We start from the raw sequence: 57,671 nt of genomic DNA, 5'->3' as shown, positions 1-57,671 counted from the left end.
GGCCGCAAGTGCCGGGCATGTTGCATCACCTGCCGGTGAGTGATGATGCTCGCGCGTTACTGGCTCAAGCCACTACGGTTCTGGGGGCCCCGGTTGACGAGTTAGATAGTGCAGAGGCGTTGCAGTCCACCCGTGCGGTACAGCTTTGTTTGTTTATCGCCGGCGTGGTTTACGCCCGTCAGGTGTTACACGCCGGCATTGCGGTTGATATGGTCAGCGGCCTGTCGATTGGCGCGTTTCCCGCCGCGGTGTGTGCGGGTGCGTTGTCCTATGCGGACGGGGTGCGCCTGGTGGCGTTGCGAGGCGAACTGATGCAGCAGGCTTACCCCGAGGGTTATGGACTCTCGGCCATTGCCGGGTTGTCACGTACGCAGGTGGAAAACCTGATCGCCCGTATCCACTCCCCGGCGCTGCCGGTCTATTTGGCCAATCTTAACGCCGAGGATCAGTTTGTGATTGCCGGCAGCGTGGAGGCCATGACGGCGGTATGCCATTTGGCCAGCGAACAGGGTGCCAGTCGGACTCAGCGCCTGGCCGTCAGTGTGCCGTCTCATTGTGAACTGCTCGCCGGGCCGGCGGATCAGTTGGCTCAAGCGATGGCCAAGGTCACGCTGCAGCGCCCGGAAATCGCTTATCTGAGCGGCAGTACCGGCCGCGTTATTTGGCAACCGGAACGCATCGCCGAAGATTTGGCGCGCAATATGGCCCGGCCGGTGCATTGGCAGGATGCCATGGTCAGCGCCTATGAACGTGATGTCCGCCTGGCGATTGAAATGCCACCGGGGACGGTGCTGACCGGCCTGACCAAAAGGGTCATGGCGCAAGGCGAGGCGCTGGCGTTAAGCCAACATCCGTTGTCATTAATCAACACGTTGGCCGGGCGTTTAATGAGGGATTAAACATAATGTGTCGGCCAACGGGGCGGGGTTATTGCGGTGGCTGAGTGCATACATACGGCCTTCGGCCACCAGCGCCAGCATGTCGGGATCCCGTTCGCGGTTGCGGGCGAAAACCAGCGCGATGGTCTGGCGCATTTGATACGCTGCCGCCAGTGTCATCAGGCGAACCGTATGTTGATAAATGCGGGTCATGCGGCCGGGTAGCAGACAATGCCCCACGCCGGCCTGTACCAGATTTATCATGGAAAAAATATCGTTGACGTGGGTGACAATCTGCGGCTCGAACCCTGCCACCTGAAACGCCTCTTTAAACCCGTGGTACGTGGCAAAACCTTCACTCAGGGAGACAAATTTTTCATTCCTAAAATCACGTAAATCCGCAGGCCCGCTGACCGCTGGCGATGTGGCCGGTGATGCCAGATAGATATCGTCCTTAAACAAGGGCAACACTTCATAACGCGTTGGGTCAATTTGTGCATCGCTTACCGAGATCAAAATAGCATCGAGCTGCTGTTGATCGAGCTTAAGCAGTAAATCCTGATTCGATCCCATTAGCAGCTCAAGCTCCAGCAATGGGCGTCGCAGTTTTAATCCCATGATCAACTGCGGTATCGTATCCAGGGTGAGGGAATATAGGGTGCCAAGCTTAAGGCGGCCTTGGCCGACCCCGCCGGTTTTGCGGGTTTCCTCAACGCCGCGGCGCATCAGATCGGATACTTCGCGGGCATATTCGGCCAGGGTTTCGGCGGCGGGCAGCGGCGTAAGGTTGCGTCCCTGATGAACAAACAGCGGGCAGCGGATGCCTTCTTCTAAGGTATGCAGCGCACGGTGAACACTTACCGTGCTCAAATCCAGTTGTTCTGCAGTGCGACTGATATTGCGTTTATCCATAAACGCCAAGAAGATCTCCAATTTACGAAAAGTGATATCGTTTTCCAGCATAAAATAAAATCCATCCCGACGGGAGCAAGGGCGCTGAGTGCCGGTTTGGTCTATGCCAACACCGGGTGGCAAAAGGGAATATCCGGTGCGAGCTCAGGGCTCATATTCCAGCCAGAGAAATTGATACGCGGTCAGACTCAGCGTTTGGTTTCCTACTATATCCTGATAACGTATCACATCATGGTAATATCCGTCAGGCAGGACACAGTCGATGGTTCTGGCGGTGAGATTAAAGAGACACAATATATGTTGTGTTGTGCCGTGACGACGAAAAACAAACAGCGCGTTATCCCACTCCATCACCTCCATTAGGGCATCTGGATGAAAGGCGGCCAGTTGCCGCCGCCGCTGAATCAGTGCGCTGAGCTGTTGAAAGACCCTTGAGCGCAGCGACGTCCTCTCATCCAACGCCGACTCAATCTCTTTTAGGGGATATTTTTCGCGATTCACCGCACGGTTGTGGCCAGCGGCCTTCACCCCTTCATAATCATTGCGTGAGCCGAGAATGCTTTGTACATACACTGCGGGCACTCCGGGAAACGCCAATAAAATAGCGTGTGCCAGTAAAAAACGGTCCAGGCGCGTGTCGTCGTTATCCTGACGGCGATTGAGTGCGTCCATAAAGGTCACATTGATTTCATAAGGGCTGGTGGTGCCATCGGTATTTTGTTTATAGGACACCAGCGCCCCTTCGGATTCCAAATCACGCACCAGGCTATTGATCTCGATTTCCGGCAAAATACCGCGCAGTGGGTTCATACCGATGCCGTCGTGAGAGGCCAGAAAATTGAGGAAGCTATGCTCGCCCTGGCCGTGTTCCAGTGAGGCAGCCCATTGCCGGATTGCTCGACTGTTACCGTTATGAATAGCGTGCAATACCAAGGGCGGTAATGGGAATTGGTAAACCATTTGCGCTTCATCATGGCCGTTGCCGAAATAGCTAATGTTGTCTTTATGCGGCACGTTGGTTTCCGTGATGATCACGGTACCGGGCGCGACATCATCCACAATGGCCCGCAGCAGTTTCACCACCAGATGAGTCTTGGGCAGGTGGATGCAGCGCGTGCCAATCTCCTTGCAAAGATAGCCGACCGCGTCCAGGCGAATATAATCTGCGCCTTGGGTTAAATAATGTAATAAGACGCCGATGATGGCGATCATCACGTGGGGATCGGCAAAATTCAGATCAACCTGATCGGCGCTGAAGGTGGTCCACAAAAACCGAGTTTCTTGGTCTTGCATGACAAAGGGAGTCAATAGCGGCGACGTGCGGGGACGGGTGACGGAACCGAGATCGGTGGCGGGAGGAACACTGATAAAAAAATGCTCAAAATCCGTTTGTTGCTCAAGGTAATTCGACAGCCATTTACTGTGCGCGGAGATATGGTTACAGACAAAATCAAACATCAGCCGCGTGGATTGATGGAGCCGGGTGATATCTTGCCAACTGCCCACGATACGATTGACCTGATGATAATCAATCACTGAAAAGCCATCGTCCGAGGAGTAGGGATAAAATGGCAGTAAATGGACCACATTAAACGTTGATTGCAGACGCTGCTCAAAAAAAGACGTCAAGGTCGCCAGGGTCGGCTGTTCCGCCACCATAAACTGGTCGGCATAGGTGATAAGCACCACATCCTGCTCATCCCAATGCAGCTTGCGTGGCTGATGAAGCGTCGATTTGGCAAAGCTGATTTTACTTTTGATGCTATCAATTTGTACTTGAGTCAGCGATGAGGCATAAATTTGCTCAAGCAAATGAATAATGGCTTCCATTATTGCACCTTGTAGGAGTGGCAACGTCCAAAAACAACACGACCGCAACGTTAACGCTATGTTTTTAATGTAGGCACTGACAGCAAAAGCGCAAACCGGTTATAGGCCGTGGTGTAGGGGCAACATGATTTTTTGGCCAACAAAGGCCTAAAAGAACAATTTATAGACAATGGGTTATCTTGTCAGCCGTTTTATGGGGCATTGAGGAAAATCGCCCTAATGCCCGGCTACCACCGGATTAACCCTGAGCCGGTAGTAAGGTATCGCGCAGTTAGCGCCTTCGGGACAATGACGACAGTGTCCCGTCAGGTCGACAGTATTCGGTTCTTCGACGCGTTCAGCTTTGCCCATCAGCACCAGCTGTTCCAGCATGGCCTCGGTCATGGCGGTGGGCTGGTTTAAGCTGGCGCTGAGTTGCCTGACGTTGGCTTGACCATTTAACGCCAAGGCATCACGTAACTGTAGCAGATCGGCCATGGTTGAATTCCTTAATGGCAGCTTCCGCCAGAAGTGCTTATGCAACAGGATTTTTTCCCATTGTCGGGTAAGCTAATTGTAAAATGATTGCGCATCAGGTACAGCCCCAGCACAAACAGCACATTAACCACAACAACAATGACGAGGCTCAAGGCGCTGGTGAACGGATGGGCGCTAAAAGTAGCCACCTGGTAGAACAGGGTAGCCAACGAATAAGCCACGTTGATTCCCCAGACGATGGATAATGTCATCCAGCCGCGGCTACTTTCCCGGGCGATGGCACCCATGACCGAAACACAAGGCACGTACAGCAACACAAAAATCAGATAGCTGTAGGCGGAAATGGCTGACCCGAACTTTTCGCTCATCACGCCCATGGAACGACCGGACATTTCCCCATCGCCTTTACTGGCTTCAATCGGATTGGACAGTACGCTCAAGCTAAAGGTCTGTTTGAGATTTTGCCAGGTTTGGGTTACTCCGTCGGTAAGTTCAGCGAGTAAGTCGAATTTTTGCGGGTCGAAAGGCGCATTGGTAATATGCTCGGCGGTATATAAGGTATTAAGCGTGCCCACCACCACTTCTTTGGCCATGGCGCCGGTAACCAGCCCTACGGTGGCCTGCCAGTTATCCTCATGTACACCCATCGGCGCCAGCAGTGGCGTCAAGACTTTACTGACCGAAGCCAGTGCTGAGTCGTTGATATCATTCACCGCAGTACCTTGCAGGGAAAAGCTGTTTAGCGCCCCGATAAAGATACTGGCGATGATAATGACTTTGCCCGCGCGTAGCACGAACCCTTTTAATCTTTGCCAGGTTTGCAGCAGTAGGCTCTTGATGTGGGGTATGTGATATACCGGCAGTTCCATGATAAAGGGCATGGCTTCGCCACGCATAATGGTGAATTTGAGCAACAGCCCGGTCAATACCGCCACGACGATGCCCAGCAGGTACAACGAGAAGACTACCGACGCGCCGTTCTGGCCAAAAAAAGCGGCGGCAAACACGGCAAAAATGGCCAATCGTGCACCGCACGACATAAACGGCGCCATCATGATGGTGATCAGGCGTTCACGCGGCGCATCCAGCGTTCTGGCACCCATCACTGAGGGAACATTACAGCCGAAGCCGACAATGAGCGGTACAAAGGATTTGCCCGGCAAGCCCAGCGCCTGCATCATCCGATCCATGACAAAGGCTGCCCGTGCCATATATCCCGAGTCTTCCATAAACGAGAGAAACAGATACATCATGCCGATTTGCGGAATCAGCGGCAGCACCGTATTGATCCCCCCGCCAATCCCCTGAGCCAGGAATATCGTCAGCCAGCGCGGGAAATGCAGCATATGGCCAAGCCATTGGGTACCGTCAATAAACAATGCCGTTGACCCGATGTCGAACAGCGGTTGCAGCGCGCCGCCAATGTTGATGGCCATCACGAACATCAGGTACATCACAAAAAAGAAAATCGGCACACCCAACCACCGGTTAAGTACCAGCGCATCGAGTTTGCTGGTCATCACATTTGCCAGCGTAAGATGACTATTGCTTACGGATTCGCAGATATCGGTGATTTTCTGGTAACGGGCATTGGCAATCAGCAACGCCGGGTCATCGTCAACGGTGGCTTTTATCTGCGCAAACGCATCCAATGAACCGGAAAACTGCGCACGACCATAAACATCTCCTTCCAGGATTTGCAGTGCCAGCCAGCGGCGTTGCGGATCAGTCAAGTTATCAGGGAGAAACGGCAGCAGTTGTCCGACGGCGCGAGTGATGGCTTCGGGGTAATTGATACCCAGGGGGGCAGCGTCGCGAGCGCCTTTATCAATTTCAAGTTTGAGTCGATCAATGCCGCGTGCGCGTGTGGAAACCAACGGCACTACCGGACAACCTAACCGCAGAGCGAGCGCCGGGATATCGATTTCAACGTGCTGATCTTTGGCGATATCAAGCATATTGAGCGCCACGATACAAGGCACGCCGAGCTCCAGAAGCTGCAGGGTAAGATAGAGATTGCGCTCCAGGTTTGACGCATCCACCACGTTGATCAAAAAATCGGCTTCTTGTCCCATGATAAAACGGCAGGCGATTTGTTCATCCAGCGAAGCCTGCTGCGAAATGGTGGTCAGGGAGTAGGTGCCTGGTAAATCAATGACCTGTACTCGATGTACGGCAGTGGAAAATACACCTTCTTTACGTTCCACCGTGACGCCGGCCCAGTTGCCGACCCGCTGGTGAGCACCGGTCAGCTGATTGAACAGTGTGGTTTTGCCTGCGTTGGGATTACCGATTAAACCGACGGTGAGCTTTTTCATATCCAGCGAATATCCATAAAATGACTGAATGGCCGTATGTGGCGAACCGGGTCGCCTTAAATGAGCGCAACGGAACCGAAATGGTGGGTGTGGCCATATTATCCAGCATCAGTTGGGAAAGATCTTTCCTTCGCAACGCCAATTGCATTCTGCGCGTTTCGATTTGGATCGGATCGCCGAGCGGCGCAACACGAATCACCTGGAACGACGATCCCGGCAGCATGCCCAATGACAATAGTTTTTGTCGGTATGCCGGACTGATGTCCTTGGCATAACCGGTAATTCTATAAAAATGGTGTGGCAAAAGATGCATATGACCTTCTTTTATACCTGAGTAGGCACCGCGGGATGCTCTTGCTTGCCGCCTTCTTGCAACTCGCAATATTTAGGGTATATATGACATTATTTAATACATTGTTTAATTGGTTTATTAAACCAATTTAGCCCGTTCGCTGATGACAGCGCATTGGCTTAATTTTGCACAATGAATTGATGGTCTTACGTTGCCGATTGAATAATTCTCGACCGAAAATAAGGGTAAAACCGATTCACTCAGTTCTGTAGTTTTAACACCAATAGCTCTCATTAGCAAATGAAACTTATTCGTATATGGGTTAAAGGGGATGAAGGTTCAATGTTTAATTTAATTAATATTTATCAATGATATTAGTATGTTAAAGATATTAATATATTTGATTATGATTAATGAAATAATAAGACATTATTTGCAAATGCTAAATGATAATTAATGTTAATAATTAAGAATGGAATGTTAAATACTCTATCTGAATATTAATGAAGGGAGGCAAAAGTTATCGCCGATTATGGCGCGTTTTCCCTTTCGCCATAAGTTTTAAGCGGACCATGGTAACAACGCCATGGTCCGCCCGTCATCCCTTGCTGCTTATGAGCGTTTTTTACCCAGCGCTGCTGCCAGCGCGTCACCCATCATGCTATTGCCAGCAACCGATGGCCCCTTGGGGCGTGATTTGGCTGCGGGACGAGGCGCGGTGTCGCGTCGTTTTTCGTTAGCGTCACGGCGGGTGAGTGTTTCGCCGGGCTGCTCGTCCAGACGCATGGTGAGGGCAATGCGTTTGCGCGGCAAATCCACATCCATCACCTTGACCTTGACGATATCCCCGGCCTTGACCACTTTATGGGGATCCTCGACAAAACTTGTCGACAGAGACGAGATATGCACCAGCCCGTCCTGATGGACGCCGATATCCACAAAGGCACCGAAGTTGGTGACATTGGTGACGGTACCCTCAAGAATCATGCCCAGCGTCAAATCCTGGAGGGTTTCCACACCATCGGCAAAGGTGGCAGTCTTAAATTCCGGCCGCGGATCGCGCCCGGGCTTTTCCAATTCCCGCAAGATATCGGTCACCGTCGGCAGGCCGACACGTTCATCGATAAATTGTGCCGGACTTAAGGAACGCAGCGCGTTGGCATTGCCCATGAGTGTATCCAGCGAGAGCGCCGTCGCCTTGAGAATGCGTTCGACCACTGGATAACTTTCCGGGTGGACCGTGGAGGCATCCAGCGGATTGGCACCCTGATTGATGCGCAAAAATCCTGCGCACTGTTCAAAGGCTTTTGGCCCGAGTCGACCCACTTTCAACAGTTGATTTCGATCGCGAAACTGACCATTCTCATCGCGCCAGCTCACAATATTCTGGGCTATCATCCGGGTCAGGCCCGCGACACGGGTGAGCAGTGGCACCGAGGCGGTATTAAGATCAACGCCGACGGCGTTAACGCAGTCCTCCACCACTGTATCGAGTTTTTTAGCCAACAGGCTTTGGCTGACGTCATGCTGATATTGGCCAACGCCAATAGCTTTAGGATCGATTTTAACCAGTTCCGCCAGTGGATCTTGCAACCGGCGCGCAATGGAAACCGCGCCACGCAGCGAAACGTCCAGATCGGGAAACTCCTGAGCCGCCAGTTCAGACGCTGAGTACACCGACGCGCCGGCCTCACTGACAATGACTTTTTGTGCGGTGACGTTAGGGAACTGTTCTTTAACCTGCGCGAAAAAGCGTTCGGTTTCCCGCGACGCGGTGCCGTTGCCGATCGCCACCAATTCCACCTGGTGCTTAAGACACAGTGCCGCGATTGACGCCAGCGATTTGGCCGTCTGACCAGTGTGGGGATAAATGGTGTCGGTAGCCACCAACTTGCCGGTAGCATCCACGACTGCGACCTTCACGCCGGTACGCAGACCCGGGTCCAGGCCCATGGTGGCGCGCAAACCTGCCGGGGCCGCCATCATCAGGTCATGCATATTGCGGGCAAATACCGCAATAGCCTCTTCTTCGGCCTTTTCTCTGATGCTGCCCATCAACTCTGTTTCGAGATGCAGCAAAATCTTGATGCGCCAGGTCCAGCTAATCACCGATTTACGCCAGGCGTCCGCCGGCGCCTGGTTCAGGCGTACCTGCAAATGCTCGATTATCATCTGCTCGCAGTAACTTTCACGTGGTGCTTCATCGGCGTGCGGGTCGGCGTTCAGGGCAAGTTGTAATATGCCTTCGTTACGGCCGCGGAACATGGCCAACGCACGGTGGGAAGGGACCTGGGCCAGGGGCTCATGATGGGCGAAATAATCGCGAAATTTAGCACCCGCCTCCTCTTTACCGGCGATAACCGTAGCGACCAGATGCGCATTTTTCCACAGATAGTGGCGAAGTTTTGCCAACAACGCGGCGTCCTCGGCAAAACGCTCCATCAGGATATAACGTGCACCGTCCAATGCCGCTTTGGTATCGGCAACGCCCTTATCGGCCTGAATATAGTCTGCTGCCGTCTCTTCGGGCTGCCGATCGGGATGCTGCCACAGCAGGTCAGCCAGTGGCTCCAGCCCCGCTTCAATCGCGATTTGTCCGCGGGTGCGGCGTTTGATTTTATAGGGCAGATAAAGGTCTTCCAGCTCGGTTTTACTCAGCGTGGCATTAATCGCTCCGGCCAGTTGTTCGGTCAATTTGCCCTGTTCGCCTATGGCTTTAAGAATAGTCTGACGTCGATCCTCAAGCTCGCGCAGATAACCGAGGCGGGATTCCAGTTGGCGCAGTTGGGTATCATCCAGGCCACCGGTAACCTCTTTACGATAGCGTGAGATAAAAGGAACGGTATTTCCTTCATCCAACAAGCGGATCGCGGCATCGACCTGCTCAGGGCGGGCTTTCAGCTCAGCGGCAATAAGGCGATTCAAAGGTTCATTCATCATGCTTTCTTGTTTGTCATCACGTGGTAAGTAACATATTCAGAGCACCGTTATACGTATTGCGCCGCCAAAATACCAGCCGTCTATCCTCGCCTGGTCTATGTTATATTTCCAGAGAATGGATTTAACTTCTAGCGAACGGTCCCGATGAAAACCAATCTTATCACGCGCAAAGGCTACCAAGAACTCCAGGATGAACTTGATCACCTCTGGAAACGCTATCGCCCCGAAATTACCGAAAAGGTGTCCTGGGCCGCGAGCTTGGGCGATCGTAGTGAAAATGCCGATTATCACTACAATAAAAAAATACTGCGGGAGATCGATCGTCGGGTTCGTTATTTGCGTCGGGTGCTGAAAGAGGCGCGGGTGGTAGATTATTCACCGCAGCAGGAAGGTAAGGTATTTTTTGGCGCTTGGGTCGAAGTGGAAAATGAACAAGGCGAATGCCTACGTTTTCGAATTGTCGGGCCGGACGAGATTTTTAAGCATAAAGGTTATATTTCCATTGATTCGCCGATGGCCAGGGCATTAATTAAAAAATCGGTGGATGACGAGGCGGTGGTGGTGACGCCTAGCGGCCCCCAGAACTGGAACGTGAACGCTATTTCATATCAAGGTCCATTAAGCGAGTAATCAGGCGATGCCAGACCATGGCATGGGAACACTGCAGGTGGTTATTTGCACGTCATCGCCTTATATTTGATAAATATAAGTGCACTAATGTTTACATTGCTGAGGGTAAAGGGAACAATCATCCTTATCAGGACATTTTCCGCCAGACAGCAGGGATATGTGGATAAATTGAGGGGTTGACCAGTAATAATCGCCAAAATGGCCACAAATTTACCTAAAGTGTGGATAACTACGTATTTCCATATGCTTTGTAACAATTTTGCTTAGAATATACACCTGAAACCGCTGTCAGTGGCGTACAGGTTTCTGAACAATACGCATACGGGCGTATCGCCTTTGGAGAAAGAGAATGCAAGAGAACTACAAGATTCTGGTAGTAGATGACGATATGCGTTTACGGGCACTGTTGGAGCGTTATTTGACCGAACAGGGTTTTCAGGTGCGTAGCGTTGCCAATGCGGAACAAATGGATCGTTTATTAACCCGTGAATCGTTCCATCTCATGGTCCTTGATTTGATGCTGCCCGGCGAAGACGGTCTATCCATTTGCCGTCGACTGCGCAGCCAGAGCAATCCGATGCCGATCATTATGGTGACGGCCAAAGGCGAGGAAGTGGACCGCATTGTTGGTTTGGAAATTGGCGCTGACGATTATATTCCCAAGCCGTTTAACCCGCGTGAGCTATTAGCGCGTATCCGTGCCGTACTGCGTCGCCAGGCCAATGAATTACCCGGTGCTCCCTCACAGGAAGAAGCGATTATCTCCTTCGGTAAGTTCAAGCTTAATCTTGGTACCCGCGAGATGTTCCGTGAAGATGAACCGATGCCGTTGACCAGTGGTGAATTTGCCGTGCTCAAAGCGCTGGTGAGCCATCCACGCGAGCCGCTGTCCCGAGATAAATTGATGAATTTGGCCCGTGGTCGTGAATATAGCGCCATGGAACGCTCCATTGACGTACAGATATCTCGCTTGCGCCGCATGGTCGAGGAAGATCCCGCCCATCCGCGCTATATCCAAACCGTCTGGGGTTTAGGGTATGTCTTTGTGCCGGACGGCAGTAAAGCATGAAGCGATGGCGCTTCTCTCCGCGCAGCTCTTTTGCTCGGAGTTTGCTGTTAATCGTTACCTTGCTGTTTGTCAGCTTGGTGACGACGTACCTCGTAGTGCTAAATTTTGCAATATTGCCTAGTTTACAACAGTTTAACAAGGTGCTGGCCTACGAAGTCAGAATGTTGATGACTGACCACCTGCAGCTTGAAGACGGCACTCTGTTGGAAGTTCCTCCGGCTTTTCGCCGTGAAATTTACCGTGAATTGGGCATTTCCCTTTACACCAACGCCGCTGCAGAAGACCGCGGGCTCCGGTGGGCACAGCATTATCAATTTTTAAGCCAGCAGATGGCCCAGCAACTGGGTGGCCCCACCGATGTCCGGGTCGAGGTGACCAAGAATTCTCCCGTGGTCTGGCTTAAGACCTGGTTATCGCCGGATATTTGGGTGCGCATTCCGCTAACCGAAATTCACCAAGGGGATTTTTCACCTCTATTCCGTTATACCCTGGCCATTATGCTACTGGCTATTGGCGGAGCCTGGCTGTTTATCCGCATGCAAAATCGCCCCTTGGTGGATTTAGAGCATGCGGCGCTGCAGGTGGGCAAGGGTATCATTCCGCCACCGTTGCGAGAATATGGCGCCTCGGAGGTGCGTTCCGTGACCCGGGCATTCAATCAGATGACCTCCGGCGTCAAGATGCTGGCCGACGATCGAACCTTGCTTATGGCGGGTGTCAGCCATGATTTGCGTACGCCGCTGACGCGAATTCGCTTGGCCACCGAGATGATGAACCGCGAAGACGGCTATTTGGCTGAATCTATCAATAAAGATATTGAAGAGTGTAATGCGATAATTGAACAGTTCATCGATTATTTGCGAACCGGCCAGGAAATGCAGACTGAAATGGCCGATCTTAACGGTATCCTGGCAGAAGTGGTGGCCGCCGAAAGTGGTTATGAACGGATTATTGAAACCGCGATGTGTGACGAGGAACTGATCGTCAACGTCAATCCCTTATCGATTAAGCGGGCGTTGGCGAATATGGTGGTCAACGCTGCTCGTTATGGCAATGGGTGGATCAGGGTACACAGCGGCCAGCAAGCGGATCGTGTGTGGTTTGAGGTCGAAGATGATGGCCCGGGGATCGAGCCTTCCCAGCTTAACTACCTGTTACAACCCTTTGTGCGCGGTGACAGCGCACGCAGTACCAGTGGCACGGGTTTGGGACTGGCTATCGTGCAACGCATTATCGATGCGCACAATGGTACCCTGGAAATCGGTCGCAGTGAGCGGGGTGGTCTACGTATCCGCGCCTATCTGCCGCTACCGGCAACCTTGCCGGACAACCCGGTAGGCAACGCGCAGCGTAAATCCGTCTGACAGTGGGTTCGATATTGACAATAACCCTGCCCCTGAGGCCCGCAAAAGGATCTTTTTCCTCCGGGCCCCAAGGGCAGGGTTGACGTTTGACTTATTGCTATACCCGTTATGTTTCGACCGGCAGGGGGCGGTGCTCAGTTCCCCGATTCCCTTACGGGGGTAAGTTCATCGGGACTTACTCGCCGCCCATGCGCAGATCGACAACACTGGCGTCTATAACTATAATTTCGGACCGGCCTTGATCAAGGCTTGTCCCGCAGCAGTATCGGTATATTTATCAAAGTTGGTGATAAACCGGTGAGCCAGATCGTTGGCTTTATCCTGCCATTCTTGTGGTTTGGCATACGTTTGGCGCGGATCCAGAATATGATCGTCCACCCCGGTCAGATGCAAAGGCACCGCCAAGTTGAACACCGGGAGTGTCACGGTTTCCACGTCATCAATTTCACCGCTCAGAATGGCGTTGATGATGGTGCGGGTATCTTTGATGGAGATGCGTTTGCCGGTACCATTCCAGCCGGTATTGACCAGATAAGCCTTTGCTCCGGCAGCGTTCATGCGTTTTGCCAAAACGCCGGCATATTGCGTTGGATGGAGTGACAAAAACGCCGCGCCAAAGCAGGCCGAGAAGGTGGGAACAGGGGCGGTAACGCCGACTTCCGTACCGGCCAATTTGGCGGTAAAACCGGATAAGAAATGGTACTGTGCCTGCTCAACAGTCAACCTGGACACTGGTGGCAGTACGCCAAAGGCATCGGCGGTGAGGAAGATGACTTTTGAAGCATGGCCCGCTTTCGAAATCGGTTTGACAATATTTTCGATATGATAAATCGGATAAGAAACCCGGGTATTTTCGGTCTTGCTGGCATCATCAAAATCCACACTGCCGTCGGCTCTGACCACCACGTTTTCCAACAGCGCGTCGCGGCGAATAGCATGGTAAATTTCCGGTTCGGCTTCTTCGGACAGGCGAATGGTCTTGGCGTAACATCCCCCTTCGAAGTTAAACACCCCATCGTCATCCCAACCGTGCTCATCATCACCAATGAGTCGACGGTGTGGATCGGTGGAGAGCGTGGTTTTGCCGGTACCTGACAAACCAAAGAAAATCGCCACATCACCATCATTGCCCACATTGGCTGAACAGTGCATGGCAGCAATGCCTTGCAGCGGCAGAAAGTAGTTCATCATTGAGAACATGCCTTTCTTCATTTCACCGCCGTACCAGGTACCGCCGATCAGCTGCATTTTTTCCGTGAGGTTGAAGGCGACAAAGTTTTCCGAATGTAACCCCTGTTTCTCCCAGTCGGGATTAGTGCATTTGGCGCCGTTCATCACCACGAAATCCGGCGTAAAGTCTGCGAGTTCTTCTTTGGAAGGACGAATAAACATATTGATGACGAAATGCGCCTGCCAAGCGACTTCGGTAATAAAACGTACTTTTAGGCGGCTATTTTCATTGGCGCCGCAAAAGGCGTCAACGACAAATAGGCGTTTGCCCGATAATTGATTGCCGACCAGCTGCTTTAGCTGGCTCCAGGTTTCCTGGCTGAGGGGATGGTTATCGTTGTTACCCTTACCTTGATCGGACCACCAGACGGTATCTCGGGTGACTTCATCACGGACCAGATATTTATCTTTTGGGGAGCGTCCGGTGAAAATACCCGTGTCCACGGCCACAGCACCTGATTGGGTAATCGTCCCGCGCTCAAATCCTGTTAATGATTCGGTGGTCTCTTCCTGGAAAAGAAATGCAAAACCTGGGTTGTAAATGACCTCGCTGCTATCGCTGATACCATAGCCGACAAGGTCTTGCGCGGTTATACCATAACTTGCCATCTGATGACTCCTTAGCTTTCAATTATTACCTGTAGAGATTGTAGGGGATATGCAGGTGTTCACTGAGAGGTGTGTCATGAATTAACCCATGTAAGTAATATTTACGCGAAGATGGGAGCTGACGCATAAAAAAAGCGTCAGCATACGCTAACATGGACGTGATTGTGTGCCTAGAATTTGGCAGCGAAAAATCAATGTAATAGTAGGTCAGGCCCCGTATGGCCGCGCTTGATGCTCGCCACATCATCCCGATCGAAGACATAATGGCTGCCGCAAAAATCGCAGTGCATATCAATATTTTCATCCTGTACCAGCATCTCTTCCAGCTCATGCTCCGGCAGCGTCAGCAACGCGTCAGCACAGCGCTGACGTGAGCAGGTGCAAAGAAACTGTACCTGCTGCGGGGGATAAAGCGACACTTCATCCTGGTGATAGAGCCGATACAGCACTTCATTCGCGGGCAGAGTAAATAATTCCTGCGCTTTGACCGTCGATGTCAGCTGCGCCAGATGGTCAAAGTCATCCGGATTGGCTTCCTTGGACGGCATGACCTGCAGCAGCATACCGGCGGCGGCCACCTGACCCTCCACCGCGCCAGTGCGGATAAACAACCGAGTGAGCAGTTGTTCCGATTGTAAAAAATAGTTTTCCAGACAATCGGACAGGTGCTCGCCTTCCAAACCAACCACACCTTGGTAACGTTCACCTTGCTCCGGGGTCAGCGTGATCACCAAATAGCCGTTGCCGACCATTTGTTTTAACGAACTGTCTGGCGCAATAACGCCGTCTATACGTGCAACGCCACGCATATTTTGCCGATCGTCGCCATTAATGACCATCAGGCGCAACGGGCCATCTCCCTGCAACTGTACGGTGATTTCGCCGCTGAACTTCAGTGTTGCGGTCAGCAAACTGGTGGCTACCAGCATTTCACCTAGCAGATGGGCAACGCTTGGTGGGTAATCATGCTGACCAAGGACCTGCCGGTAGGTCTCATGCAATGAAACCAGTTCACCACGCACGGCATAATTTTCAAAAACATAACGGTGTAGCTGGTCGTTAATGGCCATAAAAGTCTCTCTTTCTGATGATCGCCGGCGTTTATTCCCCCGATTCACCATATTTAAATTTTAGTAGATTGCGGCGTTCTTTTTTATCCGGGCGCCTGTCCGGGTGGGGCATATTGTGGGCATTTATTTTGCGTGCGGCGGCCAGTTTTTCCCGCTTGGTCACGCTTTCGGGCGTTTCTTGGTACAGTTGTTGAGCATCGTCTGCCGAGCGCCGTTGCACGGTTAACGCCAGGGCGACGATCGTGCGCTCATCATCGCCCTGACGAAGAGTAATGTGAGCGCCGCTCTCCATGATTTTACCCGGTTTAGTACGCTGTCCGTTGTAGTGGACCTTGCCGCCTTCCACCATTTCCCGGGCGATGGCGCGTGTTTTGTAAAATCGCGCTGCCCAAAGCCACTTATCCAGCCGGATAGTTTCCAAAGGCTCGTTATTCTCTTTCTGTTTCATTCTATCTCCAGAATGGAGCGCGCACAGGGTCTGCGGCGTTGCACGTCATGCGTCTAGGGTAGCTTTTTTCCGGTGGCATCGGCAAGGTCGGGGGTAAAGCAGTTTTCATAGTAACGCTGTATGTCCCGGCCGCGATGACGGCTTTTGGCCAGGCGAACCAATAATAGCGCTGCGTTCGCCAACGCACTGGCGAACAATACCAGCAGCAGCAGTGTGGTACCAAGGTAGCGCCAGATGGTGATGGCATCCGGTTCGCTGTGCAGCGAAATATGGCGGGTGCCATTGGCGTCAATGCTGATATTGGTAATGATCCCTTTTGCGTTAAACGGGGTGTGTAACAGTACGGAGGAGAGGCGCTGCAGTTCGCGCCACTGGGCCAAGCCGGTATAGTTATACAACGAACCGGCGGGTAGTGGATGATCGACCAGTAATTTGCCTTCGTCGCTTTGAATCAAAAAACCGCCTGGTGAGGGGCTATTCAGTGCATTGGTAGCCAACTGGATTTCACTGGTGAAAAAAGATGAGGTGGCACCGGTCACTAAACTTTCCAACGTTTCGGCGCTGACCGGCCGCAGCAAGACGTTGACCCCTTTTAACGAGCCATTGCGCGCGCGTCTCACCAGTACTGACCAATCCTTGGCATTAGCCAAATTGACCAAGGCGGTTTTGAGCCTGGTGCAGTCGTTATCATCACGGCAAAGATCATGCGTTTGCAGGACAATATCCGCAAAATCATCCAGCAGGATCATGCCCGATTTTTGAATGGCATCCGCCAGTCCGGGATTGATTTTGGGGTCGCTGGCCAGTTCCGGATGTAGTTGCGTGTTGAGGGTATTGAGCAACATTATGGCTTTGTCCACCGCATCCGATTCCGGCAAGGGTAGGGGTTGTGCGTCATTCCAATACATTTTGGAGCAATCAAAGGGGACAAACGGATCTTTTGCACCCGGCGTCAAGGACGGATCAACGTAGCACATGCCCAAACCCTGCACGCGTAGCATGTCGCCGACGCGTAATTGTGCGTGTTCCAAGGTATTGACATCCATCGCCTGGATATTTTGCGCACCCTTTAACCACGCCATGCTTAATGTCAGCGGCAACGATAAGGGAACATAGGCCAGCAGCAGGCCGAGTATCAGTAGCGAGCTGGTGAACAGCACGGCGTTTTTACCGAAGCGTTGTACTGGGAAGCGCACCATCTCATCATGCAGTGAAAGATATTTCCCTTGTCGCACCACCTGACGATTGACATAGATATCCACGTCGGTTTTTTTACCCATATCGTGGCCAATAAAGGCAAGCCAATGGGTGGGGTAGGTCAAATCAATGATACCCAGCGAGATGGTATTGATACGATTTTGATCGGTCTCACCAAACAGCCCCAAGCGCTTGGGGGTACCGCGCAGGCAGTGCACATCCTGGCGATTTTTTTCTGCTGGACGACGCAACAGGAGCCAACCACTGCACAGAATCAACACGATAGCGATAGCCGCCAACCAAGGAACGGCCAAGACCGGAGCCAAGAGGCTGATAAATAATAACAGTAAAGCCGCACTCAACATGACGGCTTCACGCATACCCGACGACCGGTTTAGCGCATACTCTTGCGGTGTTTCCTTGCGGATATTAAGTAGTTCCACCTGTTCGGTTTCCTGCTCGTGCATGGATGAATTCGGTACGACAAGGGGTGGGATGGCGGCTGGCGGGGCCGCGTATATATAATCCACCAGAGAATGACCGTTAAGTGCAATCACCAGCGGGATAGTGGTGGTTTTTATCAGCTCAACGTAATTGTCTTGCGTGATATATTGTTCCCACAACGGCGGCAGATGCACTTCGGTGCTGTCGAGATAGTAGCGCCATTTATAGGGGGCATCGGTGGCTAGACCGTAACGGGTTATGGCATGTGTTACCCCGTAAACATTTTCGCTTTGCGGCGTGAGTCCCAGGTCGCCAGAAATCTGCGCCGGCGGAAAAGCCAGCGGCGAACTGCTGTGCACCTTTTTGTTTAATTGCACATACTGTTTTACGGCGTCATGTTCATCCTGAGTCATCTTACGCGGTACCGGTTGTAGCAGCGGCAAGCGTTTAATCGCGGTGGGGATCACATATCGACGATACACTCGATAAGCGATGAACAGGATCGCACCGGTCAAGCATCCGGCCAATACAATAGCTATTACGCTCATCCCATCCCCATCGAACTGCGAAGCAATAAATTACGATACATCGGAATCATCCATGCGATGCTCAGCGGTGTCCGGCAAATCGCGTTGTGCCTGGTTTTTCATCCCACATCTCATCAACAAAAGACACATTTAATCGTTCGGCTGATGTGCCCAACGCTTTTGTTGACCAGAAGGGTGAACCTCAGGGATTGAGGTTCATCCTTCCCCGGGAGCTTACACCGGTAAAAGACCGAGGTGGGTGAGACAAACCAACTCTTGTGCAACCAGAGGTATGACAAGCGTATCAACCTAGAAAAACAGGGTAGCAACCCATGCCGCAATGACATATCGGTATTTTCCTATTTTAATCCTTATTCTTTTTTTTATTGCCGTGTACGATAAAACCATGGGGTTTAGGTGAAGATTCTCATTTATGTGCTGCACGATCAAGCGCATTAGCCGATTTTGGCCACCTCGCGCTGACGCGAACTCCCCCACCTAACGCTGCGATGAAGTGTTTATGCCTGATGCTGTTGTTTGCCTCAATAGGCGGTTATGCTATTAGGTGTATTTGTTAGCCTAGGATCCTTATGGACAAGTCCCTGCAAAAACCTAAAATTCATAAAATCGAGACCGTTGCGCGTTCCCGACTGTTCAATGTGGAAACCGTTGACCTTGAATTTAGCAACGGGGCGCGGCGAATTTACGAGAGAATGCAGCCGTCTGGACGCGAGGCGGTGATGATTGTCCCTATTATCGATGAACATCTGCTGCTGATTCGTGAATATGCCGTCGGCATTGAGGATTATGAGCTGGGATTTCCCAAGGGGCTGATCGATCTCGGCGAGGATATCCTGGAAGCGGCAAATCGAGAGTTAATGGAAGAGGTGGGGTTTGGCGCCAAGCGCATGGAGATCTTAACCAAACTCACGCTGGCACCTTCCTATTTTTCCAGCAAAATGAATATCGTGGTGGCCCAGAACCTCTACCCGCAACAGCGCCAGGGCGATGAGCCGGAACCGCTGCCACAGGTTCGCTGGCCCATCGCCGACATGATGGATTTACTCAACGAGCCGGATTTTCGCGAAGCTCGCAACGTCAGCGCGTTGTTTTTGGCACACGCCTGGCTGCTGCAAAAATAAAAAATGGGCGCCACCAGGGCGCCCATGAGATCACGAACCTTAGAATAATTCGTGCGATACGCCGTTATCCATGATCGAGGTGCCGACCTCGTGGACCACTTTATCCTTAGGCTGAGTGCCGTCGATAAAATATTCCTCGCGGCTATTGCCACCGCCATCGGATAATTTGCCGCTGCTCTTATCGATGCTGACGGTAACAATTCCCGGTGGCGGAGTGATTTTCTGCTCGGGTATCCCTTCCAATGCGACCTTCATAAAGTCATCCCAAGCTGGCTGAGCACTTTTGGCACCGCCTTCGGCACCGCTAATCTGGTTAGGGATGACGCCGGACGCCGACGTGCGACCAAGGTCACGACGATGATCGTCAAAGCCAATCCATACCGAGGTCACAGTTTGTGGGCCATAGCCGGAAAACCAGGCATCTTTGGAGTCGTTGGTGGTACCGGTCTTGCCGCCGATATCATGACGTTTGAGATCCTTGCCAGCCCGCCATCCGGTGCCCATCCATCCCGGTTCGCCAAAGATATTACTGTTCAATGCGTCGTGGATTAAAAAGGCTAACGGGGTGCTGATAACGTGGGGCGCATATTGCTGGTCGCCATCCGCAGCGGCCTGTGCCGGTGACACCGTTTCTAGACGCGGCATCGGCACGACGGCATTACTCTCGTCCTGACGCGAGACCGCCACGTTTTCCATACTGTCATCGGACAATACTGCTGATTTTTGGGTATCACCATAAATCACCGGTAAATTGCAGCTGTCACATACGACTTTAGGTTTGGTTTCAAACAAAGTATGACCTGCGGCGTCATCGATTTTGGTGATCAAATAGGGATCGACCAGATAACCACCGTTGGACATTACCGCGTAACCACGCACCATTTGCATCGGCGTGAAGGAGGCGGACCCCAAAGCTAAAGATTCGGTATGCACGATGTTTTGCGCGGGAAATCCGAAGCGCAGTAGATATTCCGCCGCATAATCCACGCCCATGGCACGCATGGCGCGTACCATCACCACATTTTTCGACTCGCCCAACCCCTGACGCAGGCGGATTGGCCCGTCATAGGTGGGCGGTGAATTTTTTGGCCGCCAGTCGGTGCCGGCGCCAGCATCCCATCGGGAAATCGGTGCATCGTTCAGGATGGTGGCCAGCGTCAGCCCTTTATCCATCGCGGCGGTATACAGGAAGGGTTTGATATTCGATCCAACCTGCCGCAAGGATTGCGTCACGCGGTTGAATTTGCTTTGATTGAAATCAAAACCACCCACCAGGGCTTTAATCGCGCCGTTTTCCGGATTGATCGACACCAACGCCGAGTTGACGTCCGGCACCTGTGCCAGCCACCAGGCATCGTCGACTTTACGTACCCAAATTTGCTGGCCGGGATGCACCACATCGGTGACTTTTTTCGGTGTAGGGCCCTGCAACGTGTCGGTTTTAAATAACCGCGCCCAACGCATGCCGGCCATTGGCAGGGAAACGTTGCTGCCGTCTGCCATGATTGCCACCGCCTGGTCTGGATCGGTTTGCGTGACGACCGCCGGGAACAGCGGGCCATAGACCGGCAGGGTTTTCAGTGTATCGACAATACGCTTGTTATCCCACGCCATCTCGCCCACTTTCCACAGCACATTGCTCGGTCCGCGATAGCCATGACGCATATCATAATTGATAACGTTAGTACGCACCGCATTCTGTGCCGCCATCTGCAGCTTTTTCGTGACGGTGGTATAGACCTTGTACCCATCAGTATACGCATTTTCCCCATAGCGTTTGATCATGTCCTGACGGACCATTTCAGCGATATAGGGGGCTGAAAAGGACATCTGTGGGGAGTGATAGTTGGCGACCAGTTCACTGTTGCGCGCCTGTTCATACTGCTCGCGGGTAATAAAGTTTTCATCCAACATCCGGGACAGGACAAAATTGCGTCTCGCAAGCGCCCGAGCGTGGGAGAACAGCGGGTTAAACGTGGACGGAGCCTTAGGCAAACCGGCAATGACGGCCATTTCACCCAGGGTCAACTGATCCACATCTTTGCCGAAATACACCTGAGCGGCGGCCCCCACGCCATAAGCGCGGTAGCCGAGATAAATTTTGTTTAAATAGAGCTCAATGATTTCATCTTTCGTCAGCAACTGCTCGATACGGATGGCCAGGAACGCTTCTTTGATTTTGCGAATCAAGGTGCGTTCCGGACTGAGAAAGAAGTTACGCGCCAGTTGCTGCGTAATGGTACTGGCACCTTGGGAGGCATGGCCTGATATCATCGCTACCCAAACTGCGCGCATGATCCCCACCGGGTCCACACCATGGTGCTCGTAGAAACGGCTGTCTTCCGTGGCCACAAATGCGTGGACCAGCTCGGGTGGTATTTGGGATAGCGTCAAGGGGATGCGGCGTTTTTCGCCGAATTGCGCGAGCAGTTCACCGTCGGCGCTAAAGACCTGCATGGGTGTTTGTAGTCTGATGTCTTTGAGCGTCGCGACGTCAGGCAATTGCGGCTCGATATATTTGTACATGCCAAATATCGAGGCGGCTCCCAACACAATGCAACACACTGCAAAGATAAAAAAATATTTTACGAACTTCACCTGAGATTTCCCATTTTATGTCGTTTGGGCAGTTTATAAGCAACCGCGCGCTAGTATAAAGGGAAGCCAGCACGTTGGATACGTACTTTTAATGACGGATGATGATGATAAGGAGATCGACAAACATGGCATTTGACCTCTGGCAGGTGGGTTTAGCAATTGAAAACGGCAGCCTGTGTGCGCTGGCGCTACAGCCAAGGCGCCACGGCTGGCAGCTTCGGCATTGGTGGCAGTATCGCCTGCCCGACATATGGCCGGCCGACTGCCCCACCGCACCGTCGGGCGGGTTATGGGATGTCTTACGCTTATGGCGCCGGCAACTGCCGCGGAGTATGTCGTTACGCGTTTCCCTGCCGATGCACCTGATTGCCCAACGGCGCATGGCGGCCCCTGATAGGCGTCTCGGCGAACCTGAGCGCGACGGGTTTATCACTGCACGTGCGGGACGTCATTTTACCCACACCGGCGAAAAATACCTGCTCGATTATCGTGCGGATCCTCATTCGTCCGATACGCTGCTGGTGACCGCCGCCCGGCAGGACGCGGTGGCGCAATGGCTGGCTGGTCTGACCGGCGTCGGTCTCGCGCCGCAGGTGCTGGATATTATGCCTTGCGCTCTGCGTTATATGGCCAGCGAAGTGGGATTAGCCACCGATCGGCTACTGCTTCACGTGCTGCCGTGCGGCTGGTTCTGGGTGTCGCCTTTGGCTCAGTGCCTGGAATTCGGTTTTATTCCAGCCGATCAAACGCGTGATATTTCCCAGATACGGCGTTTTTTTTCGCAACACCATCCCGGCGTGGACCCGGCGCAAACCCAGCCCTATTTTAGCAGTGATGTTCCCATGGCGGCACCCGACGGCACCCTGCCGTGGTCGCCGTTCACCTCAGGGTGGCAAATTTATCCTCCCATCCCGGCTTGGCCAGCGGCGTATGTGGTTGCGGGTGGGTTGGCGATACGTCAGGAGGATGCATGATGTACCAAGTTAATCTGTTGCCGTGGCGGCAGCGGCGCGCGCGGCGCCGTTCGAGACTGTTTAGCTTCACGTTGGCGCTTGAAATGCTGCTGGCTGGCCTGGTGTCAGGCCTGTTGGCGTTCCATTGGCGCAGCGAACAGGCCGATCTCGCCGAGCGACTGGGGCAGTGGCAGCGACAGGCGCAGTGGACGTTTGATCAGCAACAACACGTCCAACGGCAAATCGAGCAGCACCGCCGAATGGCGCACAGGCTGAGTTTCTATCGGCAGTCGGCGTTGAACAATCAGTATTTCAGCCGCCTGCTCGATCAATTGCCGACACTATTGCCTGCGGGTTTATGGCTTACCGGACTGCGTCAGCAAGAGGGTACCTTGGTGATCAGCGGCTGCTGCGAGTGTTATGGCGACATACTCAGCCTGCGAAGACGACTGGGCGCATCCGAACTGTTTAGCCATGTGCGTTGGCAGGGGATCAGCCGGCGCAACAACGGCCATTTCCGTTTTACTTTTCAAACCGACTGGCCCCAGCGGCGAGGAGAAGCCGGTCATGGATAAGCCCGGATTCAGACGTTTGATGGCGTATCCCTGGCCAGCATTATTAGTAGGCCAAGCTATAATCCTGGCCTCATTTATGACTCTGGTCTGGGTGACATTACTGCGGCATGAACGTGATGCCTCAGTGCGACTGCGTGCTGACATAGCGCGGTGCGAACGCCAGGTGGATGACTATCGGCGGCTGCGGGCTACCGTGCCTACTCGAGTACAGTGGGATCGGGATATTCAGCACATGAGCCGGCAGTTGGCAATGTATGACAGCTTGCGCCAGGACCCCGGGGCGGTCATCGCGATGTTGCAACCCGATAACACCGGCACTTTCGGCTGGCAGATGCGAGAGCACCATGGTGATGGTAGTGCTGCTCGGGACTGGATCATCTCGGTAACCACGGATTATGCGTCCTTAAACGCGATGATGCGCAAACTGGCGGTACACCGCGGCGGAAGAACGGTGCGCGCCCTGCACATTGCGCGCAGCGATCGGCACCTGCAGGTTGAATTTACCCTGGCCCAGTCGCTTGATGACGGTGGGCGATATGAGTAACGGCAGGTTAGCGGCAGTGGTGCCCTTGATACTATCAAGCAGCCTGGCCTGGCCCGCCGGACAGCGTGATCCTTTCCAACCCGGCACAAGATCGACTGATATTTTGCGCTCGGCGGCTCAGGGAGCGATCAAGGGATGGGTCGTTGATGGTGAACGCCGGCAGTTGTTGAGCACTGATGGGCAGGGTCATTGGATGTTACGCGGTGATATACCTCAGGATGCACCAGACTGTGTCCAAGACGACGGGACGATGGGAACCATAACTGAACATAAGGATGATGAATTGTGAAAGGAATCGCGCTATTAGTGATGGGATACGCCCTGCTGTTGGGGACATTGACGGGTGTTGCCAATGGCGCGCCGGCTGCGGTTGGCAAACCGGTGACACTGGTGTTTGATGACACGCCAATACCGCAGGTATTGCGGGCGTTGGCTGAGCATCAGCATCTTAATCTGGTGGTCGCGCCGGGCATCAAGGGGAATATTAGCCTGAATCTTAAGCATCTTCCTTGGCAGCAGGCGGTGGATCTGATTGTGCGCACCGGCCATTTGCATCTTGAGCGCCAGGGTGACGTGTTAATGGTTTTCCCGCGGGAACGTGAGGGCGACACCACCGCAAGCAGACCGCTAATCAATCGTCTGGTTACGCTGCAGCATGCTGATGCCACTGAGATTAGCAAACACATTGCTTCGATGCGCAAGACCCTGCTGACGCCACGGGGCAGCGTGATGCTGGATAAACGCACCAATTCCCTGGTGATAAGGGATACTGAGCCAGCGCTGGAGGCGCTGGCGGCCTGGATACACATTTGGGATCTGCCGCTGGAACAAGTGTTGATAACCGCCCATATTGTCACCATCAGCCGGGAAAATCTGCGCGAAATCGGTGTCAACTGGCAGCACCACGCTGGTAATAAAAACAGCGCCACTGCACTGTCGATGGATCTGCCGCTCGGCAAACATTATGGCAGTATGGGGTTTCGGCTGGCGCGCCTGAGCGGTAGGCTGTTGGAACTGGAGCTCACGGCGCTGGAGCAGGAAAATAAAGTGGATATTCTCGCCAGTCCGCGCCTTTACACCGCCCATCAGCAAACAGCCAGCATAAAACAAGGTACTGAAATACCTTATCAGGTCGCCAGCGGTAAAAATAAATCGCCTTCGGTGCAGTTCAAAGAAGCCGTATTGAGCATGGAAGTTACGCCTAGAGTGCTGCGTAACGGTAAAGTCACGCTAAAACTGCGTCTGAGCCAAAATGTACCCGGCCGGGTGCTAAAACAAGGCGAAAACGAGAGCGTTTCCATTGATATGGAGGAGATTAAAACTCAGGTGACAATTGATGATGGGGAAACCATTGTTTTAGGTGGGATTTTTCAAAGGCAAAAGCACCATTCCTTGGATAAAGTACCGGTTTTATCTGAAATTCCACTGCTGGGACATCTGTTTAAACGACAGCGTGCGAACTATAAACAGCGCGAATTGGTTATTTTTATTACACCAACCCGAATATCGGGGTAAACTCATCAGACTCAAATCGAGCAAATTTGTGGTTTTAGCAACAAATTATGCGTTTTTTTCGCGATAGATTTGACGCTGTGGCCAATTTCGCTTACAAGGGTAGCCCATTGAGCATCGCTGTCTTTGCGTCACCTGTAATTACGATAGAGATGTCGGAATTCCTCCTTGCGGTGTGGGCATCGATTTAATCGGTTGCCAAACTACCCCGAGTGTTGAGATAATTTTTGATCTGATTCTCGCACTATCGCTCATGAGGTTTCAGTTTAGGTCCCGCCGCTAATTTGATTGGCGGGGCGGGTTGTCATTAACGAATAATCTTAGTAATACCGAAAAACATGGCAGAGAAACGCAATATCTTTCTGGTTGGGCCTATGGGTGCCGGCAAAAGCACTATTGGGCGTCAGTTGGCCCAACAACTTAATATGGAGTTTTTCGATTCTGATCAAGAAATTGAGCGACGCACCGGAGCCGATGTAGGCTGGGTTTTCGACGTGGAAGGTGAAGATGGATTCCGCGATCGTGAGGAAAAAGTCATTAACGAACTGACTGAAAAGCAGGGTATCGTCTTGGCTACAGGTGGTGGATCGGTAAAGTCACGTGAAACCCGCAACCGCCTTTCCGCCCGTGGTGTGGTCGTTTATCTTGAGACCACTATTGAAAAACAGCTGGCTAGAACCCAGCGCGATAAAAAACGACCCTTGCTACAGGTTGAAGCTCCGCCGCGTGAAGTGCTTGAAGCGTTGGCGAGGGAACGCAATCCTTTGTATGAAGAAATTGCGGATGTCACCATTCGTACCGACGAACAAAGTGCTAAGGTTGTTGCAAACCAGATTATCAATATGCTGGAAAGTAACTGATTTAGTGTGTATACCCAATAGATTTCGAGTCGCGTGTTGGTGCCAGGTGAGATCATTCCGATAAGACTTACTCCGGTGAGTTATGCGGATGAACACCTGTAGCCAACCGGCCAGGGCTTGAAAAATGAAGAGTATAACAACATGCCGAAAAGGTCATTAAGCAGCCCATGGAGAGGATTACTGTAACATTAGGGGAGCGTAGCTACCCGATTACGATCGCAGCCGGGTTATTTAACGACCCGGCTTCTTTCTCGCCGCTAATCAACGGTGATCAGGTGATGGTTGTGACCAACGAAACGCTGGCACCGCTTTATCTTGATTCAATCCTGGCGTTACTTGAACGCGCCGGGGTTGTTGTTGATCATGTGATCCTGCCTGACGGTGAGCAATACAAATCTCTGGATGTGCTCGATCAGGTATTTACCGCGCTACTGCAAAAACCTCATGGTCGCGATACCACCCTGATTGCTTTAGGCGGGGGAGTCATCGGCGATATGACCGGTTTTGCTGCTGCCAGCTACCAGCGCGGCGTTCGGTTTATTCAGGTTCCCACGACGCTACTCTCCCAGGTTGACTCATCGGTGGGGGGTAAGACGGCAGTTAACCATCCTCTTGGTAAAAATATGATTGGCGCATTCTATCAGCCTGCGTCGGTGGTCATCGATCTCGATTGCCTTAAAACCCTGCCGTCTCGTGAGTTATCTTCCGGGCTGGCTGAGGTGATTAAAAATGGCATTATTCTGGATTACGATTTTTTTGTCTGGCTCGAGAATAATCTGGATCGGCTGCTGTTACTTGAGGGCGCGGCGCTGTCGTATTGCATTCGGCGCTGTTGTGAAATCAAGGCTGCGGTGGTTGCCGCCGATGAACGCGAACAGGGGCAACGGGCTTTGCTGAATTTAGGCCATACCTATGGCCATGCTATTGAAACCCATATGGGCTATGGCAACTGGCTGCACGGTGAGGCCGTCGCGGCGGGCATAATGATGGCGGCCCATGCTGCGCGACGTTTGGGGCAAATTACGGTCGCTGAGATTGATCGCGTCAAGGCATTGTTGACGCGCGCGGGTTTGCCGGTCATCGGACCGGTGGGCATGGCGCCGAAAGACTATTTGCCGCATATGATGCGTGACAAAAAAGTCGTTTCCGGTCAGTTACGGTTAGTGCTGCCTCGAGGCTTGGGCCAGGCGGAAGTGCGCGCCGGAGTTACACATGATATCGTATTGGCATCAATTGCCGATTGCCAGACTTGAGTCAGGGCCGTCGCCCTTGTCCCGTTATCGGGGCCTCGGGGATGTAATTGATTTAACCGCATTAACCCTTCCTGCGTCTTTGGATGCATGGAATTATCTCTCGGTTGGAGAGTTTTAGATGGATGAGTTCAAGTCGGAAGACGAACTGAGACCTGATAGCAGCGATCGCCGCCCACCACGTCAACGGAAAGGTCCTTCAGTTCCCAAGGTGGCCATGTCCAAACAGCATGTGATGATTGGCGTTGGTATTCTCGTATTGTTGCTCTTGGTGATAGCCATTGGTTCGGCGCTAAAGGCGCCCACCCAGACTGATGCCAACCAGCAAAACCCCAACGTGGCGCAAAAGAATATTGATCTGTCCGGTGTAGATGGCGCTTCAGCGAATAACGATCTTAAACCAGGGCAGAATGCCGCTAATTCTGAGGTGAACAACCCTGCCAGCACGGGTAACATCAACGGCGTAACGCCCGCAACCACCAACGGCGTAACGCCCGCAACCACCAACGGCGTCACGCCGGGGACTGTCAATGGTGTTAACGGCATGCAGCCCCAGACACTCAGCATACCGCCGGTGGCCTCCACGCCCACCCAGGCGCCGCCCGTGGCGGTGCCTGATGGACAGCATCGTATAGAGTTGCCAGGTAACATGGCTGATGCGTTGTCGCAGCAAGGTGATCGGGTAAATGGTATGACTCAGCAGATGAACAGCGATCAGGCTACCTCGACGCTGCCCACCGCCCCTGCCACGGTTGTGCCGACAGCGAAAGAGCCCGGACATAAACCGGCTGCCAAATCTACCCCCCATAAAACGCACAAATCTGCTGAGAAAGCACCGCATACCACAGAGCCGTCTCATAACGACAAGGCGGCGTCGCATAGCTCGGTAGCCGCAAAACCGGCTACGCCAACCCGGCACACCATGATCATACCGCCGAGTCATCCCGCCGCTGCTGCGGCCCAGCATATGCCTGCGACCAGCGGTTCAATTCAGAATGCGCCGTCGAGCTTTTACACGGTACAGATCAGCAGCGCCTCGCAGCCGGGCACGCTTAACGCCTACGCTAAAAAACAACAGTTGAGCCAGTACTGGGTGTACGAGACACGGCGTGACGGTAAACCCTGGTATGTTCTGGTCAGCGGTGTTTATCCTTCGGCTGCCCAGGCGAAAAGCGCGGTGGCGCAATTACCTGCGGATATTCAGGCGAAAAAACCCTGGGCCAGGGATATTGGGCAGGTCAAAAAAGATCAGACTAAGTAGTTCATGAATTTAGCGCTGCTGTCTGGTGCTAAACAGAGTACAATCCGCGGCTCTTAAGAGTGTATGAGTAACAATTGACGGCATGAAGAAGAACCGCGCGTTTTTGAAATGGGCTGGCGGCAAGTATCCGCTAATAGAAGATATCCGCCGGCATTTACCGGCGGGGGATTGCCTAATTGAACCCTTTGTCGGCGCGGGGTCGGTATTTCTTAATACTGATTACGAAAAGTATATTCTTGCTGATATCAATAGCGACCTGATCAATCTGTATAACATCGTCAAGGAGCGCACCACCGAGTTTATCGGCGACGCGCGCCTGCTGTTTGATGACCAGGCCAATACCTCGGAGGCGTATTACCCGCTCCGTAGCGAATTTAACCTCTGCACTGACGCGTATCGGCGTGCGATATTGTTTCTTTATCTCAATCGCCATTGTTACAACGGCTTGTGCCGTTACAACCTGAGCGGCGAGTTTAATGTCCCGTTTGGTCGCTACAAAAAACCCTATTTTCCGGAAAATGAGCTGCATTTGTTTGCCGAAAAAGCGCAAAAAGCTATTTTTGTCTGTGAGCATTACCAGCAAACGCTGGAGAAAGCCGAGGTGGGATCGGTAGTGTATTGCGATCCGCCGTATGTGCCGTTATCCACCACGGCCAATTTTATGTCTTACCACACCAATGGCTTCAATAATCTGGAGCAAAAAAATCTGGCGCTGATGGCCTACCGATTAGCCAGTGAAGCGCAGGTACCGGTGTTAATCTCAAACCACGATACGGTGATGACTCGCGAGTGGTATTGTGATGCGGTGATCCATGTGGTGCAAGGACGCCGCACTATAAGCAGCAATATCCTGGGTCGCAGCAAAGTGGACGAACTGCTGGCATTGTACCACTATGACGAGCAGCAAAACGCCATTGACTGACCATTAATGATTGGAGACGCGGATGAAAAAATATGTAATCGCCCCATCCATCCTGTCGGCGGATTTTGCCCGCCTAGGCGAAGATACCGCCCGGGTGCTGGCTGCCGGTGGTGATGTGGTGCATTTTGATGTCATGGATAACCATTACGTCCCCAACCTCACTATGGGACCCATGGTACTCAAAGCCTTGCGCCAGTATGGCATCACTGCGCCAATCGACGTGCATTTGATGGTCAAACCGGTCGATCGCATCATTCCCGACTTTGCTGCCGCCGGCGCCAGTTATATTACTTTTCATCCAGAAAGCACCGAACACGTTCATCGTTCCCTGCAATTGATCAAAGATCATGGTTGCAAGGCCGGACTGGTATTTAACCCGGCTACCCCGCTGAGTTTTCTCGATTACGTTATGGATCAGCTGGATATTATCCTGCTCATGTCGGTCAACCCCGGCTTTGGTGGTCAGTCGTTTATCCCTGGGACGCTGGATAAACTGCGTCAGGTTAGGCGATTGATTGATGACAGCGGCCGGGATATCCGACTGGAAGTGGATGGTGGTGTAAAAGTCGATAATATCGGCGCGATCGCCGCGGCCGGCGCCGATATGTTTGTCGCCGGTTCGGCCATCTTCGGCCAACCTGATTATCAGCAGATTATCACCGCCATGCGTCGCGAGATAAGCCTTCACAGCCCTGAGCAAAATAACAGCCATGAGCGAAATAACAGCCATGAGCGATAAAACAGCCCCCCGCAGCCTAACTCAAATCCGCGGCCTGGCCTTCGACCTTGACGGTACACTTACCGACACCGCTCCCGGTCTCAGCAGCGCCCTGGATCAAGCCCTGCAGGCGCAGGGTCTTCCCCTGGCGGGTCAGCCGCTGATATCGACCTGGATTGGCAACGGTGCCGATAAACTGGTGGAACGTGCGCTAATCTGGGCCGGCGCCCGTCCTGATGCTGTGCTCTGCCAGCAAACTCGACAATTGTTTGACCAGTATTACGCGCAGACTGTCGAACAAGGCAGTCGGTTATTTCCCCAGGTCAGCGAGACCCTGGCCCGTCTAGCGGATCAGGGGTGGCCCATGGCGGTGGTGACCAACAAACCCACGCCCTTTGTCGCGCCGTTGCTAGTGTCGTTAAACATCGATCGCTACTTTTCGCTTATCATCGGCGGTGATGACGTGGCAGCGAAAAAACCCCACCCGGCGCCCATCTACCTGGTGCTCGGCAAACTGGGTCTACATGTGGACGAATTGCTGTTTGTCGGCGATTCCCGCAATGATATCCTGGCCGCCAAAGCGGCCGGTTGTCCCTGCGTCGGCATGACTTATGGCTACAACTACGGTGAAGCGATCGCTACCAGCCATCCGGATTACCTTCTGGATCGTTTTGCCGACCTTCTGCCCATTCTTGGGTTGTCCTTAGATAATCAGGAAAAAAGAAATGAGTAAGCCCATCGTATTTAGCGGCGCGCAGCCGTCAGGCGAATTGACTATCGGCAATTATATGGGTGCGCTGCGTCAGTGGGTAACGATGCAAGACGATTACGATTGCATATATTGCATTGTCAACCTGCATGCCATCACCGCCCGCCAGGACGCAGTAAAACTGCGCAATGCCACCCTGGATCTGTTGGCGCTCTATCTGGCCTGCGGCATCGATCCGAATAAAAGCACCATTTTTGTCCAGTCCCATGTGCCGGAACACACCCAACTGGGCTGGTTATTGAACTGTTACACCTATTTTGGCGAACTGAGCCGCATGACACAGTTCAAGGACAAGTCTGCCCGCTATGCGGAAAATATCAACGCCGGGTTATTTGATTACCCGGTGCTGATGGCGGCCGATATTCTGTTATACCAGACCAACCAGGTGCCAGTGGGTGAAGATCAGAAACAGCATCTGGAGCTAAGCCGTGATATTGCCCAACGTTTTAATGCGCTGTATGGCGATATTTTTACCCTACCTGAGCCCTTTATTCCTAAATCCGGCGCACGGATCATGTCGCTGCTGGATCCGACGAAAAAGATGTCAAAATCCGATGATAATCGCAACAATGTCATCACGCTGCTTGAAGATCCAAAATCAGTGGTGAAAAAGCTCAAACGTGCGTTGACCGACTCAGAAGAACCGCCGGTGGTACGTTACGATCCGCAGGCCAAACCTGGCGTGTCCAATCTGCTGGATATTCTCTCTGGCGTCACTGGCACACCGATCCCTGAGCTGGAGTTGGCGTTTACCGGCAAAATGTATGGGCATCTGAAAGGCGCAGTGGCAGACGCGGTTTCCAGCATGCTCATTGAGCTGCAGGAACGGTTTAACCACTATCGGGCCAACGAGCAATTGCTCAACCAAATCATGGGTGAGGGCGCAGCCAAAGCCAGTGCACGTGCGCGTATCACCTTGGATAAGGTCTATGACGCGGTAGGATTTGTCGGTCGCGCCAAATAAACCCAGAGCAAGATTGTGTTAAATCTGCATGCCTGGGTCTACTGAAAACCGGCGATACACCGTCGCCGGTAAGCTTGCTCCCCCGTCAAGATCCCCTGCCAAGAAGGTACCGCCATACACCACACAAACCGCAGTGCATCGCTCGGGCTTAATAAACTAACCTTTTTCTCGTTGAGTCTGACCGATTTAGGCTGCCACCAAAGACGCAAAGTTATTTATTTTCCGGCTTATGGTATTTTCCTGTGGCTCAGCGTGGTGCGGGTTAATTAATGGTGGCGTTTCGCATGCATTGCGCTGCAGTTGCTCAATCTCTTGTAAAACCAACAGGGTATCGGCATCGCCATGGTTTCTAATAAAATTGAGCAGCATTATTATCTCTTCTTTTTCAAAATCGAATAACTGAAAATATTGTTGTGGTGATAATAAGTTCAACAAACGCAGGTTTGTGTTTGCTGCAACGACGTGATGATATTCAATGGCATAAAAAATAAAGGGTATATCAAGATCATGGTTTGACGCTATCAGATCGAATAATACATTAGGCGAAAGTTGTCTGATTAACGGGGTGAGAGCGGTAATGGCGTCAGCGTGACCATATTTACAGGCTAAAGATAACACTGTTTGGCCATCATATGATTTTTTTGACAGTAAGGTCGTTATGTCATTTTTGGTGAATTGTTTTTTTATGGCCAAATAAGCAATTGCATTTATCAAGTTAATGTTACCTGCCATGCAGGCCACCATAAGGGCATTATACCCTTTTACTTCTTGTGTGGATGCCAGTTCGATAATTTTATCGTTTGGCAGTTTCCCCAACAGCTCGGTTATATGATTTATCGTGTCGCTATTGCAGTAATGGCCCACTTTCATCAGCAATGATCGAGGAAAACAATCGGGTCTGTTGAAATAAAACAGTTTATATAATTCCCGAGGTTTTATTGTCAATGTTGGAGAAGTTGCGTTCTCCAACATGGCCGTTACATCATTGACGAAGATTTTTAAATCTGATACCAGATTAAGTTCGCTAAGATAGCTTAACAAGTTCGCACATGGCAACAATGGCGCGGTTCTGCTGAGCTGAGTCAACCTGCGTCTAGAGGTATGTGATCGTTGTGGTTTATCATTTACTGTTTTATCATCAATCACAAAGATGCATGACAGTTCAGATGGTTCTTTTGGATAATAATCATTATAGCAGTCTGTATAGATAAATTGATCGAGTCTGAGATGTTCAACGTCTGACAATGTGTTTAAACAAACGCGTATTTGGCTGCTGGTGTGGTTAGGGTCATAGAAATTCACCACATAATCGAAAAGATCTGTATCCCTTTGTTTGATTAAAAGACGTGCTGCCATGGCATGATCTGGCGACCTAATAAGTAATGCCTGGAGATGACGGCCCCTATTTTTCATTGAGGTAAATATATCGCTTAAGCAAAGCCCAAAATCATTATTGTCAATGGCGTAGATTTTTTTAGTGTTATCGATTATTCTGTCATAAATCGTTTCAAGATCAGCGGTCATATGAAATTGAATGGATTGTTCACTCGCATAATGGCCCAAAAAATCTTTATTCTCGTTCAATGCATTGAGAATGTAATCGGTTGCAAAGTGGCGGCATGTAATCAATTCATCTTCATCGTCTTTAAAATAAAACTCACAATTGTTATTGTCAACGTTGTTACCATATTTCAATGATATATACGGTTCTTTTTTATCAAAAACTGTTTTTTTATCTTCAATATAGTCTACTGGACGGTAGTTTTGAGGCGTGTAAATTTTAAACTGTTCCAATGCTTATTATCCAAATAAATCAAAAAAATCGCTATACCTGATATTTTGTCTTTGCAGACTATCGCAATATGATTTTCATTTCCGGGATACGAATCCTATTCTCCATCGAATAAACGGCTGTTAAATCAACGGACATTAGTGGCCTATTGCGCTAAGCTTGGTTGAAGAATGAACGCATCTGACGCATCTGACGCAAACGAGGTAAAACGTGCCGAAACATCCGTTGAATATTGTGACCAATGCCCGACTGGCGCAGCGTGAAGGATTATGGGACATCGAGCTTGATAAACACCGTATCGGGTCGATTCGTCCGGCACGGGCTACCGGCCAATGTTCCCCCGACGTGCTGGACGCACAGGGCGGGTTGGCGATCCCACCTTTTGTTGAGCCCCATATCCATCTGGACACCACTCAAACCGCCGGCGACCCCACATGGAATCAATCCGGCACCTTGTTTGAAGGCATTGAGCGCTGGTCGGAACGTAAGGCGTTGTTGACCCATACCGATGTAAAACAACGGGCCTGGCGCATGCTCAAGTGGCAGATCGCCAACGGTATCCAGCATGTGCGCAGTCATGTGGACGTTTCCGATCCCACCCTGACGGCGCTTAAGGCCATGTTGGAAGTTCGCAGCGAGGTGGCGCCATGGGTCGATTTACAACTGGTCGCGTTCCCCCAGGAAGGTATTTTGTCCTATCCCGACGGTGAAGCCCTGCTAGAGGAAGCATTGCGCTTGGGCGCCGATGTGGTGGGCGCGATACCGCATTTTGAGTTTACCCGTGAGTACGGTGTGGAATCCCTGCATAAGGCATTTGCCCTGGCAGTGAAGTACCAACGGCTGGTGGATGTGCACTGCGATGAAATTGATGATGAGCAATCACGGTTTGTGGAAACCGTCGCTGCACTGGCCCACCGCGAAGGCATGGGCGCGCGGGTGACCGCCAGCCATACCACCGCCATGCACTCGTATAACGGCGCTTACACTGCCCGTCTGTTCCGCTTGTTGCAGCTTTCCGGCATCAATTTTGTGGCTAATCCCCTGGTCAATATCCACCTACAGGGCCGCTTTGATGATTATCCGAAACGGCGTGGAGTGACGCGAGTCAAAGAGCTGATGGCGGCGGGTATCAATGTCTGTTTTGGCCATGACGACGTCTTCGACCCTTGGTACCCCTTAGGCACCGGCAATATGTTACAGGTGCTGCACATGGGGCTGCATGTGTGCCAGCTGATGGGCTACGAGCAAATCAACCAAGGTCTGAACCTGATTACCACCAACGGGGCCAAAACCATGCATCTGATCGACTATGGCATTGCCGTGGGGAACCACGCCAATTTGCTGATCCTACCGGCGGAAAATGGCTTTGATGCCGTAAGGAGACAGACCCCGCCACGGTATGTGATTCGCCATGGCCGGGTGATCGCCGAGACCCAACCGGCGCAAGCAACGCTGTTTTTGGATCAGCCGGAAAACGTCGATTTTCGCCATTAACCCTCGCCAGGATGCTCGCGTAACTGCTGTTTGATGGTCTCGCCGATAGTCTTCACTGCGGCTTCCATCTTGTCGGTGAGCTTGGCGGCGAAACTCAGTCGCAGGCAGTGGCGGTATTTACCGGACGCGGAAAATACCGGCCCGACGGCAATTTGTATCAATAGGTTCTCCAACTGCCGACTCAGCCGCAGTGAGTCGAAATGCTCCGGCAGTTCGATCCAGATCAAAAAGCCACCCTGTGGTCGGCTGACCCGGGTTTCCAGCGGAAAGTAGGTTTTAATCCAGTCGGTCATGATCTCGCAGTTAAGCTGGTAACGGGCACGCATCCGTCGTAGGTGCTTGAGATAATACCCACCCCGGACGAACTCGGCCACCGCGAGCTGCGGCTGCAGCGCGGTAGCGCCAGTGTTGATATATTTCATATGAATGGCTTTTTCCATATAACGCCCGGGCACCATCCAACCGACCCGCAGCCCTGGGGCCAGTGTTTTGGAAAACGAACTGCACAACAGCACGCGGCCATCCTCATCAAAGGATTTGATAGTATGCGGCCGTGGGTAGTGATAGGCCAAGTCGCCATAGACATCATCTTCGATAATGGGCGTGTCGTAGCGCTGCGCCAAGGACAACAATGCCTGTTTATGCGAGTCGGGCATAATATAACCCAGCGGATTATTACAATTTGGTGTGACTTGAATCGCCTTAATCGGCCACTGTTCCAGCGCCAGCGCCAACGCGTCCAGGCTGATGCCGGTCACCGGGTCGGTGGGTATCTCCAACGCCTTAATACTAAAAGCTTTCATAGCCTGAGTCACCCCGTGAAAACTGGGTGAATCTACCGCCACGATATCCCCCGGTTGACACAAGGCATGCAGCGCAATGGACAGTGCCTCATGGCACCCGGTAGTGATCAAAATATCATCGGCTGACAATAGACTGCCGCTGTCGACCATCAGGCGGGCTATTTGCTCGCGTAACACGCGCGCGCCGGAAATATCGCCGTAGTTCATACCGCGTAAATCCGGATGCAGGGCCGTACGACTGAGCCACTTCATCAACGGCTTGAGTGTCGGGGATGAAATATCCGGCATTCCCGGTCCCAAATGCACCATCCCATCCGACGGGTCTGAACGCAGTAGCTTGAGCACCAAACCCCACTGGGATATCTCCACCGGCCGCTGGGCCGGTCGGCACATAGCTGGCAACGCAGCCAGTTCATGTTTTTGGCTGACAAAATAGCCTGATTTTGGCCGCGCTTCGACCAGCCGTCGATCCTCCAGCACCCGATAGGCTTGCTGTACCGTACTGATGCTCACCTCATGCTCCAGACTCAGTGCCCGCACTGACGGCAATCTCTGCCCACCGGTATATAAGCCTTGTTCTATGCGTTCGCCGATGATGCCGGCCAAATTATCGTAGCGCGTCATGGAAACCTCATACAGATACTATTTATTATGAAAGTAGCAATACAGATTGAGGCGAATAATAGCATGACAGCAGGTTAAATCACGCTTTGTATGGTGAAAAAACCGTGTTTCTGAATCTGTACGGCACGTGACGCCTATCGCATGATAAAGCGGTCACTTTGAGAGAGGAGCAAACATGATGAACAACCCAACCAACATCCAAACGCCACTGACATCGAGTCTTGCCCCCGATCCGGCGTTGAGGCCAAAAAACCGGTTGCAGGCATGGTACTTACATCTGAAAAAAAGTTATTTACGGCGCAGCAACCGGCGGATCCTGCTGGCACTCAGTGACGATCAACTTAAAGATATCGGGATCTCGCGCAGTGACATCATGAGCAGTGATAACCCTTGGTGACTCGATTGCGCGTTTATGGCCTAGCTGACATCGTGCTATTGGGTATTTCTCTAGGCAATGCGTTTTACGCCGCGTCTTGGCCGCCGGTATAAGGCAACCTTCGCCAAGATACGCGGCGGTGTGGGTTTAATCGCCCGATGGCCGGGACAGGGTCGATATTGTTTTATCCGCTGCGGGTTCGCTCGCCGTATGCCCATGCATGCGGTGACGGGTGACCCATCCCAGCAACAGGCATAGGATAAATACCGCCAGATAAAGTAGGTTGGAAGTACTCAAGGCAGCCTTAACGCCGAAATGGGCCACAATAGGGCCCGTGACGACAAACGTCAGCATGGTGCCGACGGTACCGCAGGTCAGAATAAAGTTAACCAGCTTTGGCGAGGTCACTCGGGTTTGCTGTGAGCCGAGGGTGATAAGCGTGGTATAGATAGCGCTGGAGATAAAACCCAGCCCGAAGAGATAATAATGCAGGTACTCGCCCTGCTCCGCGGCGATAAACAGATACATGATGACCATCGACAGGCCGGCTAAAATGGTAACCACGCGCTGCAGATCCACAAAACGCAGCAAGGCGCTGAAAACCCACATCCCTACCATATACGCGGTCCAAAAGTTGCCCACCAGGCTTCCGGCTTCCTCAATACCCATGCCGAAATTTTTAGTGGCATATTCCGGTACCCAAGAGATAAAACCTAACTGTCCCAGGATATAACACAGTGCGGCGAGGGAGATAAGCAGCACGCCGATACCCCACTTCTCTTTTTGGGGCGTCACCGCCGTACGCTCTTGGGGGGGCTGCTTGCTGCCCAATACCGGGAAATCTGAAAATAACGTCAACACAAAAATGGCGACATACAGGCTGCCGATAGCGGCATAAACCCAGTACCAGGGAATATGGTGCGCCAGGAATACCCCGGCGAGAATCGGAAACAACGCGCCGGCCATACTGAAAAATGAGTCGGTAAAGAGCAACCGCGACCCACGTTGCCGGCCCGTATAAAGATAGGTAATTAAATAGGTGCCAATGGACATGGTAATACCGCTTACCACCCCCAGGATGAACATTGATAACGAGAACACAGTGAGGTTTTGACCGCTCATTAATCCTAAAACGGCCAAAATCATCAATACAAAACCAAATATCAGCTGTTTCTTAAGTGCGATGATTTCCATCAGCCAGGCATTGAGGAAGATCGACAATAAAATGCCTGAGTTCAAAAAGGTAAAGGTGGCGCTCATGGCTGAAATCGGCACCTTGAAATACTCAGCGATGTTGCCTAATACTACCCCGGTAACAATGACCAGCGCGCCGGTCAATCCATAAGAAAAAAAACTAATCCATGTTAGTCTCAGTCGATTGATGTTATTCATAAAAGGCCTGTATTCATCTATTTGCTGACCGGTGTGGCGCCGGACCGCAAAACGGTTGCGTTGGGGGTCTCAATTAGCGTCAAATACTATCATGACAATTTATACGATGGGTATCTAACTTGCTCATTGATAATATTTCGCTGTTTTTTGCAATTCAGGATAGGTCGCCAGGGGAGTCGGGGTGATATACCCATTATGACGCTGTTACGTAAAAAAGAGTAAATGGGTAGCGTTAGCGCCGCCCGCTCTTTAGAATCTAAGCACTTCCTATTGCCCATGTAATAAAAAGGAAACCTCATGCTGAAACGAAACCTGGCCGCCGCACTGTTATTCTCCTTGGCGACCATTTCTTCATCCGTCCTTGCCGCTCAGCAGGATATGCGTGTGCTGCTTCACACTTCCGCTGGCAACATCGAATTGGAATTGGATAAGCAGAAAGCGCCGATAGCGGTGAATAATTTTGTCGCTTACGTCAACAGCGGTTTTTACAATAACACCATCTTTCATCGAGTCATTCCCGGTTTTATGATTCAGGGGGGTGGCTTTAATCAAGATTTGACGCAGAAATCCACCCAGGCGCCGATTAAAAACGAGGCGGATAACGGACTGCGCAACCTGCGCGGCACCGTGGCTATGGCACGTACCTCTGAAAAGGACAGTGCTACCAGCCAGTTCTTTATCAACATTGCCGATAATGCGTTTCTGGACCACGGCCAGCGTGATTTTGGCTATGCAGTATTCGGTAAAGTGATCAAAGGCATGGATGTTGCCGATAAAATCGCGCAGGTTCCAACGAAAAACGTTGGGCCGTATCAAAATGTTCCGATAAAACCCATTAAAATCCTGTCGGCAGTGGTCCTGCCGTAGCGAAATATGCTGGAGCTCCGCGCCCATGCTGCTGATCATTGATAATTACGATTCGTTTACCTATAACCTGTACCAATATTTTTGCGAGCTTGGCGCACAGGTTGAGGTGTGGCGCCACGATCAGCTACGCATTGCCGATATCGAACGCATGGCGCCCGAGCGCCTGGTGATCTCTCCTGGGCCCGGCACGCCGGACGACGCGGGCATATCACTGGCTGCTATCAGGCACTTCGCCGGGGTCATCCCGATTCTCGGTGTTTGCCTGGGACATCAGGCCATCGCACAGGCCTTTGGTGGCAAAATTGTGCGCGCCCGGCAGGTCATGCACGGTAAAACCTCGGTTATCCGCCACGATGGTCGCGGGGTGTTTCACACCTTGGTATGTCCATTGACGGTAACGCGTTATCATTCTCTGGTGGTTGCCCCGGACAGCTTGCCAGCGTGTCTTGACGTCACCGCCTGGAGTCAGCAAGCAGGACACCCGGATGAAATCATGGGGATCCGCCATCGAACCTTGCCGCTCGAAGGTGTACAGTTTCATCCAGAAAGCATTCTTAGCGAGCAAGGGCACCTACTGCTGGAAAACTTTCTTAACCACGCTGCTTTAGCGACCGACGCCACGGAATACTGAGGAACGTCTGCCGCTAAGGTTCAATGCGTCATCGGATAATTTTTTAGGTAATCAGCAATAAAACATTGCAGAAAAATGATTTTTTATTCATATTTTATGATTATAATTTCATTAATCCTTTTGTGACGAACCGGGTAAAAAGCTTATGAAAAAAGATGATAGCGCAGTGACACGGGAAACTTTCGATCGGGTTATTCTGCCTGTTTATGCGCCGGCACAGTTTATTCCCGTAAAAGGGAAAGGCAGCCGGGTATGGGATCAGGATGGCAAGGAGTATGTAGATTTCTCCGGCGGCATCGCGGTAACCGCACTTGGCCACTGCCATCCTGCACTGGTTGCAGCACTAAAACAACAGGGTGAGACGCTGTGGCATACCAGCAATGTTTTCACCAACGAACCGTCGCTGCGCCTGGCCAGTAAATTGATTGATGCGACCTTCGCTGATCGGGTGTTTTTTGCCAACTCGGGTGGTGAGGCGAATGAAGCGGCATTCAAATTGGCTCGCCATTATGCTGTCACCCGTCACAGTCCCTACAAAACGAAAATTATTGCGTTTCATAATGCGTTTCATGGCCGCACGCTATTTACCGTCTCGGTGGGCGGACAGCCTAAATATTCCGATGGTTTTGGGCCAAAACCGGCGGATATCGTCCACGTACCGTTCAACGATTTGGCTGCGGTAAAAGCCGTGATGGATGATCATACTTGCGCGATTGTCGTCGAACCTATTCAGGGTGAAGGGGGCATTATGCCTGCCACACCAGAGTTCCTGCAGGGATTGCGTGATCTGTGCGATGAATACCAGGCGCTGTTGGTCATGGATGAAGTACAGTGTGGCATGGGGCGCACCGGCAAGTTATTTACCTATATGCACTACGGCGTGTTGCCCGATATCCTGACCACGGCAAAAGCCTTGGGTGGCGGGTTTCCCATCAGCGCCATGCTGACCACCGAAGATATTGCTTCGGTGATGACGGTAGGTACCCATGGCACCACCTACGGGGGTAACCCACTGGCCTGTGCGGTGGCGGAAGCCGCCTTGGATGTGATTAATACGCCGGCAGTGCTGGCGGGCATCAATGAACGACACGACCGCTTTATCAGCGCCCTGGAGAAGATAAACCAAAAATACCATCTGTTTGAGGACGTCCGTGGTATGGGCTTGCTATTGGGCGCCGCGTTACAGCCCCAGTACCATGGGCGCGCGCGCGAATTCCTGCATGCCAGTGCGGCTGAAGGTGTGATGCTGCTGGTCGCCGGTCCGGACGTGATGCGTTTTGCGCCATCGCTGGTGGTGGGGTTCGACGATATTGAACTGGGCATGGCGCGCTTTGAAAAAGCCGTGGCCAAGGTTGTCGGCGCTGATGACTAAGCGGTGCGCCGGGTGTTCGTTATTCCCGGCGTTCTTTTAACCGGCGCGACAACGTATTCGCTAACGACGAGCTCACGAAAAAAAAGCGTGGCGCAAGGCACCACGCCCGTTTTATGACACTATCAGCGCGTACCGTAAACGACAATAGTTTTCCCGTGCGCGGAGATGAGGTTTTGATCTTCCAACATTTTCAGAATACGTCCTACCGTTTCACGCGAGCAGCCGACGATCTGGCCTATTTCCTGACGGGTAATCTTGATTTGCATACCGTCGGGATGGGTCATGGCATCGGGTTGCTTCGCCAGATTCAACAGGGTTTGGGCAATTCGCCCGGTAACGTCCAAAAATGCCAAGTTACCCACTTTTTCGGAGGTGACTTGTAAACGATTGGCCATTTGTGCGGACAAACGCATCAATATATCCGGATTCACCTGGATCAACTGGCGAAATTTCTTATATGAAATCTCGGCCACTTCACAGGCGGTTTTCGCCCGTACCCAGGCACTACGTTCTTGACCTTCCTCGAATAAGCCTAGTTCACCAATGAAATCCCCCTGGTTAAGATAGGAGAGGATCATCTCTTTGCCTTCTTCATCCTTAATCAGCACCGCGACGGCACCTTTAACGATGTAATAAAGCGTTTCTGCTTTTTCGCCCTGATGTATAAGCGTACTCTTCGATGGATACTTATGAATATGGCAATGTGACAGGAACCATTCGAGAGTAGGGTCTGTTTGCGGTTTGCCAAGAACCATTCGTTGTTATCCTCTTTTGTCATCGCTGTCCTGATGAAGGACAGCGTATTCCCTATTACGACGCTGTGCTATTTCTCTTACTCCGCAGTAAACGGAGCGACGTAAGGGAACATATTAGGGTCTGGTTTTAGTGATGTTCTGATCGGACTCTTGCCCTTTCATTATCAATGAGCCGATCCAACCTTGTTTTTAACATAGGTTTGATGCAGTGTCTTCTGTTGTCTTGCATCAGCATGATGTATGTTCGCTAACATTGCCACTTTTCAGACAAATATGTAGTCTGGTGTAACGCTTTTCATCTGGAGTCATCTCATGCAAGCACGGGTAAAGTGGGTCGAGGGATTGTCATTTATGGGTGAGTCCGCCTCGGGCCATCAGGTTTTAATGGATGGCAATGCCGGAGAAAAGGCGCCGAGTCCTATGGAAATGGTATTAATGTCGGTTGGTGGGTGCAGTGCGATAGATGTGGTATCGATTTTACAAAAAGGGCGGCAGGATGTACGTGACTGTGAAGTGAAACTGACGTCTGAACGTCGTGACGAGGCGCCGCGTATATTTACCTATATCAATCTACATTTCATCGTAACCGGCAGCGATCTTAGCGACAAATCAGTCGAAAGGGCGGTAGCGCTTTCAGCGGAAAAATACTGTTCTGTGTCGCTGATGCTGGGCCAGTCGGTGCGAATGACCCATAGTTTTGAAGTGCGCGGCGAGACGCTTGTCCCCCACGCTTAGGAAACGTCGCCATACGTTGACATGCGTTGAGATAGTGACGCCAAGACCGTCGCAACGCTACCCACAGATCACAAGGCAGGCTATGTCCATGCCAACCCCCCTTGGCGGATAAGGTGTGGCACCAAGGTGCCGCGTCTTATTGAATCTGTTTTCCTTCCAGCAATTGTTGCACCAGCGGTCCCATGATCAATTCCATGGCCAGGCCCATTTTTCCGCCGGGTACCACCAAGGTATTAATATTGGAAATAAACGACCCCTGCAACATGGCCAACAGATAGGGTAAATCGATATTCTTTAAGCTGCGAAAATGAATGACAACAAAACTTTCATCCAGTGAGGGGATCGCCTTGGCGGCAAACGGATTGGACGTATCTACCGTGGGTACCCGCTGAAAGTTGATATGGGTACGGGAGAATTGTGGGGTAATGTAATTAATATAATCCTCCATGGAACGCACTACGGAATCCATTACCGCCTCACGGGAATGGCCGCGCTCCCCGGTATCCCGCACCAGTTTCTGGATCCATTCCAAATTGACGATGGGAACCACACCCACCAACAAATCTACATGCTGTGCAACATCCTGATGATCGGTGACCACGCCGCCATGTAGACCCTCATAGAACAAGACGTCGGTGGATTCGGGTAAGGGTTGCCAAGGCGTAAAGGTGCCGGGATTTTGATTAAAAGGCACGGCTTCGTCATAAGTGTGCAAATACTTGCGCGACTCTCCTTGGCCGGTCAGTCCATAGCGCTCAAAGGTATGTGCCAATAAGCTAAAATCGTTGGCCTCTGGACCGAAATAGCTGATATGACGCCCCAAATCCCGGGCTTTACGGATCGCCAGATCCATCTCCGGCCGGGTAAAATGGTGAAAACTATCGCCCTCCAACTCTGCGGCGTGAATAGTGAGCTGCTGAAATATTTTCCGGAAAGCCACACTGGTGGTGGTGGTTCCGGCTCCACTGGAGCCGGTGACGGCAATAATTGGATGCTGTGTTGACATGATAATCCTGCGCTGGATGAAAAGGCTGCGTGATTAACAAACACCGAGCTATCAAGCTCATGATAATTGTTATCATGTTTCACTGTGACGTGCCAGCCCGTTACTGCTCTTTGGACGGTGTCTGCGACTGGGCGTTAAACTGGCTGCGTGGCATGATATTAATATTTTCATGGAGTTCCGACCAGACGACCACCGCTTCTCCACGTTCTAGTTGGCGTTTTACATCGTCGACTTTCTGCGCCAACGTTTTTTCCTGTTCGCCATAATCGGTCCCTTCGCGTAATACGAAAGATTCAATCAGGTTATACAGCGTTTCAGGATCTATTTGTTGCCATGGAATAATCATGTAATTATGTCCCGAATTACCCGTTATCGTTCATGATTATATACCCGTCACGCTTCCCGTGGTTTGAGCGCTATTGGGTATCGCGTGATCGGTAATGCTATTTAGGGAGCCACTGAAACGTGGAAACGAGTCTTTTTCTATCTATGCTCGGGTTTTTATGGGTTGCCGCGATTACCCCAGGACCGAACAATATGCTGCTTACCGCCTCTGGCGCAAATTTCGGCTTTTGGCGTTCCGCACCGCTTATGTTGGGCATTATGCTGGGGATGCAATGCATTTTGCTGCTGGTCGCCTTCGGCGTTGGCAGCCTGATTATGCTTTATCCAGCCCTTCATTTCATACTAAAAGTCGCCGGCAGCGTTTATCTGCTTTGGTTATCCTGGAAGATTGCTACCGCGGCGTATGAAAAACTGGAAGCGGGTAATGCACCCATCAGACCCATCCCGTTTTACCAAGGCGGGCTGTTACAGTTTCTTAATCCCAAGGCCTGGCTGATGGCCTTGGGTGCGGTGGCGAGTTTCAGCCTGAGCGGCAATGCCTATATTACCTCAGTAGGCGCCATCAGCATCGGCATCATCACCGTAAATGTTCTCTCAGGCGTGATCTGGTTGGGTTTTGGTACGTTTATTGGCCGTTTGCTGCGCAGCAAACGCGCCTGGACGGCGTTTAACATCGCCATGGGTTTGTTGACTGCGGCCTGTGTGCTGCTCATCTGGCGTTGACTACCCCAGATAGCCCGGTTATTCCTGTGCGAATTCACGGGTCAGGGTTTCCAATTGCTCTTGCGCATCCAGCCAGGCAGTTTCCGCCTCCTCTAACTGCGACTTAACCTTGGCCTGCCGCTGCAGGCACAAGGTAAGATCTGCCTTACGGCTGTTATCATAGAGTGACGAATCCGCCAGATCGTTCTCAATGCTTGCCAGGTCGGCTGCCAGCGTCTCCATCTGCTGTTCATAACGGGTGATGTCTTTGCGCAGTGGCTGGGTTTGGTTACGAAAATCTGCTTCGCGCCGTTTTTGATCCTTGCGGTTCTGGGCATTATTGGTGGTTGCTGCGCTATTTTCTGTCTCGTCCACGTCCTGCGAGGTTTGGCGCTGCTGCTCAATTAACCACTGTTGGTAATCTTCCACATCGCCATCGAACGACTCCACCCGACCGTCATGCACCAGGTAAAACTCATCAGTGGTCGAACGTAACAAGTGCCGGTCATGGGACACCACGACCAGCGCGCCGTCAAAATCGATAAGCGCTTCGGTCAGCGCCTGGCGCATATCCAAATCCAGATGGTTGGTCGGTTCATCGAGCAGCAGGAGATTAGGGCGTTGCCAGACCACCAACGCCAAAACCAACCGGGCTTTTTCCCCACCGGAAAAACGGGCAGTCGGGTCGGTAACCTTGTCGCCGCGAAAACCAAATCCGCCCAGGTAGTCGCGTAGCGCTTGCTCTGTTTCCTGAGGTGCCAAACGGGTCATATGTCGCAGCGGCGATTCATCGGCACGCAGAAACTCGAGCTGATGCTGGGCAAAATAGCCCAATTTAATGCCTTTCGCCAGGCTGACTTTGCCGGACTGGGGCTCGAGGGTCCCGGCCAGAAGTTTGATCAACGTGGATTTGCCGGCGCCGTTGCGGCCCAGCAGCCCGATGCGTGAGCCGGGTACTAAATTGAGCTTAATGGAGTTAAGTATGGTGTGCTCACCGTAACCGGCGCTGACTTTTTCCATGCTCAGCAGCGGAGTGGGCAGACTCTCCGGCGTGCGGAATTTGAATTGGAATGGGTTATCCACATGCGCCGGTGCTATCAGTTCCATCCGCTCAAGCATTTTAATCCGGCTTTGCGCTTGCTTGGCTTTGGTGGCTTGGGCACGAAAACGGTCGATATAATGTTGAAGATGAGCGACCTTTTCCTGCTGATGTTGGTAAAGCGACTGCTGTTGTGCCAGTTTGGTGACCCGCTGCAACTCGAAGGAAGAGTAGTTGCCGGTATATTCGTTCAACGTCTGTTGTTCAATGTGCAGGATCTTGTTGATGATAGGGTCGAGAAAATCCCGGTCATGAGAAATTAACAGCAGTGTACCACTGTAGTTTTTCAGCCACTTCTCCAACCACATCACCGCATCCAGATCCAAATGGTTGGTCGGCTCATCAAGCAACAACAAATCAGAGCGGCAAATCAGTGCCTGCGCCAGGTTCAGGCGCATACGCCAGCCGCCGGAAAAATCGCGCACTGCCTGTTGTAACTGCTCCTGGCTAAAACCTAAGCCATGCAACAGGCTCGCCGCACGCGGCCGGATGGTCCAGGCTTGAATCACATCCAATTTTCCATGCACCGTGGCAATGGCATGGCCGTCATTTTTTTCGTTCGCGGCCTGCAGTTCGGCTTCTAACTGACGATATTCTCTATCACCGTCGATAACATATTCCAATGCTGGCACATCCAGGGCGGGGGTTTCCTGGTTTACCCAGGCCATGGACCAGTTGGCGGGGAAAGTGACATTACCGGCATCGGCGCTAATCTCATGTTTCAACAACGCCAACAGTGTTGATTTGCCGCAGCCGTTCTTACCGACCAGTCCGACCTTTTGCCCCGGATTGACCGTGGCGGTTGCGTTATCCAACAATACCTGGGTACCGCGACGAATTTGCAGTGAGGAAAAGACAATCATAAAGCGCCATAGTTTAAGAGTATGTTAAATTGACATTACTGAATGCTATCCAGGGTAATGGATCCTGGTTTCTGACTTTGCGAAGTATGGTAGCGGAAAACCCGCTCCCTGACGACGCTTTGGAGGGGAATTGATCGCACCGCCGCCCAAAGTTTTGTTGTTGTATGCCCATCCTGAATCGCAGGATTCCGTGGCTAACCGCGTGTTGTTGCAGGCGGTTAAGCCTCTGGAACATGTCACCGTACATGATCTTTACGCGATTTATCCGGATTTTTTCATCGATATTCACCACGAGCAACAATTATTGCGTGAACATCAGGTCATTGTGTTCCAACACCCTCTCTATACCTATAGCTGTCCGGCGTTACTCAAGGAGTGGCTTGATCGGGTGTTGGCGCGCGGGTTTGCCAGCGGAACAGGAGGAGACGCGCTGGTGGGTAAATATTGGCGCTCAATCATCACCACCGGCGAGGCGGAAGGTGCTTATCAAAAACGAGGGTATAACCGTTATAGTATGGATGACATTTTGCGCCCGTTTGAGTTAACCGCCACCATGTGCCGCATGAAGTGGGTCGCGCCGAAGGTGATTTATTGGGCGCGGCGGCAGAACCCGGAGGTCCTCGCACGCCATGCGGGTGAATATGTTCAGTGGCTTAACGCGCCGTTAACACCAAGAGGATAACGTAGTGGGTAGTAGTCCGTCATTTTTAACTGCCGTGGTGTTATTTTTATTTGCCGCCGTGGTGGCGGTGCCCATCGCAAAACGCTTGGGTATCGGCGCGGTGATCGGCTATCTGGCCGCCGGCATCGCCATTGGTCCATGGGGCTTGGGCATTATCCGTGATGTGGATGAAATCCTGCATTTCTCCGAATTGGGCGTGGTGTTTCTGATGTTTATCATCGGACTGGAGCTCAATCCCGCTAAATTATGGGCGCTACGACGCTCTATTTTCGGTGTCGGCGCCGCCCAGTTGGTGATTACTGCGGTGTTGCTGGGCGCCGTGCTTTATTTTACCCATGCCTCGTGGCAATCGGCGCTTATTGGCGGCATCGGTCTTGCCATGTCGTCCACCGCCATTGCCTTACAACTGATGCGTGACAAAGGGATGAATCGCAACGAAGGCGGGCAACTGGGCTTTTCCGTGCTGTTATTCCAGGATATGGCGGTTATCCCTGCGCTCGCGTTGATTCCCATACTGGCAGGCGGCGGCGAGCACAGCGACTGGATGAAAATTGGCATGAAAGTGGCTGCGTTTTTCATCATGTTGGTCGGCGGGCGTTATCTGCTAAGACCGCTGTTTCGCTACATCGCCATGGCCAATGTGCGTGAAGTTTTTACTGCCGCGGCATTATTACTGGTACTCGGCTCGGCGTTGTTTATGGATTTACTGGGTTTATCCATGGCGCTTGGCACCTTTATCGCCGGCGTGCTATTGGCGGAGAGCGAATATCGCCATGAACTGGAAATAGCTATTGAACCGTTTAAAGGCCTGCTGCTGGGGCTGTTTTTTATCTCGGTAGGGATGGCCCTCAATCTTGGTATCCTCTATATCCATTTGCTGACGGTGCTGGCTGGACTGGTGGTGTTGGTGCTGATTAAAGGAACCGTATTATATTTATTGGCGCGGATATTTGGTCTGCGCCGTTCGGTGCGTCTGCAGTTTTCCGGGGTCCTCAGCCAGGGCGGTGAATTCGCCTTTGTGTTATTTTCCGCAGCGGCAAGTCAGAAAGTTCTCTCTTCCGATCAATTGGCGTTGCTGTTGGTGACGGTCACGTTATCCATGATCACCACGCCGTTTTTGATGCAACTGATCGATAAGATCCTGATCCGGCGCTATAACGCCCAGGACGATCAAGATGAAACGCCTTTTGTCGATGATGACGAACCACAGGTGATTATTGTGGGTTTTGGCCGTTTCGGCCAGGTCGTCGGACGACTATTAATGGCGAATAAAATGCGCATTACCGTGCTTGAACGAGATATTAGCTCGGTAAGCCTGATGCGCAGCTACGGTTATAAAGTCTATTACGGTGACGCCACTGAGCTTGAGCTGCTGCGTGCCGCCGGAGCGGAAAAAGCCAAAGCCATTGTGGTGACCGCCAATAGCCCGGAAGATAACATGGCCATCGTGCATCTTTGTCAGCAACACTTCCCCCATCTAAAAATTCTGGCTCGGGCACGGGGGCGAGTCGAGGCTCATGAGCTGTTGCTGGCCGGCGTCACTTTATTTTCCCGAGAAACCTTCTCCAGCGCGCTCGATTTGGGACGCAAGACCTTGCTGGAATTAGGTATGCACCCACATCAGGCTTATCGTGCCCAACAGCATTTTCGCCGTATCGATACTCGAATGTTGCGCGAGTTAATGCCGCAAACGCAGGGTGACCTGGCGCAAATTTCCCGTGTCAAAGAGGCCCGGCGCGAACTGGAAGATATTTTCCAGCGCGAGATGCAGCGCGAACGCAGGCAATTGAACGGTTGGGAAGATGATGAGCAACAAGGAGATTAAGTTCCATGATGGCAACCCGAAAACGATTTATTGCCGGTGCGATATGCCCGAAGTGTCAAAGTCCGGACACCTTGGCGGTATGGCGTGAAAATGATGTTGATACCGTCGGCTGCGTAAAGTGCGGTTTCACTCAACGCCAAACCGACCAGCCGCTGGCAGATAACAAAAGATCGGACTCGGAAAATATAATCGGTATTTTTCATCCCGATTAGCGTTATTGGCTAACTTTCTTTAAGCTGAGGGATACATGTGGCCAAATTTTAGATAGAATCTGCGCCAATTTGATTTCCAACGGTAGGAGATATCATGAAAGAAGTAAAAGAACCGGCGGTCCAGATAGTAGCCAAAGACCTGGTGGTCAGCCTGGCTTATCAGGTACGGACAGAAGATGGTGTGTTGGTCGATGAGTCTCCGGTGAGCGCGCCGTTGGACTATTTGCATGGTCACGGTTCTCTGATCTCAGGACTGGAGAATGCGCTGACCGGTCGCAAGGTAGGCGAACGTTTTGACCTGCACATTCTGTCTGATGATGCGTATGGTCAACAAGATGACAACCTGATTCAACGTGTCCCGAAAGAAGTCTTTATGGGCGTTGAGGAACTTGAAGTTGGTATGCGTTTCCTGGCTGAAACTGATCAGGGTCCGGTACCGGTGGAAATCACCCTTATCGATGGCGATGAAGTGGTGGTGGACGGCAATCATATGCTGGCCGGTCAGGATCTGAACTTCAATGTCGAAGTGCTGGCCGTTCGCGATGCCACGGCTGAAGAGCTGGAACATGGTCACGTTCATGGTGAACACGATCATGACCACGAAGGTCACGATCATGGTGAAGGGTGCTGCGGCGGCCACGATCACGATCATGGCGAAGGATGTGGCCACGATCATGAGCACAAGCAGAAGAGTGGTAACTGCGATGGCAACGGCGGTTGTGGTTGCCATTAAACCGCGATGGACGCAGGGGCGGGTAATAACGCCCCTTGACTCGCCAATAATCCCTTGGATTGTGGTGGCTAACACCGGTAGTCAGCGCGAGGGGCAATCAGTGACCAACAATCAATAATGAGGTGGTGGCGTTTCTTCTGACTGTGAAGCAACCATTGACGTTTGCTGTGTACGCAATTTTTCGGACAACAAACGCAGTTGCTCTTGCAGACGGCCAATATCCCGCTGATGCACCACAACGGTTTGATTTAGGTCCTCGATCGTGGCCTCCTGGAAAGCCAAACGACTCTCCAACACGTCCAATCGTTGTTCTAGCTGGGATAACACCATGCTACTTTCCTCTACAACGGGTACTGGGGTTAACATTACAATATCGACTATTCTACCGATAAAGGTTGATAAATGCCCGCCAAAACCCGATCAACCTCCGCAGACTCCCATCCTATTTCAATGATATGTGAAAAAAGAAACTTCTTACGGTAAAAAAAGTCTTAGAAAGAGCCAATTCGTCGGTATAGAGATTGTGTTGTGTTTGTGCTCACGGCTATAGTATCGGCTTAACTTAGATATCGAACCTTGGGAAGAGACAACCCAGGCTATGGAGAAATGGATGAAATCACTGTTTAAAGTCACGCTGCTGGCCACCACTATGGCGCTTGCCTTCAATGCAACACAGGTTATGGCCGCAGACGCTGCCGCAACGGCGACCCCCGCCGCCAAAACGACGGCTCCGGTCAACGCCACATCGGACAAATTTAAAAGCAGCGAAGATCAGGCAGCATACGCACTGGGCGCATCTTTAGGCCGTTATATGGATAATTCCCTGAAAGAACAGGAAAAATTAGGTATTAAGCTGGATAAAGACCAACTTATTTCCGGTGTCCAGGACGCGTTCGCCAACAAAAGCAAGCTGACTGATGAAGAGATTGAAGCTACGCTCCAGGGCTTCGAAGCACGAGTTAAACAAGCCGCACAGGGCAAAATGGAACAGGAAGCTAAGGAAAACGCCGAGAAGGGCGATAAATTCCGTGCCGAGTTTGCCAAGCAAAAAGGTGTTAAACATACCCAGAACGGTGTTTTGTACAAAATAGAAAAACCGGGTACCGGTAAAGCGCCGACCAATAGCGATACAGTGGTTGTTAACTACAAGGGTACTTTGGTTGACGGTACGGAATTTGATAATTCCTACAAACGCGGCGAACCGTTGTCGTTCCGCCTCGACGGTGTCATCCCCGGCTGGACTGAAGGGTTAAAAGAGATCCACAAAGGCGGTAAGATTGAGCTAGTGATCCCGCCGGAGCAGGCGTATGGCAAAACTGGCGTGCCAGGAATTCCTGCCAACTCAACGCTGATTTTCGACGTTGAATTGCTGGATATAAAACCGGCGGAAAAACCGGCCGATGATGCCAGCACCTCAGCGGAAAAACCCGCTGGCGCGGCTGAAACCACTAAGTAGCTGTTTCGCGCTTTATAGGGGCGACGCACAGTGGTTGCTTGCCGAAGCATGAGGCGGCGTTCGTTTAGCGGACGCCGCTTTTTTTCCGCGAAGGCGTAAAAATCTGTCCAAACACAAGGACAGTGTTTTAGATGATTTGCTAGAATAGCGACCAAGTCATACAATTTACAGCCGAGTCTGCCAATAGATTCAGTGACAGACTCGCTTTCACGGGTGGTGTCTGCATATGTCTATTTCTCTTCCGACCCCAGAATTCACCGAGCTGGATGTTTTGGATGAACGGCCATTCAGCCCGATAGATCATGAAATATTGTCCTCCTACGAATCTGTGGTGGACGGTCTGGCAATGCTAATCGGTGGGCATTGCGAAATCGTTCTGCATTCTCTGGAAGACCTGAAAAGTTCTGCCGTGCGCATTGCCAACGGCGAACATACCGGCCGTAAAATCGGTTCGCCGATCTCTGATCTTGCTTTGCGCATGCTGCACGATATGGCGGGGGAAGACAGTAGTGTCTCAAAAGCCTATTTCACCCGGGCTAAAAATGGTGTTTTGATGAAATCAGTCACCATTGCCATTCGCAACAGCGAGCAGCGGGTTATTGGTTTGCTCTGCATTAATATCAATCTCGATGTGCCGTTTTCTCAAATTATGCAAACCTTCGTTCCGCCTGAAACCCAGGAAAATGCCACCACGGTCAATTTTGCCTCGTCAGTTGATGATTTAGTGGCGCAAACTCTGGAGTTCACCATCGAAGAGGTCAACGCGGATCGTGGGGTATCCAATAACGCCAAGAACCGTCAGATCGTACTCAATCTCTATGAGAAAGGCATCTTTGACATCAAAGACGCGATTAACCAGGTTGCAGATCGCTTAAATATTTCCAAACATACGGTGTATTTGTATATACGGCAGTTCAAAAGCGGCGATTTTTTGGGACTGGAACGGTGAGTCTGCGGTATTGCCTGATGGTTTCCGGTGCGGCCTATGGCGCGCAGCGCGCCAGCAGCGCTTTACAGTTTGCCGAGGCGCTACTGGCAGCCGGTCATCGCCTTGATAACGTATTTTTCTACCAGGATGGCGTATCCAACGCTAACCGTTATACTTCACCGGCCGGTGATGAGCAGGATATCGTACGCGACTGGCAACGGTTCGGTTTGACCCACGGGGTGGCGCTGGATGTTTGTGTTTCCGCAGCGCTGCGGCGTGGCGTCATTGATAACGACCAAGGTGCCGGGACGGTGGAACGCATCGGTTCCAATCTACAGCCGGGGTTTACGCTCAGCGGTTTGGGTACGCTGGCGCAGGCGCTGCTGGAATGTGATCGGTTCATACAGTTCTAAGGCAAATTTGATGAAACGCATTGCGTTCGTATTTACCCAGGGCCCACATGGCAACGCCGCTGGCCGGGAAGGTCTGGATGCGCTGCTGGCCACCTCCGCGCTCACGGACCAGATTGGCGTTTTTTTTATCGCTGACGGCGTCTTGCTACTGTTACCGGGACAGCAGCCCGAAAAAATACAGGCGCGTAACTTCATTGCCACGTTCGGGGTTTTGCCCATATACGATATTGATCAATATTATATTTGTGCGGAGTCGCTGGTGCAGCGCGGATTAGCTGCGGTGGACAACTGGGTGCTGAATGCTGAAATCCTGCCCGCCGCCGACTGGCGGCAAACCTTGTCCCGTTTCGATACCGTTTTGACTTTCTGAGGCGCCAAGCAAAACCATGCTTCATACTTTCAGTCGTTCCCCTTTCGTCGGCGATTTGGATGCCATGCTACTTACCGTGCGTGCGGGCGACGATCTGCTCTTAATGCAAGATGGCGTCATCGCCGGTCTGACGGGAACGACCGCCCTCCATCAGTTAACCCGCGCGCCGCTGGGCCTGTTCGCTTTGTCGGCTGATATTGATGCCCGCGGACTGGGTGTTCATTTTTCGGACAAAATCACCATTATCGACTATAATGGGTTTGTCTCGCTCACGGTTAAACATGCGCAACAAATGGCTTGGTAGTCGGGTTTGTACCCATTGGTTTTCGGGTTGCGGGCAGGCAGGCAGCAAGACAATCCGGTTCTGCTAACACCGATAAGTGACCCCGGTGAGCGACGGCTGCCAACGCACCTGCAGTTCGAAAGATAGCGGGTATATTGTATATTTCTTGACACCCTCACCTGTCGGCCATAAAATTCTGCGTCCTCGTACTTTGCCTTGCGGCTCAACGAGGCGATTTATTACGTGTTTACGAAGCAAAAACCAGGAGTTTTATCGAATGGCAACAATTAACCAGCTGGTACGCAAGCCACGCACGATGAAGGTTGCTAAAAGCAACGTTCCTGCGCTGGAAGCCTGCCCGCAGAAACGTGGTGTATGTACTCGCGTATATACCACCACCCCGAAAAAACCGAACTCCGCGCTGCGTAAAGTATGCCGTGTTCGTTTGACCAACGGTTTTGAAGTCACCTCCTATATCGGTGGTGAAGGCCATAACCTTCAGGAACACTCCGTGATCCTGATCCGTGGCGGTCGTGTAAAAGATCTGCCAGGTGTGCGTTACCACACCGTTCGCGGTGCACTGGACTGTTCAGGCGTTAAAGACCGTAAGCAAGGCCGCTCTAAGTACGGCGTTAAGAAGCCGAAGTCTTAATGGTTCTCCGTTAAGTAAGGCCAAACATTTTATTATTAATGTCAAAGAACTCATTGAGTTTTGGACAATCCTGAATTAACAACGGAGTTATCACATGCCACGTCGTCGCGTCATTGGTCAACGTAAAATCCTGCCGGATCCTAAGTTCGGATCTGAGCTATTGGCAAAATTTGTCAACATCCTGATGGTAGATGGTAAAAAATCTACTGCAGAAGCAATTGTCTATACCGCGCTGGAGACCCTGGCTCAGCGTTCCGGTAAAGGACATCTGGAAGCTTTTGAATTAGCACTGGACAACGTGCGTCCGACTGTGGAAGTTAAATCACGTCGCGTTGGTGGTTCTACTTATCAGGTGCCAGTAGAAGTTCGTCCGGTCCGTCGTAATGCCCTGGCAATGCGTTGGATCGTTGAAGCTGCTCGTAAACGCGGTGATAAATCTATGGCCCTGCGTCTGGCGAACGAACTTTCCGATGCAGCAGAAAATAAAGGCACTGCTGTTAAGAAACGTGAAGACGTTCACCGTATGGCAGATGCCAATAAGGCGTTCGCCCACTACCGCTGGTAATTACCCCGCAGTAGTTATGCTAACCAAATGGGCGGGTTTAACGGCCCATTCATTTGGGTTAGCTTGAATTGAACGCCCCAGTAATCGAGGATACAAATGGCTCGTATAACACCTATTGCACGCTATCGTAATATCGGTATCAGTGCACACATCGACGCCGGTAAAACCACCACGACCGAACGTATTTTGTTCTATACCGGTGTGAACCATAAAATCGGTGAAGTTCATAACGGCGCGGCCACCATGGACTGGATGGAACAGGAGCAAGAGCGTGGGATTACCATCACCTCCGCGGCGACAACCTGTTTCTGGTCAGGCATGGCGAAACAGTTTGATGCGCATCGCATCAATATCATCGATACCCCGGGACACGTTGACTTCACGATCGAAGTAGAACGTTCCATGCGTGTCCTTGACGGCGCGGTCATGGTTTACTGTGCGGTAGGCGGTGTGCAACCACAGTCCGAAACCGTATGGCGCCAGGCGAATAAATATAAAGTTCCACGCATCGCGTTCGTTAATAAAATGGACCGTATGGGCGCGAACTATCTGCGCGTTGTTGAACAGCTGAAAACGCGTTTGGCCGCTAATCCGGTTCCGATTCAGTTGGCCATTGGCTCAGAAGAAAAATTCACCGGCGTTGTCGATCTGGTGAAGATGAAAGCGATCAACTGGAGCGAAGCCGATCAGGGCGTAACCTTCAATTATGAGGAAATTCCGGCTGAGTTGCTGGAACTGTCTCATAAATGGCATCAGCACATGGTTGAATCCGCAGCAGAAGCTAATGAAGAGCTGATGGATAAATACCTGGGCGGCGAAGAGTTGACCGAAGCAGAAATCAAGCAAGGTCTGCGCCAACGTGTACTGAACAACGAAATCATCCTGGTCACCTGCGGTTCTGCATTCAAGAACAAAGGCGTACAGGCGATGCTGGATGCGGTTATCGAATATCTGCCCGCGCCGACTGACGTTCAGGCCATCAACGGCGTGCTGGAAGACGGTGAAACTCACGCAGAGCGTCACTCTAGCGATGAAGAGCCCTTCTCGGCGCTGGCGTTTAAAATCGCCACCGACCCGTTTGTCGGCAACCTGACCTTCTTCCGGGTTTATTCTGGTGTGGTCAACTCTGGTGATACCGTGCTGAACTCCGTTAAAGACAAACGTGAGCGTTTCGGCCGTATCGTGCAGATGCATGCAAATAAACGTGAAGAAATTGCTGAAGTTCGTGCAGGCGATATCGCTGCAGCGATCGGTTTGAAAGATGTCACCACTGGCGATACTCTTTGCGATCAAAACAAGCCGATCATTTTGGAGCGCATGGAGTTCCCTGAACCGGTTATCTCTGTCGCTGTTGAACCGAAAACCAAAGCTGACCAAGAAAAAATGGGTCTGGCTCTGGGCCGCCTGGCAAAGGAAGATCCGTCTTTCCGCGTCTGGACCGATGAAGAGTCTGGTCAGACTATCATCGCCGGCATGGGTGAGCTGCATCTTGAAATTCTCGTCGACCGTATGCGTCGTGAATTCAATGTTGAAGCTAACGTCGGTAAACCGCAGGTAGCTTACCGCGAAACTATCCGCAACACCGTTGAACAAGAAGGTAAATTTGTTCGTCAGTCCGGTGGTCGCGGTCAGTTCGGCCATATCTGGTTGCGTATTGAACCAATGGAAGCGGGTGGTAAAGGTTACGAATTCCTTAATGAAATCGTCGGTGGTGTGGTTCCTAAGGAATACGTGCCCGCGGTGGATAAAGGTATTCAGGAACAGCTGAAAAGCGGCGTCCTGGCAGGCTATCCGATCGTTGACGTTCGCGTAGCGGCCTTTGATGGTTCTTACCACGAAGTCGACTCCTCGGAAATGGCCTTTAAAATCGCCGGTTCCATGGCGTTTAAAGAAGGCTTCATGAAAGCGAAACCAGTGCTGCTGGAACCTATCATGAAAGTGGAAGTTGAAACGCCTGAAGACTACATGGGTGACGTTATCGGTGACTTGAACCGTCGTCGCGGCATGATCGACGGCATGGAAGACACCGCGACGGGTAAAACAGTTCGTGCGCAGGTTCCCTTGTCTGAAATGTTTGGATATGCTACAGATCTGCGTTCACAGACTCAGGGCCGTGCTTCTTACTCCATGGAGTTCCTGAAGTACAATGAAGCACCGAACAATGTTGCTCAGGCCATTATCGAAGCCCGTAAAGCTAATAAATAAGCTTTAGGGTCTACAATTAATATCCCGTGCTCTCTCCAATGGGGGGGAGCATAAGAGTAAGGAATATAGCCGTGTCTAAAGAAAAGTTTCAACGCACAAAACCGCACGTTAACGTCGGTACCATCGGCCACGTCGACCATGGTAAAACTACCCTGACCGCCGCTATCACCAGCGTTCTGGCTAAAGCT

55 protein-coding genes and 1 pseudogene (1 of these 56 running past the window's edge) are annotated in these 57,671 nt (G+C 51.8%); 37 read left to right on the top strand and 19 right to left on the bottom strand.

Annotation, left to right across the window (positions count from 1 at the left end; all coding sequences use genetic code 11):
- Positions 1-899 carry the 3' portion of a malonate decarboxylase subunit epsilon gene (mdcH, locus tag SJI19_RS10220; protein ID WP_323478154.1) on the top strand. It extends 31 nt beyond the left edge of the window, so the window shows 899 of its 930 coding nt (coding positions 32-930); its start codon lies beyond the left edge, outside the window; its stop codon occupies positions 897-899.
- Here mdcH and SJI19_RS10215 read toward each other — a convergent pair.
- From SJI19_RS10215 to SJI19_RS10190, 6 genes and pseudogenes are all read right to left on the bottom strand, one after another.
- Complete coding sequence (locus tag SJI19_RS10215; RefSeq protein ID WP_323478153.1) at positions 885-1,841, bottom strand: LysR family transcriptional regulator; 957 nt, start codon at positions 1,839-1,841, stop codon at positions 885-887. The two genes, mdcH and SJI19_RS10215, sit on opposite strands and share 15 nt — an antisense overlap.
- 93 nt (positions 1,842-1,934) lie before the next feature.
- On the bottom strand, positions 1,935-3,620 hold the full coding sequence (locus SJI19_RS10210; RefSeq protein WP_323478152.1) for a sugar phosphorylase: 1,686 nt from the start codon (positions 3,618-3,620) through the stop codon (positions 1,935-1,937).
- Positions 3,621-3,836: 216 nt separating this feature from the next.
- Positions 3,837-4,097, bottom strand: a complete 261-nt coding sequence (locus tag SJI19_RS10205; RefSeq protein WP_323478151.1) for a FeoC-like transcriptional regulator — start codon at positions 4,095-4,097, stop codon at positions 3,837-3,839.
- 11 nt (positions 4,098-4,108) lie between these two features.
- A complete protein-coding gene (feoB, locus tag SJI19_RS10200; protein ID WP_323478150.1) occupies positions 4,109-6,415 on the bottom strand; it encodes a Fe(2+) transporter permease subunit FeoB in 2,307 nt (768 codons plus the stop codon).
- 100 nt (positions 6,416-6,515) lie between these two features.
- Positions 6,516-6,728 (bottom strand): annotated as a pseudogene (feoA, locus tag SJI19_RS10195) (ferrous iron transporter A); the annotation flags it as partial.
- 591 nt (positions 6,729-7,319) lie between these two features.
- Positions 7,320-9,644, bottom strand: coding sequence for a Tex family protein (locus tag SJI19_RS10190; RefSeq protein ID WP_416347530.1), 2,325 nt, complete (start codon positions 9,642-9,644; stop codon positions 7,320-7,322).
- Positions 9,645-9,791: 147 nt separating this feature from the next.
- Between SJI19_RS10190 and greB the strand changes: the two genes are divergently transcribed.
- The 3 genes from greB (at position 9,792) to envZ (ending at position 12,710) form a co-directional block, all read left to right on the top strand.
- Entirely contained in the window at positions 9,792-10,277 is a 486-nt protein-coding gene (gene greB / locus SJI19_RS10185; RefSeq protein ID WP_323478148.1) for a transcription elongation factor GreB, read from the top strand.
- A gap of 349 nt (positions 10,278-10,626) precedes the next feature.
- The gene (gene ompR / locus SJI19_RS10180; protein ID WP_323478147.1) at positions 10,627-11,346 is read left to right on the top strand and encodes a two-component system response regulator OmpR; all 720 of its coding nucleotides are present in this window, start codon (positions 10,627-10,629) and stop codon (positions 11,344-11,346) included.
- A complete protein-coding gene (gene envZ / locus SJI19_RS10175; RefSeq protein WP_323478146.1) occupies positions 11,343-12,710 on the top strand; it encodes a two-component system sensor histidine kinase EnvZ in 1,368 nt (455 codons plus the stop codon). Before ompR ends, envZ begins: the two co-directional genes overlap by 4 nt.
- Positions 12,711-12,929: 219 nt before the next feature.
- Here the strand turns inward: envZ and pckA are convergent, their stop codons facing one another.
- From pckA to SJI19_RS10155, 4 genes are all read right to left on the bottom strand, one after another.
- Positions 12,930-14,549: a phosphoenolpyruvate carboxykinase (ATP) gene (gene pckA / locus SJI19_RS10170; protein ID WP_323478145.1), complete on the bottom strand. Its 1,620-nt coding sequence runs from the start codon at positions 14,547-14,549 to the stop codon at positions 12,930-12,932.
- 191 nt (positions 14,550-14,740) lie between these two features.
- Entirely contained in the window at positions 14,741-15,619 is an 879-nt protein-coding gene (hslO, locus tag SJI19_RS10165) for an Hsp33 family molecular chaperone HslO (protein WP_323478144.1), read from the bottom strand.
- Positions 15,620-15,650: 31 nt separating this feature from the next.
- Complete coding sequence (hslR, locus tag SJI19_RS10160) at positions 15,651-16,067, bottom strand: ribosome-associated heat shock protein Hsp15 (protein WP_323478143.1); 417 nt, start codon at positions 16,065-16,067, stop codon at positions 15,651-15,653.
- Positions 16,068-16,120: 53 nt separating this feature from the next.
- A complete protein-coding gene (locus SJI19_RS10155; RefSeq protein ID WP_323478142.1) occupies positions 16,121-18,256 on the bottom strand; it encodes an IgaA/UmoB family intracellular growth attenuator in 2,136 nt (711 codons plus the stop codon).
- Between the two features lie 569 nt (positions 18,257-18,825).
- Here SJI19_RS10155 and nudE point away from each other — a divergent pair.
- Positions 18,826-19,377, top strand: a complete 552-nt coding sequence (gene nudE, locus SJI19_RS10150; protein ID WP_323478141.1) for an ADP compounds hydrolase NudE — start codon at positions 18,826-18,828, stop codon at positions 19,375-19,377.
- A 39-nt stretch (positions 19,378-19,416) separates the two neighbouring features.
- Here the strand turns inward: nudE and mrcA are convergent, their stop codons facing one another.
- Entirely contained in the window at positions 19,417-21,975 is a 2,559-nt protein-coding gene (mrcA, locus tag SJI19_RS10145; protein ID WP_323478140.1) for a peptidoglycan glycosyltransferase/peptidoglycan DD-transpeptidase MrcA, read from the bottom strand.
- Between the two features lie 125 nt (positions 21,976-22,100).
- Here mrcA and SJI19_RS10140 point away from each other — a divergent pair, with 125 nt between their 5' ends.
- The 12 genes from SJI19_RS10140 to trpS all read left to right on the top strand — a co-directional run bounded on the left by SJI19_RS10140 (position 22,101) and on the right by trpS (position 32,303).
- Positions 22,101-22,949 (top strand): pilus assembly protein HofM, encoded by an 849-nt coding sequence (locus SJI19_RS10140; RefSeq protein WP_323478139.1) that lies wholly within the window; start codon positions 22,101-22,103, stop codon positions 22,947-22,949.
- On the top strand, positions 22,946-23,503 hold the full coding sequence (locus SJI19_RS10135) for a PilN domain-containing protein (RefSeq protein WP_323478138.1): 558 nt from the start codon (positions 22,946-22,948) through the stop codon (positions 23,501-23,503). The genes SJI19_RS10140 and SJI19_RS10135 overlap by 4 nt, the downstream gene beginning before the upstream one ends.
- Positions 23,496-24,047, top strand: a complete 552-nt coding sequence (locus SJI19_RS10130) for a hypothetical protein (protein ID WP_323478137.1) — start codon at positions 23,496-23,498, stop codon at positions 24,045-24,047. Before SJI19_RS10135 ends, SJI19_RS10130 begins: the two co-directional genes overlap by 8 nt.
- A complete protein-coding gene (locus SJI19_RS10125; protein ID WP_323478136.1) occupies positions 24,040-24,336 on the top strand; it encodes a hypothetical protein in 297 nt (98 codons plus the stop codon). Before SJI19_RS10130 ends, SJI19_RS10125 begins: the two co-directional genes overlap by 8 nt.
- Complete coding sequence (locus SJI19_RS10120; protein WP_323478135.1) at positions 24,333-25,562, top strand: secretin N-terminal domain-containing protein; 1,230 nt, start codon at positions 24,333-24,335, stop codon at positions 25,560-25,562. Before SJI19_RS10125 ends, SJI19_RS10120 begins: the two co-directional genes overlap by 4 nt.
- A gap of 335 nt (positions 25,563-25,897) precedes the next feature.
- Positions 25,898-26,419: a shikimate kinase AroK gene (gene aroK / locus SJI19_RS10115; RefSeq protein WP_131866394.1), complete on the top strand. Its 522-nt coding sequence runs from the start codon at positions 25,898-25,900 to the stop codon at positions 26,417-26,419.
- A gap of 167 nt (positions 26,420-26,586) precedes the next feature.
- Positions 26,587-27,672 carry a 3-dehydroquinate synthase gene (gene aroB / locus SJI19_RS10110; protein WP_323478134.1) on the top strand — a complete coding sequence of 362 codons (1,086 nt, stop codon included), beginning with the start codon at positions 26,587-26,589 and terminating at the stop codon, positions 27,670-27,672.
- Between the two features lie 118 nt (positions 27,673-27,790).
- Positions 27,791-28,930, top strand: a complete 1,140-nt coding sequence (locus SJI19_RS10105; protein WP_323478133.1) for an SPOR domain-containing protein — start codon at positions 27,791-27,793, stop codon at positions 28,928-28,930.
- Positions 28,931-29,012: 82 nt separating this feature from the next.
- Entirely contained in the window at positions 29,013-29,852 is an 840-nt protein-coding gene (gene dam, locus SJI19_RS10100) for an adenine-specific DNA-methyltransferase (RefSeq protein WP_323478132.1), read from the top strand.
- 22 nt (positions 29,853-29,874) lie between these two features.
- The gene (gene rpe, locus SJI19_RS10095; RefSeq protein ID WP_323478131.1) at positions 29,875-30,591 is read left to right on the top strand and encodes a ribulose-phosphate 3-epimerase; all 717 of its coding nucleotides are present in this window, start codon (positions 29,875-29,877) and stop codon (positions 30,589-30,591) included.
- The gene (locus SJI19_RS10090) at positions 30,581-31,303 is read left to right on the top strand and encodes a phosphoglycolate phosphatase (protein ID WP_323478249.1); all 723 of its coding nucleotides are present in this window, start codon (positions 30,581-30,583) and stop codon (positions 31,301-31,303) included. Before rpe ends, SJI19_RS10090 begins: the two co-directional genes overlap by 11 nt.
- On the top strand, positions 31,296-32,303 hold the full coding sequence (gene trpS / locus SJI19_RS10085) for a tryptophan--tRNA ligase (RefSeq protein ID WP_323478130.1): 1,008 nt from the start codon (positions 31,296-31,298) through the stop codon (positions 32,301-32,303). The genes SJI19_RS10090 and trpS overlap by 8 nt, the downstream gene beginning before the upstream one ends.
- A gap of 186 nt (positions 32,304-32,489) precedes the next feature.
- On the opposite strand, the gene SJI19_RS10080 is transcribed toward trpS, so the two are convergent.
- On the bottom strand, positions 32,490-34,097 hold the full coding sequence (locus SJI19_RS10080) for a ShET2/EspL2 family type III secretion system effector toxin (RefSeq protein ID WP_323478129.1): 1,608 nt from the start codon (positions 34,095-34,097) through the stop codon (positions 32,490-32,492).
- Positions 34,098-34,305: 208 nt separating this feature from the next.
- Here SJI19_RS10080 and SJI19_RS10075 point away from each other — a divergent pair, with 208 nt between their 5' ends.
- A complete protein-coding gene (locus SJI19_RS10075; RefSeq protein WP_323478128.1) occupies positions 34,306-35,589 on the top strand; it encodes a cytosine deaminase in 1,284 nt (427 codons plus the stop codon).
- Here the strand turns inward: SJI19_RS10075 and SJI19_RS10070 are convergent.
- Positions 35,586-37,016 (bottom strand): PLP-dependent aminotransferase family protein, encoded by a 1,431-nt coding sequence (locus tag SJI19_RS10070; RefSeq protein WP_323478127.1) that lies wholly within the window; start codon positions 37,014-37,016, stop codon positions 35,586-35,588. The genes SJI19_RS10075 and SJI19_RS10070 overlap by 4 nt on opposite strands.
- Positions 37,017-37,191: 175 nt before the next feature.
- Here SJI19_RS10070 and SJI19_RS10065 point away from each other — a divergent pair, with 175 nt between their 5' ends.
- The gene (locus SJI19_RS10065; protein WP_323478126.1) at positions 37,192-37,413 is read left to right on the top strand and encodes a DUF1127 domain-containing protein; all 222 of its coding nucleotides are present in this window, start codon (positions 37,192-37,194) and stop codon (positions 37,411-37,413) included.
- A 126-nt stretch (positions 37,414-37,539) separates the two neighbouring features.
- Here the strand turns inward: SJI19_RS10065 and tsgA are convergent, their stop codons facing one another.
- A complete protein-coding gene (gene tsgA / locus SJI19_RS10060; protein ID WP_323478125.1) occupies positions 37,540-38,784 on the bottom strand; it encodes an MFS transporter TsgA in 1,245 nt (414 codons plus the stop codon).
- Between the two features lie 297 nt (positions 38,785-39,081).
- Here tsgA and ppiA point away from each other — a divergent pair, with 297 nt between their 5' ends.
- The 3 genes from ppiA (at position 39,082) to argD (ending at position 41,654) form a co-directional block, all read left to right on the top strand.
- Entirely contained in the window at positions 39,082-39,651 is a 570-nt protein-coding gene (ppiA, locus tag SJI19_RS10055) for a peptidylprolyl isomerase A (protein ID WP_323478124.1), read from the top strand.
- Positions 39,652-39,676: 25 nt separating this feature from the next.
- Entirely contained in the window at positions 39,677-40,282 is a 606-nt protein-coding gene (locus SJI19_RS10050; protein WP_323478123.1) for an aminodeoxychorismate synthase component II, read from the top strand.
- 145 nt (positions 40,283-40,427) lie between these two features.
- Positions 40,428-41,654: a bifunctional acetylornithine/succinyldiaminopimelate transaminase gene (argD, locus tag SJI19_RS10045; protein ID WP_323478122.1), complete on the top strand. Its 1,227-nt coding sequence runs from the start codon at positions 40,428-40,430 to the stop codon at positions 41,652-41,654.
- A 122-nt stretch (positions 41,655-41,776) separates the two neighbouring features.
- On the opposite strand, the gene crp is transcribed toward argD, so the two are convergent.
- The gene (crp, locus tag SJI19_RS10040) at positions 41,777-42,409 is read right to left on the bottom strand and encodes a cAMP-activated global transcriptional regulator CRP (RefSeq protein WP_021013397.1); all 633 of its coding nucleotides are present in this window, start codon (positions 42,407-42,409) and stop codon (positions 41,777-41,779) included.
- A gap of 312 nt (positions 42,410-42,721) precedes the next feature.
- Here crp and SJI19_RS10035 point away from each other — a divergent pair, with 312 nt between their 5' ends.
- Positions 42,722-43,144, top strand: coding sequence for an OsmC family protein (locus tag SJI19_RS10035; protein ID WP_323478121.1), 423 nt, complete (start codon positions 42,722-42,724; stop codon positions 43,142-43,144).
- Between the two features lie 136 nt (positions 43,145-43,280).
- Here the strand turns inward: SJI19_RS10035 and SJI19_RS10030 are convergent, their stop codons facing one another.
- Together SJI19_RS10030 and SJI19_RS10025 are read right to left on the bottom strand one after the other, a co-directional pair.
- A complete protein-coding gene (locus tag SJI19_RS10030) occupies positions 43,281-44,150 on the bottom strand; it encodes a phosphoribulokinase (RefSeq protein WP_323478120.1) in 870 nt (289 codons plus the stop codon).
- Between the two features lie 100 nt (positions 44,151-44,250).
- Positions 44,251-44,496 carry a YheU family protein gene (locus tag SJI19_RS10025; protein WP_323478119.1) on the bottom strand — a complete coding sequence of 82 codons (246 nt, stop codon included), beginning with the start codon at positions 44,494-44,496 and terminating at the stop codon, positions 44,251-44,253.
- 119 nt (positions 44,497-44,615) lie between these two features.
- On the opposite strand from SJI19_RS10025, the gene SJI19_RS10020 reads away from it, so the two are divergent.
- On the top strand, positions 44,616-45,218 hold the full coding sequence (locus tag SJI19_RS10020) for a LysE family translocator (protein WP_323478118.1): 603 nt from the start codon (positions 44,616-44,618) through the stop codon (positions 45,216-45,218).
- An 18-nt stretch (positions 45,219-45,236) separates the two neighbouring features.
- Here the strand turns inward: SJI19_RS10020 and SJI19_RS10015 are convergent, their stop codons facing one another.
- The gene (locus SJI19_RS10015; RefSeq protein WP_323478117.1) at positions 45,237-47,159 is read right to left on the bottom strand and encodes an ABC transporter ATP-binding protein; all 1,923 of its coding nucleotides are present in this window, start codon (positions 47,157-47,159) and stop codon (positions 45,237-45,239) included.
- A 133-nt stretch (positions 47,160-47,292) separates the two neighbouring features.
- On the opposite strand from SJI19_RS10015, the gene kefG reads away from it, so the two are divergent.
- The 4 genes from kefG to slyD all read left to right on the top strand — a co-directional run bounded on the left by kefG (position 47,293) and on the right by slyD (position 50,611).
- The gene (gene kefG, locus SJI19_RS10010; protein ID WP_323478248.1) at positions 47,293-47,841 is read left to right on the top strand and encodes a glutathione-regulated potassium-efflux system ancillary protein KefG; all 549 of its coding nucleotides are present in this window, start codon (positions 47,293-47,295) and stop codon (positions 47,839-47,841) included.
- 4 nt (positions 47,842-47,845) lie between these two features.
- Positions 47,846-49,666, top strand: a complete 1,821-nt coding sequence (gene kefB, locus SJI19_RS10005) for a glutathione-regulated potassium-efflux system protein KefB (RefSeq protein WP_323478116.1) — start codon at positions 47,846-47,848, stop codon at positions 49,664-49,666.
- 8 nt (positions 49,667-49,674) lie between these two features.
- Positions 49,675-49,878, top strand: coding sequence for a YheV family putative zinc ribbon protein (locus tag SJI19_RS10000; protein ID WP_323478247.1), 204 nt, complete (start codon positions 49,675-49,677; stop codon positions 49,876-49,878).
- Between the two features lie 94 nt (positions 49,879-49,972).
- Positions 49,973-50,611 (top strand): peptidylprolyl isomerase, encoded by a 639-nt coding sequence (gene slyD, locus SJI19_RS09995; protein ID WP_323478115.1) that lies wholly within the window; start codon positions 49,973-49,975, stop codon positions 50,609-50,611.
- Positions 50,612-50,722: 111 nt separating this feature from the next.
- Here slyD and SJI19_RS09990 read toward each other — a convergent pair whose 3' ends face one another.
- Positions 50,723-50,941 carry a protein SlyX gene (locus SJI19_RS09990; protein ID WP_323478114.1) on the bottom strand — a complete coding sequence of 73 codons (219 nt, stop codon included), beginning with the start codon at positions 50,939-50,941 and terminating at the stop codon, positions 50,723-50,725.
- A 280-nt stretch (positions 50,942-51,221) separates the two neighbouring features.
- On the opposite strand from SJI19_RS09990, the gene fkpA reads away from it, so the two are divergent.
- From fkpA to SJI19_RS09945, 9 genes are all read left to right on the top strand, one after another.
- Positions 51,222-52,067: an FKBP-type peptidyl-prolyl cis-trans isomerase gene (gene fkpA, locus SJI19_RS09985; protein ID WP_323478113.1), complete on the top strand. Its 846-nt coding sequence runs from the start codon at positions 51,222-51,224 to the stop codon at positions 52,065-52,067.
- Positions 52,068-52,293: 226 nt separating this feature from the next.
- Positions 52,294-53,016, top strand: a complete 723-nt coding sequence (locus SJI19_RS09980) for a transcriptional regulator (protein WP_323478112.1) — start codon at positions 52,294-52,296, stop codon at positions 53,014-53,016.
- 2 nt (positions 53,017-53,018) lie between these two features.
- Complete coding sequence (tusD, locus tag SJI19_RS09975) at positions 53,019-53,408, top strand: sulfurtransferase complex subunit TusD (RefSeq protein WP_323478246.1); 390 nt, start codon at positions 53,019-53,021, stop codon at positions 53,406-53,408.
- A 10-nt stretch (positions 53,409-53,418) separates the two neighbouring features.
- Complete coding sequence (gene tusC, locus SJI19_RS09970; protein WP_323478111.1) at positions 53,419-53,778, top strand: sulfurtransferase complex subunit TusC; 360 nt, start codon at positions 53,419-53,421, stop codon at positions 53,776-53,778.
- 16 nt (positions 53,779-53,794) lie between these two features.
- Positions 53,795-54,082, top strand: a complete 288-nt coding sequence (gene tusB / locus SJI19_RS09965; RefSeq protein WP_323478110.1) for a sulfurtransferase complex subunit TusB — start codon at positions 53,795-53,797, stop codon at positions 54,080-54,082.
- Between the two features lie 256 nt (positions 54,083-54,338).
- Positions 54,339-54,713 carry a 30S ribosomal protein S12 gene (gene rpsL, locus SJI19_RS09960; RefSeq protein ID WP_162367223.1) on the top strand — a complete coding sequence of 125 codons (375 nt, stop codon included), beginning with the start codon at positions 54,339-54,341 and terminating at the stop codon, positions 54,711-54,713.
- Between the two features lie 94 nt (positions 54,714-54,807).
- Positions 54,808-55,278: a 30S ribosomal protein S7 gene (gene rpsG, locus SJI19_RS09955; protein ID WP_323478109.1), complete on the top strand. Its 471-nt coding sequence runs from the start codon at positions 54,808-54,810 to the stop codon at positions 55,276-55,278.
- Positions 55,279-55,374: 96 nt separating this feature from the next.
- The gene (fusA, locus tag SJI19_RS09950; protein ID WP_323478108.1) at positions 55,375-57,483 is read left to right on the top strand and encodes an elongation factor G; all 2,109 of its coding nucleotides are present in this window, start codon (positions 55,375-55,377) and stop codon (positions 57,481-57,483) included.
- 71 nt (positions 57,484-57,554) lie between these two features.
- The coding region (locus SJI19_RS09945) for a GTP-binding protein (protein WP_323478245.1) at positions 57,555-57,671 on the top strand (117 nt) is incomplete at its 3' end.

This window comes from Acerihabitans sp. TG2 (genome assembly GCF_035013185.1).
Lineage (GTDB): Bacteria > Pseudomonadota > Gammaproteobacteria > Enterobacterales > Enterobacteriaceae > Acerihabitans.
This window is presented reverse-complemented; position numbering and strand designations above follow the sequence as displayed.

Excerpts from the sequence above, each read along its gene's own strand:
- SJI19_RS10215 (WP_323478153.1), bottom strand. The coding sequence starts at position 1,841 with ATGCTGGAAAACGATATCACTTTTCGTAAATTGGAGATCTTCTTGGCG.
- SJI19_RS10210 (WP_323478152.1), bottom strand. The coding sequence starts at position 3,620 with ATGGAAGCCATTATTCATTTGCTTGAGCAAATTTATGCCTCATCGCTG.
- SJI19_RS10205 (WP_323478151.1), bottom strand. The coding sequence starts at position 4,097 with ATGGCCGATCTGCTACAGTTACGTGATGCCTTGGCGTTAAATGGTCAA.
- feoB (WP_323478150.1), bottom strand. The coding sequence starts at position 6,415 with ATGAAAAAGCTCACCGTCGGTTTAATCGGTAATCCCAACGCAGGCAAA.
- SJI19_RS10190 (WP_416347530.1), bottom strand. The coding sequence starts at position 9,644 with ATGAATGAACCTTTGAATCGCCTTATTGCCGCTGAGCTGAAAGCCCGC.
- greB (WP_323478148.1), top strand. The coding sequence starts at position 9,792 with ATGAAAACCAATCTTATCACGCGCAAAGGCTACCAAGAACTCCAGGAT.
- ompR (WP_323478147.1), top strand. The coding sequence starts at position 10,627 with ATGCAAGAGAACTACAAGATTCTGGTAGTAGATGACGATATGCGTTTA.
- envZ (WP_323478146.1), top strand. The coding sequence starts at position 11,343 with ATGAAGCGATGGCGCTTCTCTCCGCGCAGCTCTTTTGCTCGGAGTTTG.
- pckA (WP_323478145.1), bottom strand. The coding sequence starts at position 14,549 with ATGGCAAGTTATGGTATAACCGCGCAAGACCTTGTCGGCTATGGTATC.
- hslO (WP_323478144.1), bottom strand. The coding sequence starts at position 15,619 with ATGGCCATTAACGACCAGCTACACCGTTATGTTTTTGAAAATTATGCC.
- hslR (WP_323478143.1), bottom strand. The coding sequence starts at position 16,067 with ATGAAACAGAAAGAGAATAACGAGCCTTTGGAAACTATCCGGCTGGAT.
- SJI19_RS10155 (WP_323478142.1), bottom strand. The coding sequence starts at position 18,256 with ATGAGCGTAATAGCTATTGTATTGGCCGGATGCTTGACCGGTGCGATC.
- nudE (WP_323478141.1), top strand. The coding sequence starts at position 18,826 with ATGGACAAGTCCCTGCAAAAACCTAAAATTCATAAAATCGAGACCGTT.
- SJI19_RS10140 (WP_323478139.1), top strand. The coding sequence starts at position 22,101 with ATGGCATTTGACCTCTGGCAGGTGGGTTTAGCAATTGAAAACGGCAGC.
- SJI19_RS10135 (WP_323478138.1), top strand. The coding sequence starts at position 22,946 with ATGATGTACCAAGTTAATCTGTTGCCGTGGCGGCAGCGGCGCGCGCGG.
- SJI19_RS10130 (WP_323478137.1), top strand. The coding sequence starts at position 23,496 with ATGGATAAGCCCGGATTCAGACGTTTGATGGCGTATCCCTGGCCAGCA.
- SJI19_RS10125 (WP_323478136.1), top strand. The coding sequence starts at position 24,040 with ATGAGTAACGGCAGGTTAGCGGCAGTGGTGCCCTTGATACTATCAAGC.
- aroK (WP_131866394.1), top strand. The coding sequence starts at position 25,898 with ATGGCAGAGAAACGCAATATCTTTCTGGTTGGGCCTATGGGTGCCGGC.
- aroB (WP_323478134.1), top strand. The coding sequence starts at position 26,587 with ATGGAGAGGATTACTGTAACATTAGGGGAGCGTAGCTACCCGATTACG.
- SJI19_RS10105 (WP_323478133.1), top strand. The coding sequence starts at position 27,791 with ATGGATGAGTTCAAGTCGGAAGACGAACTGAGACCTGATAGCAGCGAT.
- dam (WP_323478132.1), top strand. The coding sequence starts at position 29,013 with ATGAAGAAGAACCGCGCGTTTTTGAAATGGGCTGGCGGCAAGTATCCG.
- rpe (WP_323478131.1), top strand. The coding sequence starts at position 29,875 with ATGAAAAAATATGTAATCGCCCCATCCATCCTGTCGGCGGATTTTGCC.
- SJI19_RS10090 (WP_323478249.1), top strand. The coding sequence starts at position 30,581 with ATGAGCGATAAAACAGCCCCCCGCAGCCTAACTCAAATCCGCGGCCTG.
- trpS (WP_323478130.1), top strand. The coding sequence starts at position 31,296 with ATGAGTAAGCCCATCGTATTTAGCGGCGCGCAGCCGTCAGGCGAATTG.
- SJI19_RS10070 (WP_323478127.1), bottom strand. The coding sequence starts at position 37,016 with ATGACGCGCTACGATAATTTGGCCGGCATCATCGGCGAACGCATAGAA.
- SJI19_RS10065 (WP_323478126.1), top strand. The coding sequence starts at position 37,192 with ATGATGAACAACCCAACCAACATCCAAACGCCACTGACATCGAGTCTT.
- tsgA (WP_323478125.1), bottom strand. The coding sequence starts at position 38,784 with ATGAATAACATCAATCGACTGAGACTAACATGGATTAGTTTTTTTTCT.
- ppiA (WP_323478124.1), top strand. The coding sequence starts at position 39,082 with ATGCTGAAACGAAACCTGGCCGCCGCACTGTTATTCTCCTTGGCGACC.
- SJI19_RS10050 (WP_323478123.1), top strand. The coding sequence starts at position 39,677 with ATGCTGCTGATCATTGATAATTACGATTCGTTTACCTATAACCTGTAC.
- argD (WP_323478122.1), top strand. The coding sequence starts at position 40,428 with ATGAAAAAAGATGATAGCGCAGTGACACGGGAAACTTTCGATCGGGTT.
- crp (WP_021013397.1), bottom strand. The coding sequence starts at position 42,409 with ATGGTTCTTGGCAAACCGCAAACAGACCCTACTCTCGAATGGTTCCTG.
- SJI19_RS10035 (WP_323478121.1), top strand. The coding sequence starts at position 42,722 with ATGCAAGCACGGGTAAAGTGGGTCGAGGGATTGTCATTTATGGGTGAG.
- SJI19_RS10030 (WP_323478120.1), bottom strand. The coding sequence starts at position 44,150 with ATGTCAACACAGCATCCAATTATTGCCGTCACCGGCTCCAGTGGAGCC.
- SJI19_RS10025 (WP_323478119.1), bottom strand. The coding sequence starts at position 44,496 with ATGATTATTCCATGGCAACAAATAGATCCTGAAACGCTGTATAACCTG.
- SJI19_RS10015 (WP_323478117.1), bottom strand. The coding sequence starts at position 47,159 with ATGATTGTCTTTTCCTCACTGCAAATTCGTCGCGGTACCCAGGTATTG.
- SJI19_RS10000 (WP_323478247.1), top strand. The coding sequence starts at position 49,675 with ATGGCAACCCGAAAACGATTTATTGCCGGTGCGATATGCCCGAAGTGT.
- slyD (WP_323478115.1), top strand. The coding sequence starts at position 49,973 with ATGAAAGAAGTAAAAGAACCGGCGGTCCAGATAGTAGCCAAAGACCTG.
- SJI19_RS09990 (WP_323478114.1), bottom strand. The coding sequence starts at position 50,941 with ATGGTGTTATCCCAGCTAGAACAACGATTGGACGTGTTGGAGAGTCGT.
- fkpA (WP_323478113.1), top strand. The coding sequence starts at position 51,222 with ATGAAATCACTGTTTAAAGTCACGCTGCTGGCCACCACTATGGCGCTT.
- SJI19_RS09980 (WP_323478112.1), top strand. The coding sequence starts at position 52,294 with ATGTCTATTTCTCTTCCGACCCCAGAATTCACCGAGCTGGATGTTTTG.
- tusC (WP_323478111.1), top strand. The coding sequence starts at position 53,419 with ATGAAACGCATTGCGTTCGTATTTACCCAGGGCCCACATGGCAACGCC.
- tusB (WP_323478110.1), top strand. The coding sequence starts at position 53,795 with ATGCTTCATACTTTCAGTCGTTCCCCTTTCGTCGGCGATTTGGATGCC.
- rpsL (WP_162367223.1), top strand. The coding sequence starts at position 54,339 with ATGGCAACAATTAACCAGCTGGTACGCAAGCCACGCACGATGAAGGTT.
- rpsG (WP_323478109.1), top strand. The coding sequence starts at position 54,808 with ATGCCACGTCGTCGCGTCATTGGTCAACGTAAAATCCTGCCGGATCCT.
- fusA (WP_323478108.1), top strand. The coding sequence starts at position 55,375 with ATGGCTCGTATAACACCTATTGCACGCTATCGTAATATCGGTATCAGT.